The organism is Streptomyces sp. NPDC050147 (assembly GCF_040660195.1).
Classification (GTDB): Bacteria; Actinomycetota; Actinomycetes; order Streptomycetales; family Streptomycetaceae; genus Streptomyces.
This window is the reverse complement of sequence record NZ_JBFALJ010000027.1, coordinates 1-56351: the sequence shown is the minus strand read 5'-3', so window position 1 is coordinate 56351 and position 56351 is coordinate 1. Positions and strand designations below refer to the sequence as shown.

55 protein-coding genes, 1 tRNA gene, 1 other RNA gene and 1 pseudogene (1 of these 58 running past the window's edge) are annotated in these 56351 nt (G+C 69.7%); 42 read left to right on the top strand and 16 right to left on the bottom strand.

Features of this window, described 5'->3' with window-relative positions; all coding sequences use genetic code 11:
- The 3 genes from smpB to dacB all read left to right on the top strand — a co-directional run.
- Positions 1–398, top strand: the 3' portion of a protein-coding gene (smpB, locus tag AB0I94_RS33170; protein ID WP_363313426.1) for an SsrA-binding protein SmpB. 124 nt of this gene lie to the left of the window's left edge; 398 of the gene's 522 nt are visible here — the last part of the coding sequence; the start codon falls outside the window, past its left edge; its stop codon occupies positions 396–398.
- A 120-nt stretch (positions 399–518) separates the two neighbouring features.
- Positions 519–907: a transfer-messenger RNA gene (ssrA, locus tag AB0I94_RS33165) on the top strand.
- Between the two features lie 129 nt (positions 908–1036).
- Positions 1037–2629, top strand: a complete 1593-nt coding sequence (dacB, locus tag AB0I94_RS33160; protein ID WP_363313425.1) for a D-alanyl-D-alanine carboxypeptidase/D-alanyl-D-alanine-endopeptidase — start codon at positions 1037–1039, stop codon at positions 2627–2629.
- On the opposite strand, the gene AB0I94_RS33155 is transcribed toward dacB, so the two are convergent.
- Positions 2553–3812: an MFS transporter gene (locus tag AB0I94_RS33155; RefSeq protein WP_363313424.1), complete on the bottom strand. Its 1260-nt coding sequence runs from the start codon at positions 3810–3812 to the stop codon at positions 2553–2555. The two genes, dacB and AB0I94_RS33155, sit on opposite strands and share 77 nt — an antisense overlap.
- 156 nt (positions 3813–3968) lie before the next feature.
- Between AB0I94_RS33155 and AB0I94_RS33150 the strand changes: the two genes are divergently transcribed.
- From AB0I94_RS33150 to AB0I94_RS33135, 4 genes are all read left to right on the top strand, one after another.
- Entirely contained in the window at positions 3969–4940 is a 972-nt protein-coding gene (locus AB0I94_RS33150; RefSeq protein WP_363313480.1) for a LysR family transcriptional regulator, read from the top strand.
- Positions 4941–5169: 229 nt separating this feature from the next.
- Positions 5170–5871 (top strand): hypothetical protein, encoded by a 702-nt coding sequence (locus AB0I94_RS33145; protein WP_363313423.1) that lies wholly within the window; start codon positions 5170–5172, stop codon positions 5869–5871.
- Between the two features lie 134 nt (positions 5872–6005).
- Positions 6006–8117: a glycosyltransferase gene (locus tag AB0I94_RS33140; RefSeq protein ID WP_363313479.1), complete on the top strand. Its 2112-nt coding sequence runs from the start codon at positions 6006–6008 to the stop codon at positions 8115–8117.
- On the top strand, positions 8114–9430 hold the full coding sequence (locus tag AB0I94_RS33135; RefSeq protein WP_363313421.1) for an acyltransferase: 1317 nt from the start codon (positions 8114–8116) through the stop codon (positions 9428–9430). Before AB0I94_RS33140 ends, AB0I94_RS33135 begins: the two co-directional genes overlap by 4 nt.
- Positions 9431–9481: 51 nt before the next feature.
- On the opposite strand, the gene AB0I94_RS33130 is transcribed toward AB0I94_RS33135, so the two are convergent.
- A complete protein-coding gene (locus AB0I94_RS33130; protein ID WP_363313420.1) occupies positions 9482–10150 on the bottom strand; it encodes an NAD(P)H-binding protein in 669 nt (222 codons plus the stop codon).
- Positions 10151–10230: 80 nt separating this feature from the next.
- Positions 10231–11184 (bottom strand): EamA family transporter, encoded by a 954-nt coding sequence (locus tag AB0I94_RS33125; RefSeq protein ID WP_363313419.1) that lies wholly within the window; start codon positions 11182–11184, stop codon positions 10231–10233.
- A 147-nt stretch (positions 11185–11331) separates the two neighbouring features.
- On the opposite strand from AB0I94_RS33125, the gene AB0I94_RS33120 reads away from it, so the two are divergent.
- The 3 genes from AB0I94_RS33120 to AB0I94_RS33110 all read left to right on the top strand — a co-directional run bounded on the left by AB0I94_RS33120 (position 11332) and on the right by AB0I94_RS33110 (position 13823).
- Complete coding sequence (locus AB0I94_RS33120) at positions 11332–11871, top strand: MarR family transcriptional regulator (RefSeq protein ID WP_363313418.1); 540 nt, start codon at positions 11332–11334, stop codon at positions 11869–11871.
- Between the two features lie 258 nt (positions 11872–12129).
- A complete protein-coding gene (locus tag AB0I94_RS33115; protein ID WP_363313417.1) occupies positions 12130–12792 on the top strand; it encodes a hypothetical protein in 663 nt (220 codons plus the stop codon).
- A gap of 530 nt (positions 12793–13322) precedes the next feature.
- Positions 13323–13823, top strand: coding sequence for a hypothetical protein (locus AB0I94_RS33110; RefSeq protein WP_363313416.1), 501 nt, complete (start codon positions 13323–13325; stop codon positions 13821–13823).
- A gap of 103 nt (positions 13824–13926) precedes the next feature.
- On the opposite strand, the gene AB0I94_RS33105 is transcribed toward AB0I94_RS33110, so the two are convergent.
- Positions 13927–14109: a DUF397 domain-containing protein gene (locus tag AB0I94_RS33105; protein WP_363313415.1), complete on the bottom strand. Its 183-nt coding sequence runs from the start codon at positions 14107–14109 to the stop codon at positions 13927–13929.
- Between the two features lie 9 nt (positions 14110–14118).
- Positions 14119–14970 (bottom strand): DUF5753 domain-containing protein, encoded by an 852-nt coding sequence (locus tag AB0I94_RS33100; protein ID WP_363313414.1) that lies wholly within the window; start codon positions 14968–14970, stop codon positions 14119–14121.
- Positions 14971–15196: 226 nt separating this feature from the next.
- Here AB0I94_RS33100 and AB0I94_RS33095 point away from each other — a divergent pair, with 226 nt between their 5' ends.
- Positions 15197–15697 (top strand): ATP-binding protein, encoded by a 501-nt coding sequence (locus tag AB0I94_RS33095; RefSeq protein ID WP_363313413.1) that lies wholly within the window; start codon positions 15197–15199, stop codon positions 15695–15697.
- Here AB0I94_RS33095 and AB0I94_RS33090 read toward each other — a convergent pair.
- On the bottom strand, positions 15687–16172 hold the full coding sequence (locus tag AB0I94_RS33090) for a cupin domain-containing protein (protein WP_363313412.1): 486 nt from the start codon (positions 16170–16172) through the stop codon (positions 15687–15689). The two genes, AB0I94_RS33095 and AB0I94_RS33090, sit on opposite strands and share 11 nt — an antisense overlap.
- Before the next feature lie 182 nt (positions 16173–16354).
- Here AB0I94_RS33090 and AB0I94_RS33085 point away from each other — a divergent pair, with 182 nt between their 5' ends.
- The 3 genes from AB0I94_RS33085 to AB0I94_RS33075 all read left to right on the top strand — a co-directional run bounded on the left by AB0I94_RS33085 (position 16355) and on the right by AB0I94_RS33075 (position 20196).
- The gene (locus AB0I94_RS33085) at positions 16355–17284 is read left to right on the top strand and encodes a hypothetical protein (protein ID WP_363313411.1); all 930 of its coding nucleotides are present in this window, start codon (positions 16355–16357) and stop codon (positions 17282–17284) included.
- A gap of 237 nt (positions 17285–17521) precedes the next feature.
- Positions 17522–18883: a nitrate/nitrite transporter gene (locus tag AB0I94_RS33080; RefSeq protein ID WP_363313410.1), complete on the top strand. Its 1362-nt coding sequence runs from the start codon at positions 17522–17524 to the stop codon at positions 18881–18883.
- 131 nt (positions 18884–19014) lie between these two features.
- The gene (locus AB0I94_RS33075) at positions 19015–20196 is read left to right on the top strand and encodes a uroporphyrinogen-III synthase (RefSeq protein ID WP_363313409.1); all 1182 of its coding nucleotides are present in this window, start codon (positions 19015–19017) and stop codon (positions 20194–20196) included.
- Here AB0I94_RS33075 and AB0I94_RS33070 read toward each other — a convergent pair.
- Complete coding sequence (locus AB0I94_RS33070) at positions 20148–20645, bottom strand: anthrone oxygenase family protein (protein ID WP_363313478.1); 498 nt, start codon at positions 20643–20645, stop codon at positions 20148–20150. The two genes, AB0I94_RS33075 and AB0I94_RS33070, sit on opposite strands and share 49 nt — an antisense overlap.
- 256 nt (positions 20646–20901) lie before the next feature.
- On the opposite strand from AB0I94_RS33070, the gene AB0I94_RS33065 reads away from it, so the two are divergent.
- From AB0I94_RS33065 to AB0I94_RS33040, 6 genes are all read left to right on the top strand, one after another.
- On the top strand, positions 20902–21489 hold the full coding sequence (locus AB0I94_RS33065; protein ID WP_363313408.1) for an ABATE domain-containing protein: 588 nt from the start codon (positions 20902–20904) through the stop codon (positions 21487–21489).
- 95 nt (positions 21490–21584) lie between these two features.
- Positions 21585–22169 carry a sigma-70 family RNA polymerase sigma factor gene (locus AB0I94_RS33060; protein ID WP_363313407.1) on the top strand — a complete coding sequence of 195 codons (585 nt, stop codon included), beginning with the start codon at positions 21585–21587 and terminating at the stop codon, positions 22167–22169.
- Complete coding sequence (locus AB0I94_RS33055) at positions 22166–22966, top strand: zf-HC2 domain-containing protein (protein ID WP_363313406.1); 801 nt, start codon at positions 22166–22168, stop codon at positions 22964–22966. The genes AB0I94_RS33060 and AB0I94_RS33055 overlap by 4 nt, the downstream gene beginning before the upstream one ends.
- Before the next feature lie 93 nt (positions 22967–23059).
- Positions 23060–25438, top strand: coding sequence for a UvrD-helicase domain-containing protein (locus AB0I94_RS33050; RefSeq protein ID WP_363313405.1), 2379 nt, complete (start codon positions 23060–23062; stop codon positions 25436–25438).
- Between the two features lie 349 nt (positions 25439–25787).
- The gene (locus AB0I94_RS33045) at positions 25788–27221 is read left to right on the top strand and encodes an NAD-dependent malic enzyme (protein ID WP_363313404.1); all 1434 of its coding nucleotides are present in this window, start codon (positions 25788–25790) and stop codon (positions 27219–27221) included.
- 296 nt (positions 27222–27517) lie between these two features.
- Positions 27518–27799 carry an HU family DNA-binding protein gene (locus tag AB0I94_RS33040; RefSeq protein WP_161701580.1) on the top strand — a complete coding sequence of 94 codons (282 nt, stop codon included), beginning with the start codon at positions 27518–27520 and terminating at the stop codon, positions 27797–27799.
- Between the two features lie 69 nt (positions 27800–27868).
- Here AB0I94_RS33040 and murA read toward each other — a convergent pair whose 3' ends face one another.
- Positions 27869–29212 carry a UDP-N-acetylglucosamine 1-carboxyvinyltransferase gene (murA, locus tag AB0I94_RS33035; protein ID WP_363313403.1) on the bottom strand — a complete coding sequence of 448 codons (1344 nt, stop codon included), beginning with the start codon at positions 29210–29212 and terminating at the stop codon, positions 27869–27871.
- Positions 29213–29457: 245 nt separating this feature from the next.
- Between murA and AB0I94_RS33030 the strand changes: the two genes are divergently transcribed.
- From AB0I94_RS33030 to AB0I94_RS32975, 12 genes are all read left to right on the top strand, one after another.
- Positions 29458–30054, top strand: coding sequence for a YqgE/AlgH family protein (locus tag AB0I94_RS33030; RefSeq protein ID WP_363313402.1), 597 nt, complete (start codon positions 29458–29460; stop codon positions 30052–30054).
- A 166-nt stretch (positions 30055–30220) separates the two neighbouring features.
- Positions 30221–30535: a hypothetical protein gene (locus AB0I94_RS33025; protein WP_344521859.1), complete on the top strand. Its 315-nt coding sequence runs from the start codon at positions 30221–30223 to the stop codon at positions 30533–30535.
- Positions 30532–31836: a putative T7SS-secreted protein gene (locus tag AB0I94_RS33020; protein WP_363313401.1), complete on the top strand. Its 1305-nt coding sequence runs from the start codon at positions 30532–30534 to the stop codon at positions 31834–31836. The genes AB0I94_RS33025 and AB0I94_RS33020 overlap by 4 nt, the downstream gene beginning before the upstream one ends.
- 12 nt (positions 31837–31848) lie before the next feature.
- Entirely contained in the window at positions 31849–32430 is a 582-nt protein-coding gene (locus tag AB0I94_RS33015; protein WP_363313400.1) for a hypothetical protein, read from the top strand.
- On the top strand, positions 32427–33167 hold the full coding sequence (locus AB0I94_RS33010) for a hypothetical protein (protein ID WP_363313399.1): 741 nt from the start codon (positions 32427–32429) through the stop codon (positions 33165–33167). The genes AB0I94_RS33015 and AB0I94_RS33010 overlap by 4 nt, the downstream gene beginning before the upstream one ends.
- On the top strand, positions 33164–33712 hold the full coding sequence (locus AB0I94_RS33005) for a hypothetical protein (protein WP_363313398.1): 549 nt from the start codon (positions 33164–33166) through the stop codon (positions 33710–33712). Before AB0I94_RS33010 ends, AB0I94_RS33005 begins: the two co-directional genes overlap by 4 nt.
- Positions 33713–33839: 127 nt before the next feature.
- Positions 33840–34148, top strand: a complete 309-nt coding sequence (locus AB0I94_RS33000; RefSeq protein WP_363313397.1) for a DUF3039 domain-containing protein — start codon at positions 33840–33842, stop codon at positions 34146–34148.
- A gap of 95 nt (positions 34149–34243) precedes the next feature.
- A complete protein-coding gene (locus AB0I94_RS32995; protein ID WP_363313396.1) occupies positions 34244–35860 on the top strand; it encodes a beta-N-acetylhexosaminidase in 1617 nt (538 codons plus the stop codon).
- Between the two features lie 296 nt (positions 35861–36156).
- Positions 36157–37059, top strand: coding sequence for an FAD binding domain-containing protein (locus tag AB0I94_RS32990; RefSeq protein ID WP_363313395.1), 903 nt, complete (start codon positions 36157–36159; stop codon positions 37057–37059).
- Positions 37056–38771, top strand: a complete 1716-nt coding sequence (locus AB0I94_RS32985; RefSeq protein ID WP_363313394.1) for a 2Fe-2S iron-sulfur cluster-binding protein — start codon at positions 37056–37058, stop codon at positions 38769–38771. The genes AB0I94_RS32990 and AB0I94_RS32985 overlap by 4 nt, the downstream gene beginning before the upstream one ends.
- Positions 38768–41080, top strand: coding sequence for a molybdopterin cofactor-binding domain-containing protein (locus AB0I94_RS32980; RefSeq protein ID WP_363313393.1), 2313 nt, complete (start codon positions 38768–38770; stop codon positions 41078–41080). Before AB0I94_RS32985 ends, AB0I94_RS32980 begins: the two co-directional genes overlap by 4 nt.
- Positions 41081–41113: 33 nt before the next feature.
- Positions 41114–41671 carry an AAA family ATPase gene (locus AB0I94_RS32975; RefSeq protein ID WP_363313392.1) on the top strand — a complete coding sequence of 186 codons (558 nt, stop codon included), beginning with the start codon at positions 41114–41116 and terminating at the stop codon, positions 41669–41671.
- A 175-nt stretch (positions 41672–41846) separates the two neighbouring features.
- On the opposite strand, the gene AB0I94_RS32970 is transcribed toward AB0I94_RS32975, so the two are convergent.
- Positions 41847–41918 (bottom strand) — tRNA-Cys (locus AB0I94_RS32970).
- Between the two features lie 538 nt (positions 41919–42456).
- Between AB0I94_RS32970 and AB0I94_RS32965 the strand changes: the two genes are divergently transcribed.
- The 6 genes and pseudogenes from AB0I94_RS32965 to AB0I94_RS32940 all read left to right on the top strand — a co-directional run bounded on the left by AB0I94_RS32965 (position 42457) and on the right by AB0I94_RS32940 (position 48107).
- The gene (locus AB0I94_RS32965) at positions 42457–42675 is read left to right on the top strand and encodes a DUF397 domain-containing protein (RefSeq protein ID WP_363313391.1); all 219 of its coding nucleotides are present in this window, start codon (positions 42457–42459) and stop codon (positions 42673–42675) included.
- A 115-nt stretch (positions 42676–42790) separates the two neighbouring features.
- Positions 42791–44245 (top strand): MFS transporter, encoded by a 1455-nt coding sequence (locus tag AB0I94_RS32960; RefSeq protein WP_363313390.1) that lies wholly within the window; start codon positions 42791–42793, stop codon positions 44243–44245.
- 11 nt (positions 44246–44256) lie between these two features.
- Positions 44257–44364, top strand: a pseudogene (locus AB0I94_RS32955) (type II toxin-antitoxin system death-on-curing family toxin); the annotation flags it as partial.
- Between the two features lie 117 nt (positions 44365–44481).
- Positions 44482–46284 carry a DEAD/DEAH box helicase gene (locus AB0I94_RS32950; protein ID WP_363313389.1) on the top strand — a complete coding sequence of 601 codons (1803 nt, stop codon included), beginning with the start codon at positions 44482–44484 and terminating at the stop codon, positions 46282–46284.
- 325 nt (positions 46285–46609) lie between these two features.
- Positions 46610–47251 carry a helix-turn-helix domain-containing protein gene (locus AB0I94_RS32945; protein ID WP_363313387.1) on the top strand — a complete coding sequence of 214 codons (642 nt, stop codon included), beginning with the start codon at positions 46610–46612 and terminating at the stop codon, positions 47249–47251.
- Positions 47252–47300: 49 nt separating this feature from the next.
- Positions 47301–48107: a S16 family serine protease gene (locus tag AB0I94_RS32940; RefSeq protein ID WP_363313384.1), complete on the top strand. Its 807-nt coding sequence runs from the start codon at positions 47301–47303 to the stop codon at positions 48105–48107.
- A gap of 55 nt (positions 48108–48162) precedes the next feature.
- Here AB0I94_RS32940 and AB0I94_RS32935 read toward each other — a convergent pair whose 3' ends face one another.
- The 7 genes from AB0I94_RS32935 to AB0I94_RS32905 all read right to left on the bottom strand — a co-directional run bounded on the left by AB0I94_RS32935 (position 48163) and on the right by AB0I94_RS32905 (position 53348).
- A complete protein-coding gene (locus AB0I94_RS32935) occupies positions 48163–48594 on the bottom strand; it encodes a type II toxin-antitoxin system VapC family toxin (protein WP_363313383.1) in 432 nt (143 codons plus the stop codon).
- A complete protein-coding gene (locus AB0I94_RS32930; RefSeq protein ID WP_363313382.1) occupies positions 48591–48833 on the bottom strand; it encodes a CopG family transcriptional regulator in 243 nt (80 codons plus the stop codon). The genes AB0I94_RS32935 and AB0I94_RS32930 overlap by 4 nt, the downstream gene beginning before the upstream one ends.
- Positions 48834–48943: 110 nt before the next feature.
- Positions 48944–49912 (bottom strand): glycine betaine ABC transporter substrate-binding protein, encoded by a 969-nt coding sequence (locus AB0I94_RS32925; protein WP_363313381.1) that lies wholly within the window; start codon positions 49910–49912, stop codon positions 48944–48946.
- Entirely contained in the window at positions 49909–50787 is an 879-nt protein-coding gene (locus AB0I94_RS32920) for an ABC transporter permease (protein ID WP_363313477.1), read from the bottom strand. The genes AB0I94_RS32925 and AB0I94_RS32920 overlap by 4 nt, the downstream gene beginning before the upstream one ends.
- A gap of 26 nt (positions 50788–50813) precedes the next feature.
- Positions 50814–52103, bottom strand: coding sequence for a betaine/proline/choline family ABC transporter ATP-binding protein (locus tag AB0I94_RS32915; RefSeq protein WP_363313476.1), 1290 nt, complete (start codon positions 52101–52103; stop codon positions 50814–50816).
- Between the two features lie 16 nt (positions 52104–52119).
- The gene (locus AB0I94_RS32910) at positions 52120–52767 is read right to left on the bottom strand and encodes an ABC transporter permease (RefSeq protein WP_363313475.1); all 648 of its coding nucleotides are present in this window, start codon (positions 52765–52767) and stop codon (positions 52120–52122) included.
- 110 nt (positions 52768–52877) lie between these two features.
- Positions 52878–53348: an Lrp/AsnC family transcriptional regulator gene (locus tag AB0I94_RS32905; protein ID WP_160505290.1), complete on the bottom strand. Its 471-nt coding sequence runs from the start codon at positions 53346–53348 to the stop codon at positions 52878–52880.
- Between the two features lie 132 nt (positions 53349–53480).
- Here AB0I94_RS32905 and hppD point away from each other — a divergent pair, with 132 nt between their 5' ends.
- Genes hppD through nthA form a run of 4 tightly spaced genes read left to right on the top strand, consistent with a single transcriptional unit; the run spans position 53481 to position 55884 of the window.
- Positions 53481–54650, top strand: a complete 1170-nt coding sequence (gene hppD, locus AB0I94_RS32900; RefSeq protein WP_363313380.1) for a 4-hydroxyphenylpyruvate dioxygenase — start codon at positions 53481–53483, stop codon at positions 54648–54650.
- A 52-nt stretch (positions 54651–54702) separates the two neighbouring features.
- On the top strand, positions 54703–54996 hold the full coding sequence (locus AB0I94_RS32895) for a hypothetical protein (RefSeq protein ID WP_363313379.1): 294 nt from the start codon (positions 54703–54705) through the stop codon (positions 54994–54996).
- Positions 54989–55279, top strand: a complete 291-nt coding sequence (locus AB0I94_RS32890; RefSeq protein ID WP_363313378.1) for an SH3-like domain-containing protein — start codon at positions 54989–54991, stop codon at positions 55277–55279. Before AB0I94_RS32895 ends, AB0I94_RS32890 begins: the two co-directional genes overlap by 8 nt.
- Complete coding sequence (gene nthA / locus AB0I94_RS32885; RefSeq protein WP_363313377.1) at positions 55279–55884, top strand: nitrile hydratase subunit alpha; 606 nt, start codon at positions 55279–55281, stop codon at positions 55882–55884. Before AB0I94_RS32890 ends, nthA begins: the two co-directional genes overlap by 1 nt.
- The last annotated feature ends 467 nt before the right edge of the window (positions 55885–56351 follow it).

The following is a 56351-nucleotide window of genomic DNA, read 5'->3' as shown; positions in this document are numbered from 1 at the left end:
GCCTGGTGCTGATGGGCACCGAGGTCAAGTCGCTGCGGATGGGCAGGGCCTCCCTCGTGGACGGCTTCGTGCACATCGACAACGGCGAGGCGTGGCTGCACAACATCCACGTCCCCGAGTACGTGCAGGGCACCTGGACCAACCACTCGGCCACGCGGAAGCGCAAGCTGCTGCTGCACCGGGCGGAGATCGACAAGCTGGATTCCAAGTCGCAGGAGACGGGTCACACGATCGTGCCCTTGGCCCTGTACTTCAAGGACAGCCGCGTCAAGGTCGAGATCGCGCTGGCCAAGGGCAAGAAGGAGTACGACAAGCGCCAGACGCTCAAGGAGAAGCAGGACCTGCGCGAGACGAACCGCGCGGTCGCGGACGTCAAGCGACGTCAGCGCAGCGCCTAGATCCCGGCCCCCCGTGGGCCCGGACGGGCCGCGCGGGAATTGGCTGGCCTCGTCGGGCGTTGTTCACGTACGATGGGCACTGCACCGCACAGCCGGGGCATGCGTTTGATAAAAAAACATGGGGATGATCGGTTTCGACAGCGGATGTCGAAGTAGGGGAAGCGAGCCGAGGAAGCGGCAATGATCTCGTAAACCATATGTCGCAACCAATAATCGCCAATTCCAAGAGCGATTCCCAGTCCTTCGCCCTCGCTGCCTAATAAGCAGTGAGTGAAGGACCCTTAATGGGTGTCAGCCCGGGAGTGTTCCCGACCCGGATCCTGGCATAATCTAGGGAACTAAACCATCGAGCCCGGTCACGGGGTTCGATGGGAAATCAAACAGTGACTGGGCCCGTCGGAGACTTGTTCGCGAGATCTCCGGGGCCGAGAAAATCGTAGCGAACTGCGCTCGGAGAAGCCCTCCTTTTGCACCGTTGGACGCGGGTTCGATTCCCGCCATCTCCACAATTCCCATGTGAGGTTAAAGCCCTCCGGCCTGCGGCCGGGGGGCTTTTTCCGTGTGCCGGGGCAAGGGACACGCACGTGGCCGGAGTGGGGGCTGTCGCGGGGGGCCGGAGTCAGGGATGCTCCTGGGTCATGAGTAGACCCGTGAGACGCGTCAACGCCCGTATGCGCCACTGGATCTGGCCCGCCGTGCTCGGTGTCGCGGCGGCCACCCTCTCCGTCAGCTCGCCGGCCGGGGCGGACTCCGACCGCAGCGGCCTGCCCGAAGCCATCGACACCATCCTCGGCGACCCCCGGATGGAGGGCGGCGCGGCGAGCGTCGTCGTCGCCGATGCCGCGTCCGGCGACGTGCTCTACCAGCACCTGCCCAGCGGGCGCCTGATGCCCGCCTCCAACACCAAGCTCCTGACGTCGACGGCCGCCATGGAGCGGCTCGGCCCCGACCACCGCTTCACCACCGATGTGCTCACCGACGGCAAGCAGCACGGCCGTGTGCTCTCCGGTGATCTGTATCTGCGCGGCACCGGCGACCCGACGACGCTCGCCAAGGACTACGACCGACTCGCCGCGAAGATCGCCGCCTCGGGTGTCCGGCAGGTCTCGGGGCGCCTGGTCGCGGACGACACCCGGTTCGACGACAAGCGCATCGGCGACACCTGGGCCGGAGACGACGAATTCGCGTACTACGCCGCCCAGATCTCCGCGCTGAGCGTCGCCCCGGACACCGACTACGACACCGGGACGGTCATCGTCGAGGCCGCACCGGGCGCGAAGGCCGGTGACAGGCCGAAGGTGACCGTCACCCCGAAGACCGATTACGTCGATGTCGACGTCAGCGCCAAGACCGTCGCCGCCGGAGGCCAGGACTCCCTCACCATCGAGCATGAGCACGGCACCAACACGATCACGGTCACCGGCACCGTCCCCGTGGGAGGCTCCGCCACCAAGGAGTGGATCGCTGTGTGGGAGCCGACCGGGTACGCGGCGGCGATCTTCCGGGACGCGCTGAAGGCGCACGGGGTGCGCGTGAGCGGGCCGACCAAGGCCGGGCTCGCCACCCCCAAGGGCGCGCGGCCGCTCGCCTCGCACGAGTCCATGCCGCTGAAGGAACTGATGATCCCCTTCATGAAGCTCTCCAACAACATGCACGCGGAGAACCTCACGAAGACGATGGGGTACGAGGCGACAGGGCGGCCCGGAAGCTGGCCGGACGGACTCGCCGCCACCGGCGCGTACTTGAAGACGGCCGGCGTCGATCCCGGCAAGCTCCGCCACGTCGACGGCTCCGGGCTCTCCCGCAAGAACAACGCCCCCGCCGATCAGCTGATCAAGCTCCTTCTCTCGGCGAAGGGCGAGCCCTGGTACGCCGACTGGTACAAGTCCCTTCCGGTGGCCTGCGCCCCGGACAAGTCCGTCGGCGGCACCCTGCGCACACGGATGTGCGGGACTCCGGCGGCCCTCAACGTACGCGCGAAGACCGGGTCGTTGACCGGGGCGTCCGCTCTTTCGGGGTACGTGAAGGACGCGGGCGGGCGCGAGTTGGTGTTCAGCATCATCCTGAACAACTACCTGCCCTCTTCGGTGAAGGCTCTGGAGGACGCGATCGTCGTGACGCTCGCCAAGTCGACCGAGGACAAGGCCGTCCTTGTCAGGCCGCGCTCGGAGCGTGGGGCCGAACCGAACGGGGACCTGGAGTGCTCGTGGCGTAAGCCTGCGCGATGCTGAGCAGCAGCGCGCAGCACGCGGCGGCGACCGGGACCGCGTAGCCCTGAGCGGTACCGAGGTGCTCCACCGCCCAGCCGCCGGAGGCCGAGCCGCAGGCGATGCCCCCGAGGAGGCCGGTGACGGCGAGGGTCATGCCCTCGTTCAACCGCCCCTCGGGGGTGCGCTGTTGGATCAGGGCCATGCCGGTGACCATCGTCGGGGCCGTCGCCATACCGGCGACAAGGAGAGCCCCGGCGAGCACGAGAAGCGAGCCGGTGAGCGTGGCGGCCAGCAGCGGCAGCGTCATCAAGGCCGCCATCGACACGGCGCACAGGACGTGCCGGCGGTGCGGTGGCCCGCTCGGCTTGACCGCCCCGTAAAGGAGGCCCGCCGCACAGGAGCCCGCGGCCTGGAGCGCGAGGATCGCGCCCGCGGCGGCCTTGTGGCCCCGCGCGTCGGCGTAGGCGATCGTCACGACCTCCATCGAGCCGAAGACGGCGCCGGTCGCGAGGAAGGCGGCGAGCAGGGTGGGCATCCCGCGCGCGTGGAGGGGCGACTTCTCCTTGTGGGGCGTACGACCCCGGGGCGGCGGTTCCGTGGTGCGCTGGGCGGCGAAGACCAGGACGCCGGTCAGGAGCAGGACGACTCCGATGAGGGTGCCCGCCTCCGGGAAGAGCGCCCCGCACAGGAAGGCCGCGAGGACGGGGCCGAGCATGAAGCACAGTTCGTCCGCGGCCTGCTCGAAGGAGTTGGCGGTGTGCACGGCCCGCTCGTCGTCCTTCAGGAGGTGGGCCCAGCGGGCCCGGGACATGCCGCCGGTGTTGGGCGTGGTGGCCGTCGCGGCGTACGCGGCGAACAGGGTCCAGTCGGGCGCTCCGTAGCGCACGCACAGCAGCAGCGCGAGCGAGCCGAGCGCGGCGATCGCGGTGGCGGGGACCGCGATCCGCGCCTGGCCGTGCCGGTCGACGAGGCGCGCCGTCCAGGGGGCCACGACGGCGGTCGCGGCGAGGCCCGTCGCGGTGACGGCGCCGGCGAGCGCGTACGAACCGCGGGTGCCGGCGATCATGATGACGGCGCTCACGCTGAACATGCCCATGGGGAGGCGGGCTATGAGGTTGCCGATGGTGAAGGCGGTGGCTCCGGGTATCCGGAAGAGGCGGGCGTAGGGGTTGCGGCGGGGTGCGTGGGGTTCGGCGGGCGGCATGGGATCACCCTCACCGGGGCGGTGGTGTGAGGTCCAACACCTACTGGGGCCCCATTCACGCACTTCCGTTGTAAGTTCCCGGGGGTGACAGCAGAACCCGGCATACCGTGCGCCCCGCAGAGCCACCCGCGTCCCGGCGCGCCGTCGCCCCGAGACGTGGAGCCCCGCCTCCTGCGCGCCTTCCTGGCCGTCTCCGAAGAGCTGCACTTCACGAGGGCCGCCGCCAGGCTGTACGTGGCCCAGCAGGCGCTGAGCCGTGATGTGCGACGCCTGGAGCGTGAGGTGGGGGCCGAGCTGTTCGTGCGGACGACACGCCAGGTCACGCTGACCGCGGAGGGCGAGCGGCTGCTGCCGTACGCGCGGCGGGTCATCGAGGCGCAGGACGACCTGGCGGCGGCCTTCACGCGCGGTGCGGGGCCCGGCGGCGTGGCCCGCCCGCTGCTCGTGGACCTGAACAGCCCGGGGCTCACCTGCGGACGCGTCCTGGAGCGCGCCCGTGCGCTCGCCCCGGACTGCGAGCTGATGGCCCGCTTCGAGAGCGGGCTCACCGGGGCCGCCGCCGAGATCCTCGCCGGGCGGCTCGACGTCTCCTTCGGGCGGTACGCCGGGCTCGAACCCGCGCTGCGGGCGCGGCTCGCCCAGCAGCCCGTGCGGTACGAGCCGATGGCGGTGCTGCTGCCGCTCGGGCACCCCCTGGCCGAACTCGACGCGGTGCCGCTCGGCGCGCTCGCGGGGGAGAGCGTGTACGCGGGGGCGGGAAACCCCCGGACGCTGGAGTGGACCGACCTGGCGCGTCGCCTTTTCGAGGGACGCGGGATCGAGGTGGCGGCGCCCGCGCCCCTCGCGGTGGGCCCCGAGGAGTTCGGACGGATCATGGCCAAGAATCGCAACCCCGTCCTCACCGTGGTGGACTTTCCGGCCATGCCCGAATCGGTGCTGCGACCCTTGATCGACCCCGTACCCCTGTCGCCCGTGTCCCTGGTGTGGAGAAAGGGACTCGTGCACCCGGGTGTCGACGCCCTGCGCGCGGCCGCGGCCGAGCTCGCCGCCGCCGACGGGTGGCTGCGCAGGCCCGAAGACGGGTGGGTTCCGGCCACAGATGCACTCATCATGATGAGCCTGGACTGACGGATTAGTACGACTGACACCGCCGTGCGCTACATTCATAGTCCGGGCGCGGTGTGATAGGGGGGCGCTCGGACCGGGTGGGGGCCTGGTCCGACGGCAAGTTGCCCGGAGTCGTGCGCGCCCGAGTCCGGTTATGTGGGGGTTGTGCGTACGCATGGAGAATTGGCGAGAAGATGCCCTACCGGAACACACCCATGATCCGAACGAGGTCACCGTTCAGATCGACGGGGTGGGGCGACAGCTGGCGGAACTGGCCGCCGAGAGTGATCAGAACGGGCCTGACGGGCCGGTTTTCGTCGACGAGACGGGCCGCCGCAGCCGCAGGTACCGCCGAATAGGGGTGTTCGTCGGCATAGCCTGCGCCGTCTACGCGGTGATCATCGTGGCCACCCTCTTCTCGGGCAACTCCAGCGCGCCCTGGCTGCCGATCAACCCCAAGGACGAGAAGCCGGCGAGCAAGGTGGACACACCGAACCCCCCGGCCGACTCCCTCGACCCCTCGGCCTCACCCGGCGCGACCCCGTCTCCCGGAGCGTCGGAGAGCGGCACCACCGCTCCCGCGACCGGCGACGACGGCAAGCCCGACCCGTCGAAGACGGACGACGGCAAGGTCGAACCGGGCGACTCGCCGGACCCCGACCCCACGGACGACGGCGGCAAGCCCGACCCCGACCCCACGGACGACGGCGGGAACCCCGACCCGACCGACGACCCCACGAAGCCCGACCCGGACCCGGACCCGACCGACGACCCCACCACGCCGGACCCGGACCCGCCGACCGAGACCCCGGGCGGCGCGGCCGGAGGCGGCGGCGAAGTCCCCGCGATGCAGCCCGTCGTCGATCAACAGTCCCCGCAGCGCGCCCAGTCGGTCGGCTACCAGTCCCCGCACAGCGCTGACCAGCAGCCCTCGGAGGGCGCACAGCGATGAACACCCGCACCAACAGGAGGCGGTCCGCCGGCTCCCGGAACAGTCACGCCCAGCCCCGGGGCGGCGGCAGCGGCCGACGCCGCGCGCAGCCCGCCCGCGGCGCCAAGCGGCGCAGGTTCCCCCTGCGCTATCTGATGCCCCTGCTCCTCCTGGTCGCCCTGATGGCGATGCTCATGCTGCGCGGCTACACGCACAGCGAGATCCTCGCCGACCACCGCGTGCAGCCGCCCGCGGCCACCGACAAGGTCCCGAAGAAGGTCCTCGAAGACGGCGGCCCGGTCATCGACACCCGTGGCGGCGCCGAGGAGACGCTGAGCGTCCCCCGCCACCGCCTCGTGCTGACCTTCGACGACGGCCCGGACCCGGAGTGGACCCCCAAGGTCCTCGACGTACTGAAGAAGCACCAGGCGCACGGCGTCTTCTTCGTCACCGGCACGATGGCCTCGCGCTACCCCGACCTCGTCGAGCGCATGGTGGACGAGGGCCACGAGATCGGCCTGCACACGTTCAACCACCCCGACCTGTCGTACCAGTCCAAGAGCCGCATCGACTGGGAGCTCTCGCAGAACCAGCTCGCCCTCGCGGGCGCCGCGGGCATCCGCACCTCCCTCTTCCGCCCGCCGTACTCCTCGTTCTCCGACGCCATGGACAACAAATCCTGGCCGGTGACGAAGTACATCGGCAGCCGCGGCTACCTCACCGTCGTCAACAACACCGACAGCGAGGACTGGAAGCGCCCCGGCGCCGACGAGATCATCCGCCGCGCCACCCCCAAGGACGGCAAGGGCGCCATCGTCCTGATGCACGACTCCGGAGGCGACCGCTCGCAGACGGTGGCCGCGCTCGACACCTTCCTGCCCGATCTGCAGGACAAGGGCTACCGCTTCACGAACCTCACCGAGGCCCTGGACGCCCCCAGCGCGCACGCGCCGGTCTCCGGCCTCGACCTGTGGAAGGGCAAGGCCTGGGTCTTCCTGGTCGGAGCCTCGGAGAAGATCACCGGCGTACTCGTCGTGGCCCTGGCCATCATCGGCGCCCTGGTCCTGCTCCGCTTCGGCCTGATGCTGCTGCTCTCCGCCGTGCACGCGCGCAAGGTACGCAAACGGGGCTTCAGCTGGGGCCCTGACGTCACCGAACCCGTGTCGGTCCTCGTGCCCGCCTACAACGAGGCCAAGTGCATCGAGGCCACGGTCCGTTCGCTCATGACGAGCGACCACCCCATCGAGATCATCGTCATCGACGACGGCTCCTCGGACGGCACCGCGCTGATCGTCGAGGGCCTTCGCCTGCCGAACGTACGCGTCGTACGCCAGCAGAACGCGGGCAAACCGGCCGCCCTCAACAGAGGCATAGCCAACGCCCGCTACGACCTCATCGTGATGATGGACGGCGACACCGTCTTCGAGCAGTCCACCGTGCGCGAACTGGTGCAGCCGTTCGGCGACCCGCGCGTGGGCGCGGTGGCGGGCAACGCGAAGGTCGGCAACAGGGACTCGCTGATCGGCGCCTGGCAGCACATCGAGTACGTGATGGGCTTCAACCTCGACCGCCGGATGTACGACATGCTCGGCTGCATGCCGACCATCCCCGGCGCCGTGGGAGCCTTCCGGCGTTCGGCCCTCGAGCGGGTCGGCGGCATGAGCGACGACACGCTCGCCGAGGACACCGACATCACGATGGCGATGCACCGGGACGGCTGGCGGGTCGTGTACGCCGAGAAGGCACGCGCGTGGACCGAGGCGCCGGAGACGGTGCAGCAGCTGTGGTCGCAGCGCTACCGCTGGTCGTACGGCACGATGCAGGCGATCTGGAAGCACCGCCGCTCGGTGATCGAGTCGGGCCCCTCGGGCCGCTTCGGCCGCGTGGGCATGCCTCTGGTGTCCCTCTTCATGGTCCTGGCGCCGCTCCTGGCCCCCCTGATCGACGTCTTCCTGCTCTACGGCCTGATCTTCGGCCCCACCCAGAAGACGATCATCGCGTGGCTCGGCGTTCTCGCCGTCCAGGCGGTGTGCGCGGCGTACGCCTTCCGGCTCGACCGCGAGCGCATGACCCACCTGATCTCGCTGCCCCTCCAGCAGATCCTCTACCGGCAGTTGATGTACGTCGTACTGCTGCAGTCCTGGATCACCGCCCTGACCGGTGGCCGCCTGCGCTGGCAGAAGCTCCGGCGTACGGGAGTGCTTGGGACGCCGCCCTCGATTCCGCAGCAGCGGGTGGGCGGCGCTGATCGGAGGCCCGTCGCATGACCTATCCCACGCAGCCGCTGCCGCAGGTGCCGCCGCCTCCCGGCCTGGCGGTGACTCCTGGTTTGGCGGTGACTCCGGTCGCTCCGGCGTCTCATCGAGCCGAGGCGGCTTCCGGGGCGGCTTCCGCGGCGGCCAAGAAGCCGGGCCGGGACCGCTACTTCGACGTACTGCGCTCGCTGGCCCTGGTCCGCGTCGTCATCTACCACCTGTTCGGCTGGGCCTGGCTGACGATCCTGTTCCCGTCCATGGGCGTGATGTTCGCGCTGGCCGGAGCGCTGATGGCGCGCTCGCTCAAGCGCCCCGCGTGGGGCGTGATCAGGGGCCGAATACGCCGACTGCTCCCTCCCATGTGGGCCTTCAGCGCGGTGGCACTCTTCCTCCTCTTCTACGGCGGCTGGAACGTCACCAAGGACCCGGACCACGGGGACACGTGGGGCCTGGTCAGCATGCTCAACTACGTGTTCCCGATCGGCGCCCCGCCCTTCCCCTGGCACATCGGGGACAAGGCGGGCCTCCTGGAGGACACCTGGCCGGCCCAGGCCGCGGGCCCGCTCTGGTACATCCGCGCGTACCTGTGGTTCGTGATCGCCTCTCCGCTGTTGCTGTGGGCGTTCCGCAGGCTCCCGTGGGCGACCCTGTTCGCGCCGCTCGCCCTGACGGCGGTGCTCGCCACGGAGATCGTCAAGATCCCTGGCGAGACGGGCAACGCGGTGTCGGACTTCGCGGTGTACGGCAGCTGCTGGGTCCTTGGCATCGCCCACCAGGAGGGCGTACTGGCACGCGTCCCGCGCTACGTGGCGGTGTCGGTCTCGGCCCTGATCATGGCCTTCGGCCTGTGGTGGGCCTCGGGCCACCTGGGCCCGGACGGCTGGGACCTGAACGACATCCCGCTGGCCCAGGCGGCGTGGTCCTTCGGCTTCGTAGTCATCCTGTTCCAGTACTCACCCTCCTGGCAGGAACTGCCGGGCCGCCTGAAGCGCTGGGACAAACTCATCACGCTCTCCAACAACAGAGCGGTGACGATCTACCTCTGGCACAACCTCCTCATCATGGCCACGGTGCCGATCATCGACATGGCGTACGACCTGCCGTTCATGCAGGACGAGCGCTGGAGCTCGGCACTGAGCTCGACGTACATGCTGTGGATGACGGTCCTCGTCTGGCCGCTGATCGGCCTGATGATCGCCGCCGTGGGGTGGCTGGAGGACGTGGCCGCCAAGCGGAGCCCCAGGCTGTGGCCGGATGGGTCGAAGCCTTCCAAGGCCCCCAAGGGCAGGCGGGCGGCTTCGAAGGGTGGCGCGCACAGGAGCTGAGGCGCTGCCCCTGCCCGGCGGGTGTTCAGTGTGGGGGCCCAGCGCGGGCGTTCAGTACCCGACGGTGAAGCGGGCGCGGTGGTGCTTGGGGCGCTCGGCTTCGTCCAGGAGTGCCACCGCCAGATCCTCCATGGAGATGGACGAGTTGCCCTCGGCGTCGACGATCAACTCGTCGGCGCCGAGCCGGTAGACGCCGGTGCGGACACCCGGCTCGAGCAGCGCCGACGGGCTCACGTACGTCCAGTCGACCTCGGTGTCGGCGGTGCGGACGGCGTCGAACTGCTCGTTGGAGGCCAGGGCGATGTGCCGCCAGGCGGTGGGAACGAAGGCGGGGTCGTCGATGGCGAGGACGCCACCTCCCTTGCCGGGCGCTTCCTTGCCGGGCACGGTCAGGCTCCCGGCCCCACCGACGATCATCAGCCGTACGTCGCCTCCGGCGCGGGCGAGGCCGTCGAGCAACGCCCGGCTGACGGCGGCGTGTTGATTCTCGTGCCCGGGGGCGGGTCTGGTGGCGTTCACCACCAGGTCCTGCCCGGCGCTCAACTCGGCGATGTGCTCCGGAACTCCGGCGTCACCTGCGCGGTGCGTGGCTTCCGGGTGCAGCTCGCCGAAGCGGGCGGGGTCGCGGACGACGGCGGTGACGTCGTGGCCGCGGGTGAGGGCTTCGGTGACGACGCGGCTGCCGACGTTGCCGGCGGCGCCGAAGACGGTGATGCGCATGGGGTCTGCTCCTTGCGGGTGCGGGTGCGGGTGCGGGTGCGGATGCGGATGGGACGGGGGATTGCGGATGGGACGGGGGATTACAGGCGATGCGTGGTTGTGGCCGGTCGGCGGCGCCCCTGCCCGACCACCACACTCGCCACGACGAGCACGAGCCCGCCCACCTGCCAGAGGGTGAGGGTCTGCCCCAGGAGGAGCAGTCCGGCGAGGGTGGCGACGACGGGGTTGGTCAGTCCCAGGAACGAGACGGAGGAGGCGGGGAGCCGCTCGATGCCGCGGAACCAGAGGGCGTACGCGATGGCGGTGCCGATGATGCCGAGGTAGGCGTATCCGGCGAGGTTGGCGCCGGTGAAGTGGTCGGGCAGCCCTTCGAAGGAGAGCGCGATGGGGGCCAACACCAGCCCACCCGCGGTGAGCTGCCATCCGGTCAGGGCAAGCAGCGAGACGCCTTCGGGCCGCCCCCAGCGCTTGCTGAGTACGACGGCGAGGGCCATCAGGGTGGTGGCGGCCAACATGGCCACGATCCCCGTGAGGTCGACGGAGGCGCTGCCGCGCAGGACGAGCAGCCCGACGCCGACCACTCCGACGAGCCCGGCGGCCAGGGTGCGACGCGTGGGCCGCACCTTGAGCACACCCACTCCGAAGCCGGCGACGAGCAGCGGCATGACGGCGCTGACGGTCGAGGCGACGCCGCCGGGAAGGTGGTAGGCGCCGAAGAAGAGGAGCGGGAAGAAGGCCCCGAAGTTGAGCAGCCCCAGGACCCCCGCCTTCCACCACCAGTCACCGCGGGGCAACCGCCGGGTGAGGGCGAGCAGGATGAGCCCGGCGGGCAGCGCACGCAGAGCCGCGGCGAGCAGGGGGCGGTCCGGGGGCAGGAGTTCGGTGGTGGTGACGTAGGTGGTACCCCAGGTGGCGGGGCCGATGGCGGCGAGGCCCGCGGCTGCGAGGGTTCGCGGTGCTCGACCGGGGCGGCCCTGGCGGGGCGTGGTGCGGGCGGCGGTGCCGGCCTGCGGGCTGCTGCTGGTGATGGACACGGTGTGCTCCCCCTCGGTTCGGTTCCCCTGAACGCTGTTATTCTCAACGTTGAGATAAATATGAACCCTGGGTCCGCGAACGTCAAGTATCTGAACATTGAGATATTGAGAGATTCGGTCCGGGCCTACCGAGAGAGGGACGCGACCATGACTGACCCTGAAACGTCGGCGGCTGCGGAGGCCGACGCCATAGACGAGCTGCGTGCCCAGTGGCACCGCGAGCGCCCGGACATGGACGCGGCAGGCCTGGACGCGATGGCCCTGGTGGGCCGCATCAAACGGGCGGACCACCTGCTGAGCAAGGGAATGAAGCCGGTCTTCGCGGAACACGGCCTGGAGTTCCCGGAGTTCGACGTACTCGCCACGCTGCGAAGGGTGGGCGCCCCGCACGAACTGACGGCGGGTGGCCTCATCAAGACGGCCATGGTGACATCAGGCGCGATCACCAACCGCCTGGACAAGCTGGAGCGCAAGGGCTTGATCGAACGCCACCCGGACCCGTCCGACCGCCGCGCGATCCGCGTCCGCCTGACGGAGGCGGGCCGCGAACTGGTCGACCGCGCGGTGGTGGACCACGTGGCGAACGAGGAGCGGATGCTGGCGGCTCTTTCGGGTGACGACCGCCGGGCGCTGGACGGGGCGTTGCGGAGGCTGTTGGTGTCGTTGGGGGATACGCATCTGGGGTGAGCCCTGCCGCAGCCTCGCCGCCCAAGAGCCCGGTGAGGCCCGCCGACTTCGCGGATTCAAAGGGTGAAGAGGCGCTAGGCCCGTACCGGTTGGTGAGCGCTGAACTGCGCTCAGCGATCGATCTGCGCCAAGGGCAGTGCTGTACGGATGCTATGCCCGCCTATGTCCCGCTGGGCGCCAACCTCGACGTGACGTCTCCCGTCCCTCCTGGATAGCTTGGTTCACTCCAGAGAACCCTCGTCCCACCAGGAGCTGACCGTGACTCGCCGACCCACCCTGCTCGCAGCGACCGCCCTCACTGCTGCCGCGGTCCTCTCGCTCTCTGCTTGCGGGGGTGGCGATGGCGACTCCGCGTCGAACGACAAGATCGCGGGTGCGGAGTCTGGCGGCGAGAAGAGAGAGTCACCGTCTCCGACAGCTTCCGATGACGGGATCGACCGGCCGGAGATCAAGCTGCCGAAGGACGTCAAGCACGTCTTCGAGGGCGGGAGTACCGGAGACAAGGCCAAGGACTCGGTACTGGCGGACAACGAGCAGAACCTTAAGGCAATTGATTCCGCTATCACCGTGGGCGAAGACTCTGCACAGGCGGCGCTGAAGTTCTACAACAAGGACAAAGCGCTTGTATCTGCCGCCTCCTACATCAAGTCCTTCTACGACGACGGCCGAAGCTTCGTCGGAACCACCCGCTACTACCAGCGTGAAGTCAGTTTCCGTGCCGGTGGCGCGGCAGCGCTGACATATTGCGCCGACGCGACGAAGACATACCCCATGGATCGCAAGACCAAGAAGGTCGACCGCTCTGCCCCGGCGTCGGCTGACGACTACACCTTCTTCAGTGAGCAACTGAAGAAGAACGCCGACGGGGTCTGGCAGTCCGTCAACGTGACGTCCGGCCCCGGAGCGAAGAAGTGCATGTGACCGGTCTGCGGAAATACGTCAACTTGGCTACGCCAGCCTTGGCTTTCGCCCTGGTCGCATTGCCCGCCCCTGCTTATGCAGGCGGTGGCAAGGGGAGTAGCAGTAATCAGCGCGGTAGCGCTCAGGGCGGTGTAGATGAGGGGAAAATCAATGTACGGACGAAGGTTCAGACGTCCGTAAGTGGTGGTTCCAATTCGGCCAAGACTGGGGATCTGTCTTCCGTTGACAGTGATTGGACACCCCCGGCCTGCTGGTACGAGCCAGCGTTCTCGCCCAAGGAGATTGAATCCACGGTCAAGGCTTGGCGCAAGGTCAGCATCATGGGGATCGGTGAACTGGTTGGAGGTGTGTATGACTCCTACTACAAGGAGGGCCACCCATACAAGAACTACAACCTCGACAAGCAAGGCGAGGGGAAGTTTTGGGCGGCAGCCGTCAACCCCAATCGGAAGGATGACCCGGAGGCCGGCGCATGCGACAAACTACCTTTCTGGGTTCCTAACGGGGAGACTCCCAAGGAGCCGCTCGCGGTGTCCCCGAGGGTCCTCGCCGAGTATGCCTACGACGAACTCCCTGTCCCTGGCACCGAGATCGAGATGGCTCCCGAGGGTGATACGAAGGTCAACCTGCCCACGTGGGTATGGCTCGACAAGGCCAAGTTCAAGAAGATCTCGGTGACCGCGAGCCTTCCGGGCACCGGTCTTTCCGCGACGACAACAGCCGAACCGATCTCCATGAAGATCGCTCCCGGGACGACGGACGCCGAGACCTACCCCGCTTCCGGGGAATGCCCCATCGAGGACGGCAAGATCGGCGTACCCCGCGCCAAGGGCACGCCCGCCGACACGTTGCCGCCGTGCGGTGTGAAGTACCTGCGGTCCTCCGGCGACGGCTCGTACAACCTCCAGGCGACCCTCACCTGGAAGATCAGCTGGACCAGCACCACTGGCGAGGGCGGTGACCTTCCCGCAGGGGAGTTCGGCGCGGATCAGCAAGTGGCAGTGGAGGAGATCCAGTCCATCAACCGCTGAGTGCTCCTCGCTGGGGGGGGGGGGGCGAGGCTGCGTCGGTTGCAGGAGAGTCTCAGTGGGCGGGGTGATTGGCGGCGTGTCAGCGGGACTTTCTTGCAACCGGTCAGCATGGGGTGGCTTTGAGGGTGCGTATGAGGGCGTGGAGGCGGGCGGGGGTTGTCGTGAGGGTGACGTCGGGGTCGTCGCTTTCGCGGAGGCGGATTGTGCCGTCCGGGGTGGCGGCTATGTAGACGCAGTTCGATGCGTCGCCGCTGTACGTGGACTTCTGCCAGTTGTGCGTGTGCATGGTTCGTCCTCAGAGTTCCTGGGTCAGCTTGTGGATCAGGTCGCGTGATGGAGACGGCTTGAGCGCGCCCTTCTCCATGCGGTCCAGCACAGAGCGGTACTTGGCCAACTGTGCCTCTGCATCCAGGAATTCGCAGCCGTGGTGTGTGTCTAGCTGGACGGTGTCCAGCCGCGGCACCGGTCCTGTTAGGTAGTCGACGGACTGCCCGGTCCCGGGAAACGGGGTGTGTCCGAAGGGGATCACTCGGACGGTCACGTTGGGCAGTTCGCTCATCTCATTGACGTGCTGGAGCTGCGCGCGGCTCACGCCTGCGCCGCCGAACCCCATCCGCAGAGCAGACTCGTGAATGACTGCGGTGTACGGGGTCGGAGTTGCTCGGTGGAGGATCTCCTGGCGCTTCATGCGGTGCGTTAGACGGTGCTCAATCTCGTACTGCCGCATGGGTGGGACCACCTCGCGGAACAGTGCGCGGGCGTGTTCCGTGGTCTGCAGGAGCGCCGGGATGTGGATCACCAGGGCGACACGCACCTCCAAGGCGTGGTGCTCCAGTTCGGCAAGGTCGATCAGGCTGACGGGCAGGTGATCGCGGTACTGGTCCCACCAGCCGCGCTTCCGGCCGCCCGTCATGGAAGCCAAGGCGTCGACGAGGGCTGCATCAGCGCAGCTGTAGCTGCGGGCGAAGGTGTGGACGCGGTCAGCGCTTACGGGGTATCGGCCTGCCTCGATGCTGCTGATCTGCCCCTGCTTGAGCCCGAGAAGCGTGGCGGCGGCGGTCGCGGTAAGCCCTGCGTGCTCGCGGAGCCTGCGCAGTTCTGTTCCTAGTCGCCGCTGACGCAGGGTCGGATTGGTGCTGGGCGGCACGTATGCCTTCTCTCTCCTCGAATTGCACCCTCGGGTCACCCACACGAGGGAAACATGAAGCTCATCTCCTGTTTGGTATCAAGTATCACACCGGCTGCCCTACGGTGGTCGTCATGCCGCTCAACTAGCCGCACCTGTAAGTCGGAAGAGCACCGCACCGAGCGGTACCGCCACCGCTGGGAGTTGTCCCCGGGCGGCTCGTACCCCCTTCCTCCCAGGAGCCTCCATGGTCACCGTAGCCCCACCCCAAGGCTGGTCCTACGCCCTTCATCTGCCCCGCGATCCAAGAGCGCCCCGCGTCGCCCGTATGACCTTGCGGGCCGCGCTCACCGGGCACGGCATGGGTGAACTGCTCGACGTGGCCGAGCTGTTGACGTCCGAGATGGTCACCAATGCCTACAGGCACACCAAAGGGCCTTCCTCCCTGCGGCTGCGGTCCGTTCGGGGCGGGCGGCTTCGGGTCGGGGTGTGGGACAGCAACCCTCATATCCCCGAACCCTTCGACAAGCCACCCGGTGCGTTCGGCGCACCGCCCGCGCCGGCCGACTCCGACAGCGGGCGTGGGCTCTTCCTCGTACGGCAGTGTGCTGACGCATGGGGCGGGTGGCCGCTCGGGGATCAGCTCTTCGGCAGTGGAGGGAAGTTGTTGTGGTTCGAGGTGGGGGAGGCCGCGGGGTGTGCGAGTGGTGTGGGCCCGGCATGGAGGGGCGAGAGCTCTAGAAGATGAGGCCGTGCTTCGCTACCAGGACCATGGTCGCTTCCATGTCCGTCGAGCAGCCGTAGAGCCCCGCCTTCTGCTGCATCGCCTCCGGGCTCAACTCCTCGCTCTGCCGGTCGAGCCACCGGAACAGCTCCTCAAGGCCTCCCGGAGAGATGATCTCCAGCAACCGGGCCGGGGTGTCACCCGCGTTCCAGAACGTGTGCCACTCGTCGCGTGGCTTGAATACGAGATCGCCGGGCCCGGCCACGACTTCCTCATCACCGAACCTCGCACCGACCGACCCTTCGAGGATGAAACTGAACTCGTCCTCGCGAGTGTGCTTGTGCACCGGGGCTGCGAGGACCTTTGGCGGCAGACGGTGCTCGACAAGCGTGAAGCGGCCATCCTGCTCACGGCTGTCGACCAGGAACCGGTCCCCGCACGCCTGCTCCGGCTGACGGAGCTCACCGTCCTCCGGCCCCAATATCCGATGCTCGATCACTGGGCACACCACCCTCCGCGAGGGTTCGACAGACGACCTATTTCGACGATACGCGCCTTCCGGTCGGCACCGGCGGGGCTTGTGCCGTGGATGGCGGGTGGTGGATGTTGGGGAGTGGGCGGGGGCAGGGGGTCTCCGCCGGGCTCTGCGAAGGGCCGGACAGCGAGGGGATCCGAACCCATATGACCCAGCCTCCCGGCCAGCCGCCGCAGGACCCGCGGGGAGGATTCGGCCCTCCGCCGCAGGAGCCCCAGCAGCCCGTACCCGGGGCGCCTGCTGGTCCTTACGGGGCCCCGCCGCCCCAGAACCCGGACGGCCAGAACCCGGGCAGCCAGAACCCGTACGCGGGCCCGCCGCCCGCGCAACCGCCGCCCGCCCAACCGCCCTACGGCCAGCCCCCGCAAGGCCAGCAGCCCTACGGTCAGCCCCAGCCAGGCCCCTACGGCCACCCGCCCCAGGGCGCCCAGAGCCCCTACGGGCAGCAACCCTTCGGCCAGCCCGACCCCCAGTACGCCGCCTATCCACCGCCCCCTCCGCCCGGCGGCCCCGCAGCCCCCCGCAACAAGAAGCTCGCCCTCGTCATCGGATCCGTCGTCGTGGCTGTCGCCCTCATCGGCGGCGGTATCTTCCTCGTCACCAGTGGTGACAGCGACAGCGACGGCGACCAGAAGCCGAAGGCCGACAAGAGCGTGGCGGCCAGCCCCTCCGCCTCCGAGTCCGAAGAGGCGCCCTCCCCGGAACCCTCCGAAGCTCCCACCACCGAGGACCCCCTCGACGAACCCTCCGAGGCGACCCGGCCCGCCGGCGACACCGGCTACCAAGGCCAGTGGCAGAACGACGAGGCCAAGACCCTCACCATCGGCGCCAAGCTGGCCTCGGGGCAGGGCAAGGGCAAGCACTCCGTCTCGTACATCGACGCGGGCGGCGACGGCCTCTGCATGGGGCTCGGGCAGGAGCAGGGCGGCAGCGGCTTCCGTATCGCCCTGAAGTGCGGCACCGGCGACGACGCGAAGTACATCTCGGCCGACCTCACCCAGGCCAACGACGAAGTGACCCTGAAGTGGGACAAGGGCGGCGGCAGTGACGTACTCCCGTGGGTGAACAAGGCCTGAGCCGTCAGCGGACGGCCCTCCGCCAGCGGACACGGACGGCCCCCGCGACGCGGACGGCCCTCCGCCCGCTGGCGCGGACGGCCCTCCGCCCGCGGACCCTCACCGCGCACCCCGTCAGGGAGCCCTCACCGCCCACCCCGCCCCCAGGTGAGAGCAACGTTCCCCGCCGGTCACCGCGTGCCACAGAGCTGAAACCCGGTCTCCCTACCTTCGGATCATCAGCCGTCGGCTGTGGAGATGCGGAGGTCTGGCATGTGGATCCAACGGTGGGACCCGGAGGACGAGAGGTTCTGGAAGGAGGAGGGAGGGGAGCGCGTCGCCCGGCGGAACCTGGTGTTCTCGATCCTCTCGGAACACATCGGGTTCTCCATCTGGACCCTGTGGTCCGTGATGGTCTTGTTCATGGGGCCCGAGTACGGGATCGATCCCGCCGGTAAGTTCTTCCTGGTCTCCATGGCGACGCTCGTCGGGGCCGTCGCCCGCGTCCCGTACACCTTCGCCGTCGCCCGCTTCGGCGGGCGCAACTGGACGATCATCTCGGCGAGCATGCTGCTCGTGCCGACCGTCGCGGCCTTCGCCGTGATGGAACCCGGCACCTCCTACACCACCTTCATGCTCTGCGCCCTCCTCACCGGTGTCGGCGGCGGCAACTTCGCCTCCTCCATGACCAACATCAACTCCTTCTTCCCGCTGCGGAAGAAGGGGTGGGCGCTCGGGCTCAACGCCGGTGGCGGCAACATCGGCGTACCCGTCGTGCAGCTCGCCGGGCTCGCGGTCATCGGAGCTGGGGGCGGGCCGCGCGTGCTCCTCGGGATCTACATCCCGCTCATCCTCGTCTCCGCCGTCTGCGCCGCCCTCTTCATGGACAACCTCGCCACCGTGAAGAACGACACCGGGGCCGCCAAGGAAGCCGTACGGGACGCGCACACCTGGATCATGGCCTTTCTGTACGTGGGGACCTTCGGGTCCTTCATCGGGTACAGCTTCGCCTTCGGACTCGTCCTGCAGACCCAGTTCGGGCGTACGCCGCTGCAGGCCGCCACGGTCACCTTCATCGGGCCGCTGCTCGGCTCGCTGATCCGGCCCGTCGGCGGGCGGCTCGCGGACCGGTTCGGCGGGGCCCGCATCACGCTGTGGAACTTCGTCGGGATGGGCGCGGCCACCGGCGTCGTCGTCATGGCCTCCATGCGGGAGTCGCTCGCTCTCTTCGTCACCGCCTTCGTCGTGCTCTTCGTGCTCAGCGGGCTCGGTAACGGGTCGACGTACAAGATGATCCCCGGCATCTTCCAGGCCAAGGCCCTCCAGAAGGGCCTCCACGGGGAAGCCGCCGCGGCCTACGGGCGGCGCCTCTCCGGGGCCTCCATGGGGCTCATCGGAGCCGTCGGCGCGCTCGGCGGGCTCGGGATCAACCTCGCCTTCCGGCAGTCCTTCCAGACCGTGGGGTCAGGGACCGGCGCCTTCGTCGCCTTCCTCGTCTTCTACGCCGCGTGCTTCTGCGTCACGTGGGCCGTATACCTTCGCCGGCCGACGGCCACCCCGGACGCCGGGCAGACCTCGGACGCTCAGGAGAAGCCCCAGCTCACGTACGCGCAGGTCTGACGCGGGGGCAGTCGTAGCCTGGTGTAACACGTACGACATCGTGATGATCCGGGGTTGTCACGGGCCGTTGGCAGGCTCGTGCAACTCCGGACCACCCATCACGCAGTACTAGCGGGACGAGAGCAGCTGCCATGCACGGGACCCCTCAGAACGGTCAACAGGACAACCGTCACCAGAGCAACGGTCGCCCGAACGCACCCCTCGCCGGATTCACCGTCGGCGTCACCGCCGCCCGGCGCGCCGACGAGCTCGGTGCGCTGCTCCAGCGGCGCGGCGCCACCGTCCTGCACGCACCCGCCCTGCGCATCGTTCCGCTCGCCGACGACAGCGAACTCCTCTCCGCCACCAAGGAACTGCTCGACCACGCGCCCGACATCGTGATCGCCACCACCGCCATCGGGTTCCGCGGCTGGGTCGAGGCCGCCGACGGCTGGGGCTTCGGCGAAGCGCTTCTGCGATGTCTGCGCGGCGTCGAGCTGCTCGCCCGCGGGCCCAAGGTCAAGGGCGCCATCCGTGCCGCCGGGCTCACCGAGGAGTGGTCACCCACGTCCGAATCCATGGCGGAGGTCCTCGACCGGCTCCTCGACGAGGGCGTCGACGGCAAGCGCATCGCCCTCCAGCTCCACGGAGAACCCCTGCCCGGCTTCGTCGAGTCGCTGCGCGCCGCGGGAGCGGACGTCGTCGGCGTGCCCGTCTACCGGTGGATGCCGCCCGAGGACCTCGCGCCCGTCGACCGGCTCCTCGACGCCACCGTCGCGCGCACCGTCGACGCGCTGACCTTCACCAGCGCGCCCGCCGCCGCGTCCTTCCTGGCCCGCGCCGAGGACCGCGGCATGTCCGACGAGCTCCTGGCCGCCCTCCAGCACGACGTCCTGTCCGCCTGCGTGGGCTCGGTCACCGCGCTGCCGCTCCAGGCCCGCGGTGTCGAGACGGTGCAGCCCGAACGCTTCCGGCTCGGCCCCCTCGTACAGACCCTCTGCCAGGAACTTCCGTCCCGTGCCCGTATGTTGCCCATCGCGGGCCACCGCGTCGAGATCCGCGGGCACGCCGTCCTGGTCGACGAGGAGCTGCGGCCCGTCCCACCGGCGGGCATGTCGCTGCTGCGGACGCTCGCCCGGCGCCCGGGATGGGTGGTCTCCCGCGCCGAGCTGCTTCGCGCGCTGCCCGGCACGGGGCGCGACGAGCACGCCGTGGAGTCCGCGATGGCCAGGCTGCGTACGGCACTTGGGGCGCCCAAGCTCGTCCAGACCGTGGTCAAGCGCGGCTACCGGCTGGCGCTCGATCCCGCCGCCGGGGACAAGTACGCCGACTGACCAGCCCTGTTGTCCCGCCCCCGCAGCACGAGCGCCCGCGCCAGCAGGCCGATCGCGACGGTGGAGAGCAGCGCCCGCACGGCGTTCCAGGCCAGCCACGGGTCCTCGAACTCCTCGCGTACGGCGGCCGGATCGGCGATCTTCGCCGGATCGCCCGCGTCCGCGAGTTGGTCGTTCAGCGGCACGTTCACGGCCGACGTGATCGCGAAGACCACGAGGTAGACGACGAGCGCCGCGAGAACCCACCGGTACGAGCTCGTGCCGCGCAGCTGCCAGGCGGAGACCGCCGTGAACAGCAGGGCTCCGAGGAAACTCGCGAAGAAGACCGGGTTGTTGAACGCGTCGTTCGTGTTCTGCATGACCTCGATGAAGACACGGTCCTCGCTGCGTGCGAGGCCCGGCATGACACCGCAGGAGAAGATGTAGAAGGTTCCGGCGATCAGGCCCATGGTCACGACGGCCGCCCCCAGGACGGCTCCGGCGGAGCCCCCCTTCCGGCCCTGCCCCTGTCCCCGGCTGTTCGTCTCACGGTTGGCTTCCATGGGACCAAGTCAACCGGCCGGACAAGCGCCGGACCATGGTCTCGAAGCGCGCCTCCATAAGCGGGCGTCTCACTCGCCCGGCGGCAGGGGTTCCGCACCCGCCCGAGGACAGGCACTGTAGGGGGAGCACTCACCGGTAACCCCACAAGGCGGTGACAGGCGCATGGCACTGGGCATGGACCCGGCCACCTACGAGCTGCGATTCGACTCAGGGCGGAGCTGTCTGGATCTCGTGGCGACGAACCATCCCGTGGAACGGCTCGACTCCGTGGACCGGCTACGTGCCTGGCTCGCGGGCGCCGGGCTCATCCCGGATCGCACCGCCCTGCCGGGGGCGGGCCCGGCCTGGCTCGCGGGCTTCCGTGAACTGCGGGAGAGTGTGGGCCGGTTGGTACTCGCCGAACTCGAAGGGCGACCCGCCGACGCCGCGTTGGCCAAAGTCAACTCCCTCGCCGCGGCAGCGCCCCCGGCGCCGCGCGCCGTACGGCGGCCCGACGGCAGCCTGGCCCGCGCCCTGGACGGCGACCCCGGCTGCGCGGCCCTGCTCGCCGCCGTCGCCCGCGATGCCGTCGAGCTGCTCACCGACCCCGAGGCGCGCGCCCTGCTGCGCCAGTGCGAGGGCGACAACTGCCCCATCGTGTACCTGGACACGTCACGCGGGCGTCGCCGCCGCTGGTGCTCCAGCGAGGTGTGCGGCAACCGTGAGCGGGTGGCCAGACATCGGAGGCGGGCGGCGCTCGCGCGGACCTGATCGAGTTTCTTCTGGGACGGCTGAACACAACCGTTCCCGTGTACGTACATCCCCGGTGAGCCAGCCAAGACGAAGAGCGGACACCGGAGGCAGACGTGCGCAAGGATTCCGCCGTGGCCGATGAGCGCCCGCAGGCACGCCCGCACCGACATCGCCTGGTCCCTCAACGCAACGGACCTGACGAGGAGTTGATGCGCGCCCTCTACCGCGAGCACGCGGGGCCGCTGCTGGCCTATGTGCTCCGCCTGGTGGCGGGGGACCGGCAGCGCGCCGAAGATGTCGTACAGGAAACGCTCATCCGTGCCTGGAAGAACGCCGGTCAGCTCAATCGTGCGACCGGTTCGGTACGCCCCTGGCTGGTGACGGTCGCCCGGCGCATCGTCATCGACGGCCACCGCAGCCGGCAGGCCCGGCCGCAAGAGGTCGACCCGTCGCCGCTGGAGGTCATCCCCGCGGAGGACGAGATCGATAAGGCGCTGTGGCTGATGACTCTCTCGGACGCGCTCGACGACCTGACCCCCGCGCACCGGGAGGTACTCGTCGAAACCTATTTCAAGGGGCGTACGGTCAATGAGGCGGCCGAGACACTGGGTATACCGAGTGGGACGGTGCGCTCGCGGGTCTTCTACGCGCTGCGCTCGATGAAGCTGGCGCTCGAGGAGCGGGGGGTGACGGCATGAACGAGTCCTACGGACATGACGCGCGGGGCCATGCGGAAGCAGGCGACGTGCACGAGACCGTCGGCGCCTACGCCCTCGGCATCCTGGACGACGCGGAGGCGACGGCCTTCGAGGCACATCTGGCGGTCTGCGAGTTCTGCGCGCACCAGCTGGAGGAGTTCTCCGGCATGGAACCGATGCTGGCCGCGCTCGCGGACCTTCCGGGTGGACGCGGCGTACCGGCGATCGGCGAACAGCTCGCCGCCAGGCCGAGCCCGCGCCTCGCGGACCGCCTTGTGGACGAGGTCTCCGTCAAGCGCGCGCAGAAGCGCAGGCGGGGCATGTACCTGGTCGCCGCGGCGGCGGCGCTGATCGTCGGCGGACCGCTCACGGTCCTCGCGGCGAACGACGACGGCGGGACGACGGACGTGGCGGGCGAACCGCACCCCACGAGCCCCGCCGAGGACGCCTTCTTCCACCACATGGACGACAAGATCAAGGCCACGGACCCGACGACGAAGGTCAGCGCCACGGTCGGCACGGAGAAGAAGGCCTGGGGCACGCACACGGTCCTTGAGCTGAAGAACGTCAAGGGTCCGCTCAAGTGCTCCCTGGTCGCGGTCGGCAAGGACGGCGAGAAGGAGACGGTGACCACCTGGTCCGTCCCGAAGTGGGGTTACGGCATCGAGAACAGCCCGAACAAGTGGGCGCGCAGCCCCCTGTACGTCCACGGCGGCGCCGCGATGGACCGGAACGACATCGACCACTTCGAGGTGACCACCTTCGACGGCGACCGTCTGGTGGAGGTCGACGCGTAGGAGAAGAGCACACGAAGTGCACACAGGGCCCCCCTTTCGCGTACGGTAGACGGCTGCTCGATTGGGCAGCTGCACGTCCGGAAAGGGGCCTCGGTGGCCGACGTACGCGACCGTGAGATCAGCGTCGAACAAGAACATCTCGACCAGGTCTACCGGCGTCTCGAGGAGAAGATCCACGAGGCCGAGTTCCTCATGACCGACGCGGCCAAGCGTTCCCAGGTCGGCACGCCGGGCGCGCTCGCCGAGCGGGACGCCCAGGTGTTTCGCGCGGGAGTGCATCTCAACCGCCTCAACAACGAGTTCGAGGACTTCCTCTTCGGACGCATCGACCTGCTCCTTGGCAAGGACGGCAAGAAGGGCCCGGACGGCGCGTACACGTCGGTCGAGCCCGCCGAGGACGCCGTCGGCGTGAACAACACGGCCGAGATCGCCGAGACCCTGCACATCGGCCGCATCGGCGTCCTGGACGCGGACTACTCCCCGCTGGTGATCGACTGGCGGGCCCCGGCCGCGGCGCCGTTCTACCGCTCGACCCCGGTCGATCCGGGCCGTGTCGTGCGCCGCCGGGTCATCCGCTCCAAGGGCCGCAAGGTCCTCGGCGTCGAGGACGACCTGATGCGTCCGGAGCTCAAGGCGACCCTGGACGGGGAGTCGCTGCCGGTCATCGGCGACGGCGCCCTGATGGCGGCGCTCGGCCAGGCCCGCAGCCACACGATGCGGGACATCGTGGCGTCGATCCAGGCCGAGCAGGACATGGTGATCCGCGCCCCCGCCGCCTCGGTGACGTACGTCGAGGGCGGCCCCGGCACCGGCAAGACCGCCGTGGCCCTGCACCGCGCGGCCTACCTCCTCTACCAGGACCGCCGCCGGTACGCGGGCGGCATCCTCATCGTCTCCCCGACCCCGCTGCTCGTGGCCTACACGGAGGGCGTGCTGCCCTCGCTTGGCGAGGAGGGGCAGGTCGCGATCCGCGCGGTGGGCGCGCTGGCCGACGACACGGCGGGCGCGGTGGAGGCCACCGTCTACGACTCTCCCGCGGTGGCCCGGATCAAGGGCTCCTCCCGGATGCTGCACGTCCTGCAGAAGGCCGCGCGGGGCGCTCTGGACGGTGGCACCGCCGCCGTGAAGACCGCTGCCCAGGACGGCCAGCTGTCGTTCGGGGGGCTCGGCGGGTCCGGCGAGTTCGGAGACGACGGGGACGAGGGCGCCCAGACCCCCGCCGAGACGCCCACAAGGCTCCGTGTGGTCGCCTTCGGCCGCCGCCTGGAGCTCGAGGCCGACGCCTTGGCCCGCATCCGGCGCAACGCGCTCAGCGGCACGGCTCCCGTCAACCTGCTGCGTCCGCGCGCCCGCAAGCTTCTGCTGGACGCCCTGTGGTCCCAGTCGGGCTCCGCGGGCCGGCACAGCGACCCGGAGCTTGCCGCCGAGCTGCGCTCGTCGTTCGACGAGGACGTCACGTCCGAGGACGACTTCATCCGCTTCCTCGACGCCTGGTGGCCCGAACTCACCCCGCGCGCCGTGCTCTCCGCGATGGGCGACGAGCGGCGCCTCGGCCGCTGGGCGCGCCGCATCCTGAACCCCGGAGAGGTCCGCAAGGTCGCCCGCTCCCTCAAGCGCGACGCCCTGTCCGTGCACGACGTGGCGCTCATCGACGAGCTCCAGTCGATTCTCGGTACGCCGCACAGGCCCCGTAAGAAGAAGGACCTCGACCCCCTCGACCTGCTCACCGGGCTCGAAGAGCTGATGCCGCAGCGCGAGGAGTCCCAGCGCGAGCGCGCCGAGCGGCTCGCCGCCGAGCGCACCGAGTACGCGCACGTCATCGTCGACGAGGCCCAGGACCTGACCCCCATGCAGTGGCGGATGGTCGGCCGCAGGGGCCGGCACGCCACGTGGACGATCGTGGGCGACCCCGCCCAGTCCTCCTGGTCCGACCCGGACGAGGCGGCCGCGGCCCGCGACGAGGCCCTGGGCAGCCGTCCCCGCCGCCGCTTCACCCTGACCGTCAACTACCGCAACCCCGCCGAGATCGCCGACCTCGCGGCCAAGGTGCTCGCGCTCGCGATGCCGGGCTCCGAGTCGCCGTCGGCCGTCCGGTCCACCGGAGTGAAGCCCCGCTTCGCCGTCGTGCGCGACAAGGACCTGGGCGCGTCGGTGCGCGAGGAGGCGGCGCTCCTGCTCGACCAGGTGGACGGCACCATCGGCGTCGTCGTGGCGATGAACCGCCGTGAGCAGGCGGCCCGCTGGCTGGACGGGCTCGGCGGGCGCGTGGTGGCGCTCGGCAGTCTGGAGGCCAAGGGGCTCGAGTACGACGCCACGGTCGTCGTCTCGCCCGCGGAGATCGCGGACGAGTCCCCGGCGGGCCTGCGGGTCCTGTACGTGGCGCTGACGCGGGCCACGCAGCAGCTCACGGTGGTTTCCGGCGAGCGCGACGACCCCGACGCGGAGGGCGTGCCGGACCTGCTCCGCGAATGACTTCGCGGGACGGGAATTGCCTTGCGGGATTCGTTTGTTACCGTTGATGTGGCACCGGCCCGATCCAAGCCCCCGGGCCCAACCATCGTCGCTACGAGCGACCACTTGCCGCGAGGCGAGCATGGCGGGTCGGTGTCATAAGCGTTCGAAGAGGCCTTCGTCACCTGGTGACGGAGGCCTCTTTCGGTTCCCCCCTACCGAGTCCCCACAACTTCTCGTATGGTGGAAACAAGTTTCCGAAAAGCTGGTGAACGTAAAGTTCGCAATCCGAGGCGGCTACCACGTACTCAGTGGTAGGTGCGACGATCGGACGGCAAGAGCAACACGGTGAAAGCAGAGGAAGTCGGCCATGGCAACGGCGCCCAGCGTCTCCTACTCGAACACGGTCCGGTTGGAGGTGCCCGCGAGCGGCACCGCGGTCTCCCAGATCACCACGGCCGTCGAGTCCCACGGAGGCTCGGTGACCGGCCTCGACGTCACGGCTTCCGGCCATGAGGCACTCCGGATCGACGTCACGATCGCGGCGACCTCCACGACGCACGGCGACGAGATCGTCGCGCAGCTGCGCACCATCGAGGGCGTCACCGTCGGCAAGGTCTCCGACCGTACGTTCCTGATGCACCTCGGCGGCAAGATCGAGATGGCGTCCAAGCATCCCATCCGCAACCGCGACGACCTCTCCATGATCTACACCCCGGGCGTGGCCCGCGTGTGCATGGCGATCGCCGAGAACCCCGAGGACGCGCGCCGCCTCACCATCAAGCGCAACTCCGTTGCGGTCGTAACGGACGGTTCGGCGGTCCTCGGGCTCGGCAACATCGGCCCGAAGGCCGCGCTGCCCGTCATGGAGGGCAAGGCGGCCCTCTTCAAGCGCTTCGCCGGCATCGACGCCTGGCCGCTGTGCCTGGACACCCAGGACACCGACGAGATCGTCGCGATCGTCAAAGCCATCGCCCCCGGCTTCGCGGGCATCAACCTTGAGGACATCTCGGCGCCGCGCTGCTTCGAGATCGAGGCCCGCCTGCGCGAGGCCCTCGACATCCCCGTCTTCCACGACGACCAGCACGGCACCGCCATCGTCGTGCTCGCCGCGCTGACCAACGCACTTCGCGTGGTGGGCAAGGGAATCGGTGACGTACGCGTCGTCATGTCCGGCGCGGGCGCGGCCGGTACGGCCATCCTCAAGCTGCTCATCGCGGCGGGCGTCAAGCACGCCGTCGTCGCCGACATCCACGGTGTCGTGCACGCGGACCGCGAGGACCTGGTGGATGCCGCGCCGGACTCGCCGCTGCGCTGGATCGCCGACAACACCAACCCCGAGGGCGCCCGCGGCACCCTCAAGGAAGCGGTCGTCGGCGCCGATGTCTTCATCGGCGTGTCGGCCCCGAACGTCCTGAACGCCGACGACGTCGCGGCCATGGCCGATGGCGCCATCGTGTTCGCGCTCGCGAACCCGGACCCCGAGGTCGACCCCGCGATCGCCCGCCAGACGGCGGCAGTTGTGGCCACGGGACGCTCGGACTTCCCGAACCAGATCAACAACGTCCTGGTCTTCCCCGGCGTCTTCCGCGGCCTGCTCGACGCCCAGTCGCGCACCGTCAACACGGAGATGATGCTGGCGGCGGCAGGCGCCCTCGCGGACGTCGTCGCCGAGGACGAGCTCAACCCGAACTACATCATCCCCAGCGTCTTCAACGACAAGGTCGCGGGCGCGGTCGCCGATGCGGTGCGCAGCGCGGCGAAGGCCGCCGGGGTGGCTGTGACAGGCGCCACGGCCCCGTAGTACGGCGCGTCGCGGAACGCAGGGCCCGTAAAGGCCCTCTAGGGTGGCGTGGAAGCGCGCCCCCGACTGCCACCTTCCCAGGGGTGGAGAAGCTTTTCGTGTGACCCCAAGGGGGCCCGGATTGGCTTTCCCGCCGCAGGTGGGGGCAGGATGCCTTTCTGGGCGCGAGGGTCCGGATCACGGACCCGGGTCCGGGGCCTGACCGAGGACCCTGGCAGCATCGGCTTCGCTGTGCCCATCATGCGGCTCCGCCGCGTGGCACGCCTCAACGGCAAGAAGAACACGGGAGTACAAACATGAACCGCAGTGAGCTGGTGGCCGCGCTGGCCGACCGTGCCGAGGTGACCCGCAAGGACGCCGACGCCGTGCTGGCCGCGTTCGCCGAGACCGTCGGCGAGATCGTTGCCAAGGGCGACGAGAAGGTCACCATCCCCGGCTTCCTGACTTTCGAGCGCACCCACCGTGCCGCTCGCACCGCCCGGAACCCGCAGACCGGCGAGCCGATCGACATCCCGGCCGGCTACAGCGTCAAGGTTTCGGCGGGCTCCAAGCTCAAGGAAGCGGCTAAGGGCAAGTAGCCTCAAGCAGCAAACAGAAGGGGCGGTCACCCACTGGGTGACCGCCCCTTCTGCTTGCCTGGTGAAGCGTCAGCCGAGCGTGGCCCGCCCCGGCAGCTCGACCTTCGCGCCGAGCTCCACGAGCTTGTCCATGAAGTTCTCGTAGCCGCGGTTGATCAGGTCGATGCCGTGGACGCGGGACGTGCCCTGCGCCGCCAGAGCGGCGATCAGGTACGAGAAGCCGCCGCGCAGGTCGGGAATGACCAGATCGGCGCCCTGGAGCTTCGTGGGGCCGCTGACGACGGCCGAGTGGAGGAAGTTGCGCTGCCCGAAGCGGCAGTCGGAGCCGCCGAGGCACTCGCGGTAGAGCTGGATGTGCGCGCCCATCTGGTTGAGCGCGGAGGTGAAGCCCAGACGGGACTCGTAGACCGTCTCGTGGACGATGGAGAGCCCCGCGGCCTGCGTGAGGGCCACGACAAGCGGCTGCTGCCAGTCCGTCTGGAAGCCGGGGTGCACGTCCGTCTCCAGGGCGATCGCGTTGAGCGAGCCGCCCGGGTGCCAGAACCGGATGCCCTCGTCGTCGATCTCGAAGGCACCGCCCACCTTCCGGTAGGTGTTCAAGAACGTCATCATCGAGCGCTGCTGGGCGCCGCGGACGTAGATGTTGCCCTCGGTCGCCAGGGCCGCGGAAGCCCATGAGGCGGCCTCCAGGCGGTCCGAGAGGGCGTGGTGGTTGTAGCCGCCCAGGCTGTCGACACCGGTGACCCTTATGGTCCGGTCGGTGTCCATCGCGATGATCGCGCCCATCTTCTGCAGTACGCAGATGAGATCTTCGATCTCGGGCTCGACGGCGGCGTTCGAGAGCTCCGTGACGCCTTCCGCGAGGACGGCGGTCAGCAGGACCTGCTCGGTGGCGCCCACGGACGGGTACGGCAGCTGGATCTTCGTACCGCGCAGCCGCTGCGGGGCCTCCAGGTACTGGCCGCCCTCGCGCTTCTCGATGGTCGCGCCGAACTGGCGGAGCACCTCGAAGTGGAAGTCGATCGGCCGGCCGCCGATGTCGCAGCCGCCGAGGCCGGGAATGAAGGCGTGACCCAGGCGGTGCAGGAGCGGCCCGCAGAACAGGATCGGGATGCGCGAAGAACCCGCGTGCGCGTCGATGTCCGCGACGTTGGCGCTCTCCACGTGCGAGGGGTCCATGATCAGCTCGCCCGGCTCCTCACCCGGGCGGACCGTCACGCCATGCAGCTGCAGGAGTCCGCGTACGACGCGCACGTCGCGGATGTCTGGGACATTGCGCAGCCTGCTCGGAGCGCTGCCGAGCAGCGCGGCGACCATGGCCTTGGGCACGAGGTTCTTCGCGCCGCGGACACGGATCTCGCCCTCCAGCGGGGTTCCGCCGTGGACAAGCAGTACATCGTCGGTGACGGTCATGAATCTCGCGTTCCGATTGGATGGACGGGTGGACCAAAGGGCAAGCGTAATGGGCGTGTACCCCCTCTCCGTAAGGCCAAGGGCATGCGAAACACGTCAGGACTTGGTGACAACACGAACCGTTCGGAACCGGACACTCCGGGTCACTGCCCAATCCGTGCGCTCCGGCCGCTTCAGTGCGCCCCTGAGCTGCGTTCACTCCCGTACGGGCATTGCCTCCCCCCGCGGGGCAAAGATGCGGGATCATGTCGTTCATGACCGAGGTGTCCTCGCTCACAGGGCGGCTGCTCGTGGCCACGCCTGCCCTGGCGGACCCGAACTTCGACCGCGCGGTGGTGCTGCTCCTCGACCACGACGAGGAGGGCTCGCTCGGCGTGGTCCTCAACCGGCCCACGCCGGTGGACGTCGCGGAGATCCTCGAGGGCTGGGGCGAGCTGGCCGGCGCGCCCGGGGTCGTCTTCCAGGGCGGCCCGGTCTCGCTCGACTCCGCTCTCGGCGTGGCGGTGATCCCCGGCGAGGACGCCCCCGCCGCGCGGCCGGGCAGGGGAGAGCCGATCGGCTGGCGCCGCGTGCACGGCGCGATCGGCCTGGTCGACCTGGACACACCCCCGGAGCTCCTGGCCCCGGCACTCGGCTCACTGCGGATCTTCGCCGGGTACGCGGGCTGGGGCCCGGGTCAGCTGGAGGACGAGCTGGTGGAGGGCGCCTGGTACGTGGTGGAGTCCGAGCCGGGAGATGTGTCGTCGCCGGACCCGGAGGGGTTGTGGCGGGCGGTGCTTCGCCGCCAGCGGAGTGAGCTGGCGATGGTGGCTACGTATCCGGATGATCCATCCCTTAACTGACAGGTCAGCGCCTCAGGAGGACTCTCGGTGGCGCGACCACGAGTCACAGGGATAGCGTCGTGACGCGTAACTGACGTCCTGTTACGGGAGTTGACCGTGAAGCGCCGCAATCCGGCCAAGCCGCCCGCCCTCGGGGAGCCTTCGTACGTGTGGGGGGTCTGAATCCGTGGCCGACAGGACCAGATACGACCTCGACCTCATCAAGGATTGCTCGGAGTCGCTCTACCGCATCCATCGTGAGTTCAAGGAGAACGGCGACCCCTCCGACGGCTACGAGAAGGACTTGGGCAGCGACAAGCTGCGCGAGATCTTCGACGACTTCTCCACCACGTGGAAGAAGACGCGCAAGAAGCTCAACAAGGATATCGAGAACCTCGCCAAGATCACGGCCGATGCGGCCAAGGCGTACGAGGACATCGACCACGAGCTCGCACAGGCGCTCCGGGACGCCAAGAAGAGCGACAAGAAGGGCAAGAAGTGAGCAGGCGGCCGACTGACTGGACCCCTCTCTACGACTCCGACCCCGTGCCCGGCGACCCGTACGAGGTCGCACGCCTGGGCAGGAAGCTGCGCGGCATGGCCGAGGAGATCGATAAGCAGGCGCGGAACATCAAGGCGCTGGCATCGGTCGAGAGCTGGGACAGCGACGCGGGTCGCGCCTTTCATGAGGTCGCTGGGGACACCGCGGGGCGCCTGAAGAAGGCGTTCGACCGTTACGACGAGGCCGCCGACGCCTTGGGCACCAAGGTGAGGGAAGGCGAGTCCAAGGAATACGCGAGCGAGCTGCACCGCGCGCAGCGCATGGCGGACAAGGCGCTGGAGGAGTTCCGCAAGGCGGAGGTCGAACAGAAGGCCGCCATGAAGGAGCTGGAGAAGACCAAGGGGACGGTGCCTTCGTCCGAGAAGGACGGCGCCGAGCGCACGAAGCAGCAGAAGAAGCAGGACGACGCCACCTCGGTGATGGCACAGCACCGGCAGAAGATCATGAACGCGGTGGAGATCCGGGACGACGCGGCGGATGCGGCGGCCAAGAAGATCAAGACCGTGATCCATCACGACGGGGTCCGGGATCCTGGTGGGTTCATGAACTGGATCGCGGATCACGCGGATTGGTTCACGGCGGCGGCGACGGTTCTGGCGGTGGTGGCATTGGTCGCCGCGGTGGTCCTGACCGGCCCCTTCGCCGCGGCGCTTCTGGTGGGCCTCGCATCCGCGCTCAGTGCAACCGCTCTCGCGGGCCGGTTGTATGACGTCTTCGCCAGGGGCGGGAAGTTCGATGCGATGGCGATCACCATCGACGTGCTGGGGGTCATACCCGGCCTCGGCGTGCTGAAGGGGGTCACCGCGGCGGCCAAGGGGGCACGGTTCGCCACTGCAGGGAAGACCGTATGGGGCATGTTCACCAACGGCATGGCCGTGAAGGGCATCAACAAGGGAGCCGGCATCGCCTCCAAGCTGCTCGGGAAGTGGGGTTCGAAGATCCCGGGCGGAAGCGCCCTGGGGTCGAAGATCCCCGCTGGAGGCTGGAACCCGGAGAACGTAACGCGGGTCATCAAGGCCGCCGCTCTGACGAACCTGGGCGTGCACTCGATCCTCAAGGTGGCGCGTATCCAGCCAGACAGCGGTGAGCCCGAGCCCCTGACGCCGGATCATGGGCCTGGCGCACGTCCGCAACCCACCCCGAGTCCACCGTCGGAGCACAGCACACCGTCGCCCTCACCGAGGCCGAGCCCGAGTCCGACATCCGCGCCGTTCCATGGCGCCCTGGCGCCCACGGGCTAAGGAGACCGCCTGATGAGTGACTATCACGCTCTGGAGTACGGCAAGTTCGTCGACGACACCGGGACCGCCCACGACATGGTCCCCTCGTCCGTCATCGCCGCGGTTCCTGCCGCAAGAGAGGCGGCCGAGCAGTACGGCCGGGCGGTTCGCTTTGATTTTCTCGATGACAGAGCTGTGCACTGGCTGCTGTTCCAGCGACGTCGAGATGCGGAAAAGGGCAGCCTCGTCGGTTGCCTCCTGGCCCTTCCGATTTTCGTGTTCGGGGTCGGTGCCTGGCCCTTCTGGGATCTCGTCGCCTCGCAGAAGCCCAGGCCTTTCCAGATCGCCTTCATCTGCATCGACGCGCTGATCCTCCTCGCCTGCCTCGTGGTGGCATATCGCCTGCGCCGCCCGGATGTCGTGAGTCAGACGCAGCGCAACATGCGCTGCCGAGCCCGTCTCTATCGCAAGATCGTCGTCATCGCCCGCCGAGGCGGCGCCGACATCCCGAGCATGTACCCGTACTACGGCATGTACGCCACATCCCGGAAGTTCTTCCCCGACGCCCCCGACAGCCCTGTTCCGCCCCTCCAGGAAGGCGATGGCCCCAAGTGACCGCCTCCACCGCTCCAGCCGCGCCGTCGAAACTGGAGTTCATCCCGACCCAAGCCGCGCCGCGCCCCAGCGGGACCGACATTCGGGCCGACGACATCCACGTCCGCTGGGTGATGCCGGAAATCTTTCATGACATCCCCCTCCACGAGGAGGACGAGGACGAGGCGGTCCGGCTCGTCGAGGAGCTCGCGCAGAAGGCGCTGCCAGGGGCCGAGGTCGAGGAGTGGCTCAAGCTCGCGGTCGTCGTCGCGCTCGGCATGGACGACCTGCTGGCCTCCGGCGCCCAGTACGCGGGCGTCTGCGTGAGCGCGGTCGGAGAAGCCCCCTGCAGCGCCACCGTCTACGCCGCGCTGACCGACAGCCCCGAGGGTGACGACCGGGACCCGATCGCGGCGATCGCCTCCAGCCTGCGCCGCGAGGACGCGGGGGAGGTCGCGGAGATCCACCTCCCGTGTGGGCCCGCGGTGTCGTGCGTCGGCACGCGTGACGACGAGGTGACCGGCGAGCTGACCGAGGATCCGCAGGGTCTGACCCTCCCGACGTCGTACATCCGTGTCTACGTACCGCTGCCGAACGGCACCACGCTGGTGATGGAGATGAGCACGCCGACACCCGCGGGGTGGGATCCGTTCGCGACGATGTTCGGAAACATCGTGAGCAGCATCCGCCTGTTCGAGGCGGACGGTGAGCCGCTGATCATCCCGGACGCGGACGCGGACACGGACCCGGACGCGTGAGCGATACCGTGGCGCCGCCCTCCGACTACCGCATCCTCGTCCCCCGCGACTGGTTCCGCGTCGACCTGACGCGGGAGCGGTGGCGCGGGCAGCTCAAGACGTTCGTGGACCGCGAGGCGGCGGACAGCGGCGCCTCCGCCGAGACCCGGCGCGGCATATGGACGACCCTGCGCAACACCGCCGAAGCTGGGGTCGCGCAGGGGGCCCTGGAGTTCTTCCTCAAGGCCGAGTCGCCGCAGGACTCGGCCTTCCCCGCATCGCTGCTGATCTCTCTGCTGCCCACGCCGCCGGGGCTCGCGCCGGACGTCGCCGATCTGGCCGGGACGCTGGCTCGGCGCAGGGGCTCGGGGGCGCGGATCACGACCGGCAAACTCCCGGCGGGGGACATGGTGCGCGTCCTCACGGACGCGACGCTGGACCTGCACGTGCGTATGCCCGGGGGCGTGGGATATCTCGTACTCGCGTTCTCCGTGCCGCTCAGTGGCACAGAAGGCCCCATGGGTGACCTGTGTGACGCGATCGCGTATTCGCTGAGGTGGGTGTGAGCCATAGCTGAGGCAGGGGCTCGCAGGCGTTCGTGGGTCGGCTTCCGCCGGACTTTCGCGTACGCCGAGCAGGTACCGCATGGCGGGCGCTGCCCGGACGCCGCGAGCGTAGGTACCCTTGGATGCCATGAGCACTCTTGAGCCCGAGCCCGAGCGCGGGGCAGGTACGGGGACCCTCGTAGAGCCGACACCGCAGGTGTCGAGCGGTGACGGTGACCACGAGCGCTTCGCGCACTATGTCCAGAAGGACAAGATCATGGCGAGCGCGCTCGACGGTACGCCCGTCGTCGCGCTCTGCGGCAAGGTGTGGGTGCCGGGTCGTGACCCGAAGAAGTACCCCGTCTGCCCGATGTGCAAGGAGATCTACGAGTCCATGGGCGCCGGTGGCGACAAGGACAAGGGCGGCAAGGACGGCAAGGGCGGCGGCAAGAAGTAGCCCCCGGGCGCCGTTCACGGCCCACCTCGCGAGGGGGCGTTGCGTCTGCCGCAACGCCCCTTTTGCGTGGGGCAAGCGCGTGGCAGCCTCGCCGCATGACCTTTGAGCAACTCATCCCGGCGCCCGCACGCGCCGAGGGCCCGCTTCCCGAAGGCTTCATCCTCGACTCCTCGACCACGCTCCGGGCCGGCCCCGGCACCGAGTCCACCGAGCGCTGGCTGCGCGCCACCCTCGGCGGTGCGCTGGGGCTGCCCCTGGCGCCCGGTGACGGCGGTGGTGTCTCGCTGGGCATCGACGACTCCCTCGCTCCCGAGGCGTACCGGCTCACGGTGGGGGAGCGCGGCGTCGAGATCCTCGGTGGCGCCGCTCCCGGCGTCTTCTGGGGGGCCCAGAGCCTGCGCCAGCTCGTCGGGCCCGAGGCGTTCAGGCGCGCCCCGCTGCGGGCGGCGGGGCGGTACACCGTCCCCGGCTGCCTGATCGAGGACAGCCCCCGCTTCGGGTGGCGCGGCATGATGCTCGACGTGGCCAGGCACTTCATGCCCAAGGACGGCGTGCTGCGCTATCTCGACCTCCTCGCCGCCCACAAGCTGAACGTCTTCCACTTCCACCTCACCGACGACCAGGGCTGGCGCGTCGAGATCAAGCGCTACCCCAAGCTGACGGAAGCCGGATCGTGGCGGCCGCGCTCGAAGTGGGGTCACCGCGCGTCCGAGCTGTGGAACGACACCCCGCACGGCGGCTACTACACGCAGGACGACATCCGCGAGATCGTCGCGTACGCCCATGAGCGGCACATCGCCGTCGTACCCGAGATCGACATCCCCGGGCACTCGCAGGCCGCCATCCACGCCTACCCGGAGCTCGGCAACACCGACGTCGTCGACACCTCCTCGCTGGGCGTCTGGGACACCTGGGGCGTCAACCCCAACGTCCTCGCCCCGACCGAGAACACCCTTCGGTTCTACGAAGGGGTGTTTGAAGAAGTGCTCGAGCTCTTCCCGTCCACCTTCATCCATGTCGGTGGCGACGAATGCCCCAAGGACCAGTGGAGGGAGTCGCCCGCCGCGCAGGCCCGCATCAAGGAACTCGGCGTCGGTGACGAGAACGGGCTGCAGAGCTGGTTCATCCGGCACTTCGACAGCTGGCTGACCGCGCGCGGACGCCGGCTCATCGGCTGGGACGAGATCCTGGAGGGCGGCCTCGCGGAGGGTGCCACCGTGTCCTCCTGGCGCGGGTACGGGGGCGGGATCGCGGCGGCCAAGGCCGGTCACGACGTCGTCATGTGCCCCGAGCAGCAGGTGTACTTGGATCACCGGCAGCACGGCGGCCCCGACGAGCCCGCGCCCATCGGCTTCGTCCGCACCCTGGAGGACGTCTACCGCTTCGAGCCGGTGCCGCCGCAGCTCACCGCCGACGAGGCCCGCCACGTGCTCGGCACGCAGGCCAACGTCTGGACCGAGGTGATGGAGTACCAGGCACGCGTCGACTACCAGGTGTTCCCACGCCTCGCCGCCTTCGCCGAGGTCGCCTGGAGCCCGCTCCCGCCGTCCGCCGAGCGTGACTTCGCGGACTTCGAGCGGCGAATGACTCCGCACTACGCGCGACTTGACGCGCTCGGCGTCGACTACCGGCCGCCCGGCGGCCCGTTGCCGTGGCAGAAGCGCCCGGGGGTGCTCGGACGCCCGATCGACGGGGCGCCCCCGAACGTGTGAGGCACACCCCATGGTCCGTGTGTCGGGCCGCCCGCGCTGAGAGCGTGGGCGGCCCGGCGAAAGCCGTGCAAGAGTCACCGAACGTGGCAATTCCCGCTGACCGGCGAGGGTGTGTGAAAACGGCACATCCCCCGGTTCTGCGGACGAATTGCTCCTAGCGGACCCCCGCGCCGGGGGCCGGCGAAGATGTGCCAGAGTTGCCACGTCCGGGCTGTGAGCACGTACCGTACGGCGGAACAGGCGTAACGGTGAGAACGGCGAGAAAGCCGCCGGGCATCGGGAAGGGGCAGCCGGTTTTGAGCACGCACGCACCGCAGGCGGCGCAGACAGCGCAGACAGCGAAGCTGCCTGGGACGTTGGACGAGGCCGTGGAGGCACTCGCCGCGACGCCCGCCGCCGTGCCCGTGGCCGGCGGCACCGACCTCATGGCCTCCGTCAACGCGGGCCTCCTGCGCCCCGCCGCGCTCGTCGGCCTCGGCCGCATCAGCGAGATCCGCGGCTGGCAGTACCAGGATGGCCACGCGCTGCTCGGCGCCGGTCTCACCCACGCACGCGTCGGACGGCCCGACTTCGCCGCCCTGATCCCGGCGCTCGCCGCGGCCGCGCGCGCCGCGGGACCCCCGCAGATCCGCAACGCGGGCACCCTCGGCGGCAACATCGCCACGGCGGGACCGACCGGCGACACCCTGCCCGTCCTGGCCGCCCTCGAAGCCGTCCTCATCATCGCGGGCCCCGGCGGCGCACGCCGCGAGGTTCCCGTCTCGCACCTGCTCGCGGGGATGGACATGCTCCGCCCCGGCGAACTCATCGGCTTCGTACGGCTGCCGCTCCTGCATGCGCCGCAGGTCTTCTTGAAGGCGACCGGACGCACCGGGCCCGGTCGCGCCCTCGCCTCTGTCGCGCTCGTCCTCGACCCCGCGCGGCGCGGCGTGCGCTGCGCGGTCGGTGCCGTCGCGCCGATGCCGCTGCGGCCCCTGGAGGCCGAGCAGTGGGTCGCCTCGCTGATCGACTGGGACGGCGAGCGGGCGATCGTGCCGGAGGCGCTCACCGCCTTCGGTGAGTACGTCGCCGCCGCGTGCATCCCCGACCAGCCTCCGGCCGAGGACGGCTCGCCGCAGCCGCTGCCGCCCGCCGTACTGCACCTGCGGCGCACCGTCGCCGCGCTGGCCCGACGAGCACTGGGGAGGGCGCTGTCGTGAACGACGACGAGAACAACAACGGTGGCTGGCAGCCGCATCCGCAGGGTGAGTACGACTCGGACGCCACGGCCTTCGTGCAGCTTCCGGAAGGCGCCCTGGACTCCTTCGACCACTCTCCGCTCGCCGCGCCCGGCCATGGTTACGTGCCGCCGCAGATAACGGTCACCCCCACGACGGCCGACGCGACGGACCCGGCCGCCACCGGTGTCTGGGCGATGCCGCCCGAGGTGACCGGCGCGGGCACCGGTGCCCAGAACGTGCGGTGGCCGACCGCGGGCGGTGTGCCCGAGCCCGAGCCCGAGCCGTCCGAGCCCTCGGTGGACGAGCACGCGTACGACCCCCGGGCCACCGGGCAGTGGAACTTCCACGAGGCGGGGGGCCACGCGCCCGCCGCCCCTGCCCCCGCCGATGTCACGGGACAGTGGTCGATCCCCGTAGCCGATGGTGACCTTCCGGACGAATCGGGTGAGTTCACCGCGTCCTCGCTCGCCGCGCAGTGGGGAGGCGGTACGCCGCCCGCGACGCTGCCGGGCGGCGCGGCGGCGCCGTGGGCGACCGGTGGCGCGGGCGCGGGCGCGCCGTGGTCGGAGCCCGCACAGCAGCCGCATGCCGATCCGCGGTCGCATGCCGAGTCGCACCCGTATGCGGACCAGCAGTCGTACGCGGGTCCGCAGCCGCGTGCCGACCTGCCGCAGCAGCACGTCGAGCCACGGCACCACGAGCCCGTGGTGCCCCCGGAGGCGTTCGTCCCGGCGGCGCCGGTCGCTCCGGAGATGCACGTGGTGCCGGAGATGCCCGCAGCGCATGAGGCGCACGAGCCGCATGCAGCACACGAGGCACACGAGGCGCACGAGGCGCACGAGGCGCACGAGGCACCCACGGAACACGAGCCCGAGCCCGAAGCCGAGCTGGAGCCGGACACCGAAGCCGACACCGAAGCCGAAGCCGGCATCGAAGCCGAAGCGGACATCGAAGCCGAGGGCGACACGGAGGTCGACACCGAGGCTGAAGCCGAGGGCGACACCGAAGCCGAGGCCGAGGCCGAGCCAGAAGAGGCCGTCACCGCCACCGCCCTCTCCGACGAACACCCCCTCTGTTCCTACGTCCTGCGCGTCAACGGTGCCGACCGCCCCGTCACCGACGCCTGGATCGGCGAGTCGCTCCTCTACGTCCTGCGCGAGCGCCTCGGCCTCGCGGGCGCCAAGGACGGCTGCTCGCAGGGTGAGTGCGGTGCCTGCAACGTCCAGGTGGACGGCCGGCTCGTCGCCTCCTGCCTGGTGCCCGCGGCCACCGCCGCCGGGAGCGAGGTGCGCACCGTCGAGGGCCTCGCCGTCGACGGCCGGCCCTCCGACGTGCAGCGGGCGCTCGCGGCCTGCGGTGCCGTCCAGTGCGGCTTCTGCGTACCGGGCATGGCGATGACCCTGCACGACCTCCTTGAGGGCAACCCCGCCCCGTCCGACCTGGAGACCCGCCGCGCCCTGTGCGGCAACCTGTGCCGCTGCTCGGGCTACCGGGGCGTGCTCGACGCCGTGCAGGAAGTGGTCGCCGAGCGTGAGGCGTCCGCGGCCGTCGCCGAGCCTTCGGCGCAGGACGACCAGGCGGGCGAGGCACGCATTCCGCACCAGGCGGGGCCCGGAGCCGGAGGGGTCAACCCGGCGGCGCACGACGGAACGTACGAAGGTCCTTACGGCCAGGACGGGGGCCAGGCGTGAGCAACGAAGCCGCGGGGAACGGAAACACCGCGACCGCAGTGGAGCCGCGGCCCGGCCCGGAGCCGCTGCCGCACGGCATCGGCGCGTCCCTGCCGTCCGCGGAGGCGCGCGCCAAGACGGAGGGCACGTTCCCCTACGCGTCGGACCTGTGGGCGGAGGGGCTGCTGTGGGCGGCCGTCCTGCGCTCGCCGCACGCGCACGCGCGCATCGTCTCGATCGACACCTCCCAGGCGCGTGAGATGCCGGGCGTGCGGTCCGTCGTCACGCACGAGGACGTACCTGGCGAGGCGCTGCACGGCCGCAAGACCGCGGACCGCCCGGTCTTCGCGTCCGACGTCGTACGCCACCACGGCGAGCCCATCGCGGCCGTGGCCGCCGACCACCCCGACACGGCGCGGATGGCCGCCGCGGCCATCTTCGTCGAGTACGAGGTGCTCGAACCGGTCACCGACCCGGAGAAGGCCTTCGCGGCCGAACCCCTGCATCCCGACGGCAACTTGATCCGGCACATCCCGCTGCGGCACGGCGACCCGGAGGCGGCGGGCGAGCTCGTCGTCGAAGGGCTCTACCGCATCGGCCGCCAGGACCCGGCGCCGATCGGCGCGGAGGCGGGCCTTGCCGTGCCCCGCCCGGACGGGGGCGTGGAGCTGTACATCGCCTCCACCGACCCGCACACCGACCGCGACATGGCCGCGTCCTGCTTCGGCATCGACCCGGACATCGTGAAGGTCGTGGTGACGGGGGTGCCCGGCGCCACCGCCGACCGCGAGGACGCCAGCTTCCATCTCCCGCTCGGTCTCCTCGCGTTGACCACCGGCTGCCCGGTGAAGCTGACGGCGACCCGCGAGGAGTCGTTCCTGGGCCACGCCCACCGCCACCCCACCCTCCTGCGCTACCGCCATCACGCGGACGCCGAGGGCAGGTTGGTGAAGGTGGAGGCGCAGGTCCTGCTCGACGCGGGCGCGTACGCGGACACGTCGTCGGACGCGCTCGCCGCGGCCGTCTCCTTCGCCTGCGGCCCGTACGTCGTCCCGAACGCCTTCATCGAGGGCTGGGCGGTGCGCACGAACAACCCGCCGTCCGGGCATGTCCGGGGCGAGGGCGCCATGCAGGTTTGCGCGGCGTACGAGGCGCAGATGGACAAGATCGCTAAGAAGCTGGGCATCGACCCGGCCGAGGTGCGGCTGCGCAACGCGATGGCCACGGGCGACATCCTGCCCACCGGCCAGACGGTGACCTGCCCGGCGCCGGTGGCCGAACTCCTCGCCGCCGTACGGGACTTCCCGCTCCCCGAGCTTCCCAAGGACACCCCCGAGGACGAGTGGCTGCTGCCCGGCGGCCCCGAGGGCGCGGGCGAACCCGCGGCCGTGCGGCGGGGCGTCGGCTACGGCCTCGGCATGGTCCAACTCCTGGGCGCCGAAGGCACGGACGAGGTCTCCACGGCCACGGTGAAGGTGCACGACGGCGTCGCGACGGTGATCTGCGCGGCGGTCGAGACGGGCCAGGGCTTCTCCACGCTCGCCCGCCAGATCGTCCAGGAGACGCTGGGTATCGACGACGTCCGCGTGGCCCCTGTCGACACCGACCAGCCCCCGGCGGGCCCGAGCTGCCACGGTCGCCACACATGGGTGTCGGGCGGGGCAGTGGAACGCGCGGCGAAGATGGTCCGCACGCAACTGCTCCAGCCGCTGGCCCACAAGTTCGGCATGTCGACCGAGCTGCTCCAGATCACTGACGGGAAGATCACTTCGTACGACGGAGTGCTGAGCACGACCGTCACGGAGGCGATGGACGGCAAGGAGCTCTGGGCCACGGCCCAGTGCCGCCCCCACCCCACCGAGCCGCTGGACGAGGCGGGCCAGGGCGACGCGTTCGTCGGGATGGCCTTCTGCGCGATCCGCGCGGTGGTGGACGTCGACATCGAGATCGGTTCGGTACGGGTCGTGGAGCTGGCGGTGGCCCAGGACGTGGGCCGCATCCTGAACCCGACCCAGCTGAAGGTACGTATCGAGGCGGGCGTCACGCAGGGGGTCGGCGCCGCGCTGACGGAGAACCTCCGTACGCCGCGCGGCCTGGTCCGCCACCCGGACCTGACGGGCTACGCCCTGCCGACGGCCCTGGACACCCCGGACATCCGCATCGTGAAGCTGGTGGAGGAGCGCGACGTGGTCGCCCCCTTCGGCGCGAAGGCCGCGAGCGCGGTGCCGGTGGTGACGACTCCGGCAGCGGTGGCGTCGGCGGTGCGCGCGGCGACGGGGCGGCCGGTGAACAGGTTGCCGATCCGCCCGCAGGCGGCGGTGGCGCAGTAATCCGGAGGCGTGAGGACCGGCTCCCTTGGCACGATGGGTGCCATGACTACCTCTGATCCCGATGGCGTCATCGTCATCACCGGCATCATGGCCTCGGGCAAGTCCACGGTGGCGCAGGCCCTCGCCGAACGGCTGCCGCGTGCGGCGCACGTGCGGGGCGATGTCTTCCGCCGGATGATCGTCTCGGGCGGTCTGGAGTACGAGCCGGGCGCGTCGGACGAGGCGGAGGCCCAACTCCGGCTGCGGTACGGCCTGTCGGCGTCCACGGCCGACGCGTACGCGGCTGCGGGCTTCGTGGCGGTGGTCCAGGACGTCATCCTGGGCGAGGAGTTGAAGACGTACGTGGAACTGCTGCGTACGCGCCCGGTACACGTGGTCGTGCTCGCCCCGAGGCCGGAGGCGGTCGCGGCACGGGAGGCGGGGCGCGGAAAGACCGGCTACGGGGCATGGACGGTGGAGGACCTCGACACAGGGCTGCGGACCACGACCCCGAGGATCGGGCTCTGGCTCGACAGCTCCGACCTGACGGTCGAGGAGACGGTGGACGCGATTCTCGCGGGGCTCGATGAGGCGCGGGTCCGGGACCGGTAGGTTGCCCGGCGTTGGGCTGCGTTCCTTGGTGGTGGGGGTTTCTTGGTGGTGGGGGTTTCTTGCGGGGGCGGGTGCGGGTTCGGGTTCGGGTGCGGGTTCGGGGACGCGTGCATGAGAGTGCATGACGAAAGAAGGCGGCCCTGGGAGGGCCGCCTTCTTTCGTGCCGATACTCGGAGGCCGTGGCGGGAATCGAACCCGCGTTACTGGATTTGCAGTCCAGCCCCTAAGCCACTCGGGCACACGGCCAGGTGTTGATGACCTGACTCCTTGAACGTAGCCGTGGCCGACGGGTTCGCTCAAGGGATCTCCGGCCGCTGCAACGGGACTGCCATGCGGCGTTCATGAACCGGGGGCGAGGCGGGCGTATTCACCTACTGATTGGCGTGGTTGCTGTGGGTGGGTGGCTGAGCGAGCCTCCATCCCATGTGGGTGCGCGCGGCTCCGGTGGGGGCTGACTTTCGTCGGCTGATCTACGTACGGGCCCAGATTTGGCAATCCCTTTTCCGCAACAAGCACATACACCAACGCCTGTACCGCTCCCCCCCCTCAGCGGCAACACCCGCTAGGGGTGGCATAAGGCCAAAAGACAGCAGCAACAGGGATGGGCGGGTGCGTGCGTGCGGGGGCGCGTGCGGGGAGCGGGCTTTGCGGGGTGGCCTGGGCTTCGCGGATGGGGCCTGGCTGGACCGCATGAGGCTCTAATGCAAGAAAGTCCCACTTCCTCCCGCAAAACCCCAGCTCACTGCCGAAGCAAGTGGGACTTTTCTGCAATGGGGGCTCATCGATGCCGAAAGGCCGTCGGGCGACGGCGAGCGATGGTCCGGTGACGAGGAGGGATGGTCCGAGAAGCAGCAGTGACCCCAACGATTGTGTCGAGATCGCCACCACCCCCATCGCCCCCGCCACCGTCCACATCCGCGACTTCAAGAACTCCTCCGGGCACCACCTCGCCATCACCCCAATCGGATGGCGCGACTTCGTCACGTACGCATCCGGGAGCTGACCCGGAGCGAGCCGAGCCCGAGACGTAAGTCCGGGCGAGACGTAAGACCAAGGGACCAGAAGCCCCCAGACCCCGGACAGGGGTCACCAGTAGCCATGCCCCTTACGCTGACCGCATGAGCGCCCTGGACCCCCGCGACACCGGCGTCGCCGCCGCCCCAATAGCCCCGCCGTCCGAGCTCAAGGGCGGAGTGCTCCGTGCGCCCTACCGTGCGCTCAGCCTCGGCATCATCTCCGTGGTCCTGCTCATCGCCTTCGAGGCGACCGCCGTCGGGACCGCGATGCCGGTGGCCGCCCGGGAGCTGGACGGCGTTTCCCTCTACGGCTTCGGCTTCTCCGCGTACTTCACCACCAGCCTCTTCGGCATGGTGCTCTCCGGGCAGTGGGCCGACCGGCGCGGGCCGCTCGGGCCGCTCGCCACAGGGATCGGCGCCTTCGCGGCCGGGCTGCTGCTCTCCGGGACCGCCGGGGCCATGTGGATGTTCATCCTCGGGCGGGCCGTCCAGGGGCTCGGCGGCGGGCTCGTCATCGTCGCGCTGTACGTCGTCGTCAGCCGGGCCTATCCGGAGCGTCTGCGTCCGTCCATCCTGGCGGCGTTCGCGGCCAGCTGGGTCGTGCCTTCCGTGGTGGGGCCTCTGGTCTCCGGGACCGTCACCGAGCACCTTGGGTGGCGCTGGGTCTTCGTCGGGATTCCCGTCCTCGTCGTCGCGCCGCTCGCCCTCGCGCTGCCCGCCATCCGCCGCACCGCCTCGGGGCCCGTCGACCCCTCCGCGCCCGTCGAAGCCTTCGACCGCCGCCGCGTCCGGCTCGCGCTCGGGATCTCGCTGGGGGCGGGGCTCCTCCAGTACGCGGGTCAGGATCTGCGGTGGCTTTCGCTGCTCCCGGCGGCCGTCGGCGCCGCCGTGCTCGTGCCCGCCGTCCTTGGGCTTCTGCCGCGCGGTACGTACCGGGCCGTCCGGGGGCTGCCCTCCGTCGTGCTGCTGCGAGGTATCGCCGCCGGGTCCTTCATCGCTGCCGAGTCCTTCGTGCCGCTGATGCTGGTCACCCAGCGCGGGCTCTCGCCGACCATGGCGGGACTCTCGCTCGCCGTGGGCGGTGCGACCTGGGCGTTCGGGTCGTTCGTACAGTCGCGGCCTGCCATGGAGCCGCACCGGACGCGGCTCATGGTCGTCGGGATGATCCTGGTCGCCGCCGCCATCGCCACCGCGCCCACCGTCCTCATCGACGCCGTGCCTGTGTGGATCGTGGCGGTGGCCTGGGCCTTCGGTTGCCTCGGCATGGGCACCGTCATCGGGTCCACCAGCGTCCTGCTGCTGCGCCTCTCGCCCCCGAAGGACGCGGGCGCCAACTCCGCCGCCCTCCAGATCTCCGACGGCCTCTCCAACGCCCTGCTGCTCGCCGCCGGGGGCGCCGCCTTCGCGGCGCTGGGCGGCGGCATGGTGGACTCGCACGGCTCCACCGGGGTGGGCGGCTCGCACCCCGGGGCCTTCGTCGCCGTATTCCTGCCGATGGCGGCGGTGGCGCTGGTGGGGGCGTGGGTGGCGGCGCGGGTGCGGGAGCGATCACTCTGAGCGGTAGCACCGACATCGACGTGGCCGAACGCCTGGTCATCGCCGTGGAAAAGGGTGAACTGGAGGACGTGAAGGCGATTTCCGAGGCGCTGCGGGGGCTGGCCGAGCCGCCGGTGTGAGACAGGTCGCACCCGCCCCCAGGGCCGTGCCGGACTCCGCAGCGCGTCAACCTTCACCGGTAGGGTGGCCCGGTTGTCATACGTAGCCGAGCCGCCCGACCCAAGACCACGGAGACCGTGACTACCACCGCCGCCTCAGCGTCCTCCGCCTCCCACCACCTCTCTCCCGCCTTCCCCGGCCGCGCCCCCTGGGGCACCGCCAACAAGCTGCGTGCCTGGCAGCAGGGGGCGATGGAGCGGTACCTCCAGGAGCAGCCGCGTGACTTTCTCGCCGTCGCGACACCCGGCGCCGGCAAGACGACGTTCGCGCTGACGCTCGCGTCCTGGCTGCTGCACCACCATGTCGTGCAGCAGGTGACGGTGGTCGCGCCGACCGAGCACCTGAAGAAGCAGTGGGCGGAGGCCGCGGCCAAGGTAGGGATCAAGCTCGATCCCGAGTACAGCGCCGGGCCGCTCAGCAAGGAGTACCAGGGTGTCGCCATCACGTACGCGGGTGTCGGCGTGCGGCCCATGCTGCACCGCAACCGCGTCGAGCAGCGCAAGACCCTCGTGATCCTCGACGAGATCCACCACGCCGGTGACTCGAAGTCGTGGGGCGAGGCCTGCCTCGAAGCCTTCGAGCCCGCCACCCGGCGCCTCGCCCTCACCGGCACGCCCTTCCGCTCCGACACCAACCCGATCCCCTTCGTCGCGTACGAGGAGGGCAACGACGGCATCCGGCGGTCCGCCGCCGATTACACGTACGGGTACGGCAGCGCGCTCAGCGACGGCGTCGTGCGGCCCGTCATCTTTCTTTCCTACTCCGGCAACATGCGCTGGCGTACGAAAGCCGGTGACGAGATCGCCGCGCGGCTCGGTGAGCCGATGACGAAGGACGCGATCTCGCAGGCGTGGCGCACCGCTCTCGACGCGCGCGGTGAGTGGATGCCGAACGTGCTGAAGGCCGCCGACCAGCGGCTCACCGAGGTCAGGAAGGCTATCCCGGACGCGGGCGGGCTCGTGATCGCATCGGATCAGGACTCCGCGCGCTCGTACGCCAAGCTGATCCGCGAGATCACCGGGACCAAGGCCACCGTCGTCCTCTCCGACGACACGGGCGCCTCCAAGCGGATCGACGACTTCTCCGCGAGTACCGACCGGTGGATGGTGGCGGTCCGCATGGTGTCCGAGGGCGTCGACGTGCCGCGCCTCGCGGTGGGTGTGTACGCGACCACCATTTCCACGCCGCTCTTCTTCGCCCAGGCCGTCGGACGCTTCGTGCGTTCCCGGCGGCGCGGCGAGACCGCGTCCGTCTTCCTCCCCACCGTCCCCGACCTCCTCGGCCATGCCAACGAGATGGAGGTCGAGCGCGACCACGTCCTCGACAAGCCGAAGAAGGACGGGGAAGAGGACCCGTACGCCGAGTCCGAGCAGGAGATGGACGAGGCGAACAAGGAGCAGGACGAGGACACCGGCGAGCAGGAGCAGTTCTCCTTCGAGGCGCTCGAATCCGATGCCGTGTTCGACCGGGTGCTCTTCGACGGCGCCGAGTTCGGCATGCAGGCCCACCCGGGGAGCGAGGAGGAGCAGGACTACCTGGGCATCCCCGGGCTCCTCGAACCCGACCAGGTGCAGATGCTGCTCCAGAAGCGGCAGGCCCGGCAGATCGCGCACAGCAAGAAGCGGCCCGACGAGGAGGCGGATCTTCTCGAGCTCCCCGCCGAGCGGCGGCCCGTGGTCTCCCACAAGGAGATGCTGGAGCTGAGGAAGCAGCTCAACACGATGGTCGGCGCGTACGTCCACCAGAGCGGGAAGCCGCACGGCGTGATCCACACCGAGCTGCGGCGTACGTGCGGGGGTCCGCCGAGCGCGGAGGCCACCGCCGGGCAGCTGCGGCAGCGGATCGCGAAGGTCGGCGAGTGGGCCACCCGCATGAAGTAGGGCGGGTTCTCTCCGGTGCGGGGAGGAAGGGCGCGTTCCAAGTGCGGATTCCTTGTGCGGGAGTCGTGCGCACCCCTGGCCGCGCGCCCCGCGTATAGGGCATTGCGCCCCTAACAACCCGTCTCATGCCCGGATTCTGGACGGAGTCTTCCGCTGAGCGGGACGGCCTCGCTAATGTCCCCGCAACGTACACGCCCCGTGGCAGCGCCGCCGCGGAGCGCAGCCGGAGTTCCGACCGGCGGCCTCTGACGCGCGTCGCCCACGGGACCGGCGACGCAACCGCCGCGTAAAGGGGCCGTCGACCCTCACCTAAGGAGTGGGCGTCGTGACCGCGGAGACTTCCCAGACGCTCGACCGAGGACTGCGTGTCCTCAAGCTGTTGGCCGACACCGACCACGGGCTCACCGTCACCGAGCTGTCGAACAAGCTCGGCGTGAACCGCACCGTGGTGTACCGCCTCCTCGCCACCCTGGAGCTGCATGCCCTGGTCCGTCGTGACCTGGGCGGCCGGGCCAGGGTCGGCCTCGGGGTGCTGCGCCTGGGCCGCCAGGTGCATCCGCTGGTGCGCGAGGCCGCGCTGCCCGCTCTTCGCTCCCTCGCCGAGGACATAGGGGCGACGGCGCACCTGACGCTGGTCGACGGCACGGAGGCCCTCGCGGTCGCCGTCGTAGAGCCGACCTGGACGGATTACCACGTGGCCTACCGCACCGGCTTCCGGCACCCCCTGGACCGGGGCGCCGCGGGCCGGGCGATCCTCGCCGCCCGGCAGGGCCTCGCCACCGACCCCGGCTACGCGCTGACGCACGGCGAGCTGGAGGCCGGCGCGAGCGGGGCCGCGGCCCCGCTGGTGGGGGTCACCGGCATAGAGGGGAGCGTGGGGGTCGTGATGCTGTCGGACTCCGTACCGGAGCGGGTGGGGCCACGGGTGGTGGACGCCGCGCGCGAAGTGGCCGACGCCCTGCGTTGAGCCCTGTCTGCTGATCCGGTCACCGAACCGCTCACGTTAGATTGATCCCGTGTTCTCCCTCTCCAGCCTCACGCGCCCCAAGGCCCTCGCCGTCTGTGCCGCCCCCGTGGTCGCCCTGCTCGCCGTCGCCGGACTCGCGCCGTTGCCGTTCGCCGTGGCCCAGCCGGGGTCGACGGCGAACGTACTCGGCGAGAGCGAGGGCAAGCCGGTCATCACGATCACCGGTGCGCCCACCCGCGAGACGCGGGGGCAGCTGCGGATGACGACGATCGTGGCCACCGGCCCCGACATGGACGTGAGCCTGAGCGACGTGGTGGACGGCTGGTTCCGTACGGACCGTGCCGTGATGCCCAAGGACTCGGTCTACCCCACCGGCGACAACGTCAAGGAAGTCGAGAAGCACAACCTCGGCGACATGAAGAAGTCACAGGACACGGCCGCGCGGGCCGCGCTGTCCTACCTCGACGCGAACGGCGTCGACGGCACGGACAAGGTGAAGGTGAAGGTCGACCTCGGCAAGATCGGGGGCCCCAGCGCGGGCCTCTTCCTCTCGCTCGGCATCATCGACCTGATCGACGGCAACGGCAGCGGCGGGGACCTCACGGGCGGCCGGAAGATCGCGGGTACCGGCACGATCTCCGCCGACGGGGAGGTCGGTCCGGTCGGCGGTGTGGCGCTGAAGACGCAGGCCGCCAAGCGTGACGGCGCGAGCGTCTTCCTGGTCCCGAAGGCGGAGTGCGGGGACGCGGAGGCGGAGAAGCCGAAGGGGCTTCAGCTGATCCCGGTCACGACACTGAAGGGCACGGTTGACGCGCTGCGTTCCCTGGACCGGGGCGGGAAGGTTCCGAGCTGCTGACCAGCCGCAGGCCGAACTCGACCAGGGTCCAGCCTAGTTGAGTGCGGGACGGGGGCTAGTCACCCAGGGGGTGGCGCCATCGCAATCCGGGGAAGCGTGCGAAGCCCCGATCGGCGGAGTAGAGCGTGGCCCCGGACTCGATGGCGAGCGCGGCGATGTAGGCGTCCGGTACGAGGTTGCCCCGGGCGCCGGCACCGCGGCACAGGCGCTCGAAGATCGCCCAGTGTCGAGGTCCCTCCGATAGTTGCGTCGCGACGGGGGCGTCACGGAAGTCCTGGAGGAACGTGAACGCAGTGTCCGGCTCGGTGGGCGGCTGGTAGATCCGCTGGTGGGTCACGATGCGGAGGAATCCGCTGTCGATCACGCCGTGGTATGCCACCGGCTCGTCGCCGCGCAGTTGCTCAAGAAGCCACGAGTGGTAGAGCTCGTGGTCCTTGGCATCTTCGCGGAAGGCGTACACGAGGACGTTGACATCGCAGAGGATCATTCGAGGCCATCCATGATGTCGCGGGCGGAGGCGTTGTCGTCGAGATTGACGCCGGGCCGTGTGCCGCTGCCACCGGGGTCGGTGGTGAGCCGGACGATATTGGTGGCCACCGTCGCATCCCGCGCGAACGATGCCCGCATCGCGTCCTCTATCACCGAGCTGACCGTGACGCGTCTGCGTGTGGCCCGCAGCTTGGCTTCCTGGAGCAGGTCCTCAGGGAGGTCGACAGTGGTTCTCATGCATCTCAGCGTAAGGCCACTGCATCAAGATGTGCCAGTGTGAAACGGAGATGCGTGGACTTGACCCGTCCGGTTCAGGCCCGGGTTCGAATCCGGACGGGCAGGGCGACCTACTCCTTCACGAACCCCTCCTCCACCAACCAGTCCAGCGCCACCGCATGCGGATCCTGGCCCTCCACGTCCACCCTGGAGTTCAGCTCCTGGGCCACCGTGTTGTTCAGCTTCCTCGTGATGGGGTCCAGGACCTCCGCCATCCTCGGGTTCTCCTTGAGCGACTTGCTGTTGATCTCCGGGGCGACGTTGTAGTTGGGGAAGAAGTGCTTGTCGTCCTCCATCACCGACAGGCCCATCGCCTTGATGCGGCCGTCGGTGGTGAAGACCTCGCCGAACACGCACGACCCCTTGGAGACCTGGGTGTAGATGATTCCGGTGTCCATCTTGGTGACGTTGGAGTTGGGGATCTTCATCCCGTACTCCTTCTGCATGCCCGGCAGACCGTCCTCGCGCGAGGAGAACTCGCTCTCCACGCACAGCGTGACCGCGCCCGGGTCCGACTTCGAGAGGGCCGCCACGTCCGAGAGCGTCTTCGGCTTGTACTTGGCCTCGTTCTTCCGGTTGATGGCCAGGGCGTAGGTGTTGTTGAGCTCGGCGGGCGGCAGCCAGGTGATGCCGTTGCCCGCGTCCGCCTTGCGCACCGCCTCCCACTGCTTGCGCGGGTCGTCGATGGGTTCGGAGTTGCCGAGGTACGTGATCCAGGCGGTGCCCGTGTACTCGTACATGGCGTCCGCGTCACCGCTCTTGATGGCCTCGCGCGCGCCGATCGAACCCTGGATGCCCGTCCGGTCCAGGACGTCCGCGCCGGCCGCCTCGAAGGCGATGCCCATGATCGCGCCCAGGACCAGCTGCTCGGTGAACTCCTTCGACGTGACGGTGAGGTCGACGCCCTTCAGGGGGAGCCCCTTGCCGATCGTGCCCGGCTTCACGTCGTCCACCATCGGGCTGCCGCTGGTGAGACCACAGCTCACGAGTAGAGCCGCGCCCACCGCTCCGACCGCCGCCGTACGCAACGTGGCCCTCATGACCCGGCCTCCAGCCCTCGCGGACGCAAGCCCAGTTCGGCCAGCGAGGCCAGCCAGTCCACCAGGAGCGCGAGCGCGATCGTCAGGATCGAGCCGAGCATGAGCACCGGCATCCGCTGGTTGGTGATCCCGGTGGTGATGAGGTCGCCGAGCCCGCCGCCACCGCCGAAGGTGGCGAGCGTCGCCGTGCCGACGTTCAGGACGAGCGCGGTGCGCACACCCGCCAGGATCAGCGGCACGGCCAGCGGCAGCTCGACCTTGCCGAGGACTCCCCACGCCGACATGCCGATGCCGCGCGCCGCCTCCAGGAGCGTCGGGTCATTGGCGTTCAGGCCCGCGATCGTGTTGGAGAGGACCGGCAGGACGGCGTAGATGATGATGCCGATCAGGGCCGCCTTCTCGCCGATGCCGATCCAGATCACCAGGAGGGCGAGGAGACCGATCGCCGGCGTCGCCTGGCCGATGTTGGCCAGCGCCATCGCGCCTGGCGCCGCCTTGCGGAGCTTCTTGCGGGTCAGTGCGATGCCCAGCGGGATCGCGATGATCAGTACGAAGAAGGTGGAGATCACCGTCAGTTGGATGTGCTGGCGGAGCCTGAGCCATACGTTGCCGTCCGCCAGGGCGTTCCGCGAGATCGAGTCCAGGTCGGCCTGCTCGAACCACCACCAGGTGAGCAGCAGGACGAGGACGAGGAACGCGGGCAGGACGGTGAGTTTCTGCCAGCCGATCCGCCGTGGGCCGCTCGTGACCACCGCCGAGGGCGGCGGCTCCGGCTCTCCCTCGCCCGTGTCGCGGTACGGATGGCCCTTGACCTCGTGCTCGCCGGCGGGCCGTGGGCCGGGGCCGCCGTCGGGGGCCGGTGTGTGGTCGGGGATCCGGGGGTTGCTCCCGGGGATGCCTTTCACGCCTTCGCCTCCCCTCCGGGGCCTTCCTGCTCGTGGTGGATCAACTCGGCCCGCTGCTCCTCCAGTTCGTGCTGATGCTCCAACGCGTCCAGACGGTCCGCCTCCAGCATTTCGTGGACGGAGTTCATCAGCGTCTCCATGTCCACCACACCGGTGTACTCGCCGCGCCGCCCGGTGACCGCGACCCGCCCCGCGTTGTCCGTGAGCACCGCTTCGAGCGCGTCGCGCAGGGTCGCGTCACGGGTGACCGTGTCGTGGACGAGGGTGCCCGCACGGGCCAGCGACCCTCTGGCGCGCATCAGGTCGCCGCGCCGCAGCCACTTGTAGGGGCGGCGGCGTTTGTCGAGGAGCAGGAGTTCGTTCGTGCCGCTGGCCCGCAGCTTGTCGAAGATGTCCTGGAGCGGGTCGTCGACGGTCACCGTCGCGAAGTCGGCGATCTCCACGTCGCGTACGCGGGTGAGGTTGAGCCGCTTCAGGGCCGCGCCCGCGCCCACGAAACCGGAGACGAAGTCGTCGGCGGGGTTGGTGAGGATGGCTTCCGGGGTGTCGAACTGCGCGATGTGCGAGCGTTCCCGCAGGACCGCGATGCGGTCGCCGATCTTGATGGCCTCGTCGAAGTCGTGCGTGACGAAGACGATCGTCTTGTGCAGCTCGTGCTGGAGCCGGATCAGCTCGTCCTGGAGGTGGTCGCGGGTGATCGGGTCGACGGCGCCGAACGGCTCGTCCATCAGGAGGACCGGCGGGTCGGCCGCCAACGCCCGCGCCACGCCCACACGTTGCTGCTGGCCGCCGGAGAGCTGGCGCGGATAGCGGCCGTGGAACTCGGCCGGGTCGAGCCCGACGAGATCGAGCATCTCCTCGACCCGGGACTTGATCCTCGACTTCCCCCAGCCGATCATCTTCGGCACGACGGCGATGTTCTGCGCGACGGTCATGTGCGGGAAGAGCCCGGAGGACTGGATCGCGTAGCCGATCTTCCGGCGCAGCTTCACCGGGTCCATGTCGGTGACGTCCTCGCCGCCGATGCGGATACGGCCGCTGGTCGGTTCGATGAGCCGGTTGATCATCTTCAGCGTGGTCGACTTGCCGCAGCCCGAAGGGCCGACCAGGATGACGATCTCGCCCGCCTTGATCTCCATGTTGACGCTGTCCACCGCGGGGTCACCGCTGCCCGCGTAACGCTTGGTGAGGTTCTCCAGCTCGATCGTCGCGCCCGTGGTGGCGTTCGGGGCCGCCGCGCCCTCGGCCGTCGCCCCGTCGGTGGAAGTCGCGGTGGTCTCGGACACGGACTCGGACACGGGCTCAGACACGGATACCCCTCGAGATGGTCAGGCGGCCGATCAGGATGTAGGCGGCGTCGAAGAGCAGGGCCAGGACGATGATCCCGAGCGTGCCCGCGAGCACTTGGTTGAGCGCGTTCTTGCTGCCGAGGGAGCCGATGCCGCGGAAGATCTCGTTGCCGAGGCCGGGGCCCGACGCGTACGCGGCGATGGCCGCGATGCCCATCAGCATCTGCGTGGAGACGCGGATACCGGTCAGGATCGGCGGCCAGGCGAGCGGCAGCTCCACCCTGACGAGGCGCGCGACCCGCGACATCCCGATGCCCTTCGCCGCGTCGACCAGTGAGGGGTCGACGCCGCGCAGGCCGACGATGGCGTTGCGCACGATGGGGAGCAGACCGTAGAGGGTCAGCGCGATGACCGTCGGGGCGACACCGAGGCCGACGACGGGGATCAGCAGACCGATCATGGCGAGCGAGGGGATGGTCAGGATGGTGGACGTGGCGGTCGTGGCCAGATTGCCCGCCCACTCGCTGCGGTACGTGATGACGCCGATCAGCACTCCGATGACGGTCGCCACGACCATGCACTGGAAGACTGCGCTGGCGTGCTGGTACGCGTCCGTCAGCAACTGCTGGTGGCGGTTGCCGAGGTAGTCCCAGAAGTTCACTGAACTGCTCACCTGCCCAGGCGCGGTTCAGACGGCGCCGGGAGTCTCCCGTCGCCCGCGTGCGTGGTGCTGCGTGTGGCCGTACTGCGTCGCTCTTCCCTCTACCCGCGTCAGGTGTCCTCTGACGCCTGTTCGACCAACGGGATGATCCGCAGCGGAACAGGGTTCTCCATGACGATCGCCGTGGAGGCCCGGACGATGCCATCAAAACCCACCACCCGGTCGATCACACGTTGGAGATCCGCGTTCGAGCGGGCCACCAGACGGCAGAGCATGTCGCCGTGACCGGTGATGGTGTGCAGTTCGAGCACCTCGGCGACGGTCGCCAGATGCGCCCGTACGTCGGCGCCCTGGCCCTGCTTGATCTCCAGGGTGGCGAAGGCGGTGACGGGGTAGCCGAGCGCCGCGGGGTCGACCTCCGGACCGAAACCCCGGATGACTCCGTTCGACTGAAGGCGGTCCATCCGGGCCTGCACGGTCCCGCGCGCGACACCGAGCCTGCGGGACGCCTCCAGGACGCCGATGCGGGGCTCGCGGGCGAGCAGCACGATGAGCCTGCCGTCCAGATGATCGATCGTCATGGTGCGCTCATCTCCGCTTCCGGGTGGTCATCATGTACAGATAGCCCGCTAATCCTGGCCTCTGTCCATACAGATTGCCCACTGAATTTGCAAACTATTGCGCATTCTGCGATACGGCGGGAGCCTGCGGACATGGCAGCTACCGCGAACACCCAGCACACGTCGGCCATCTCTGGCACCCCCCACACCGCGCGCGAGGCCGATCCCTTCCCGGTCAAGGGAATGGACGCGGTCGTCTTCGCCGTGGGCAACGCCAAGCAGGCGGCCCACTACTACTCCACGGCCTTCGGCATGAAACTCGTGGCGTACGCGGGACCGGAGACCGGCAGCCGCGAGACCGCCTCGTACGTCCTCACGAACGGCGCCGCCCGCTTCGTGCTCACCTCCGTCATCAAGGCCTCCACGGACTGGGGCAACTTCATCGAGGGCCACGTCGCCGAGCACGGCGACGGCGTCGTCGACCTCGCCATCGAGGTGCCGGACGCGCGCGCCGCGTACGCGTACGCCGTCGAGCACGGCGCCCGCGGCCTCACCGAGCCCTACGAGGTCAAGGACGAGAACGGCACGGTCGTCCTCGCCGCCATCGCGACGTACGGCAAGACCCGCCACACGCTCGTCGACCGCAGCGGCTACGACGGCCCCTACCTGCCCGGCTTCAAGGCCGCGTCGCCGATGGTCGAGCCGCCCGCCAAGCGCACCTTCCAGGCGATCGACCACTGTGTCGGCAACGTCGAGCTCGGCAAGATGAACGAGTGGGTCGCCTTCTACAACAAGGTCATGGGCTTCACGAACATGAAGGAGTTCGTGGGCGACGACATCGCGACGGAGTACAGCGCGCTGATGTCGAAGGTGGTCGCGGACGGCACCCTCAAGGTGAAGTTCCCCATCAACGAGCCGGCCATCGCCAAGAAGAAGTCCCAGATCGACGAGTACCTGGAGTTCTACGGCGGCGCGGGCGTCCAGCACATCGCGCTCGCCACGAACGACATCGTGGAGTCCGTACGCACCATGCGCGCGGCCGGGGTCCAGTTCCTGGACACACCCGACTCGTACTACGACACGCTGGGGGAGTGGGCGGGCGAGACGCGGGTCCCGGTGGAGACCCTGCGCGAGCTGAAGATCCTGGTCGACCGCGACGAGGACGGCTACCTGCTCCAGATCTTCACCAAGCCGGTCCAGGACCGCCCGACGGTCTTCTTCGAGATGATCGAACGGCACGGCTCGATGGGCTTCGGGAAGGGCAACTTCAAGGCGCTGTTCGAGGCGATCGAGCGGGAGCAGGAGAAGCGGGGCAATCTGTAGAGCGGGGCGATCTGTAGGGGCTGCCGGGGGTATTCCGCATTAGGGTGCGGGCATGGCCAGGATCAATGACGTCGGCGGGATGACGGGCTTCGGGCCCATCGACACCACCGACGACACGGAGCCCTTCCACGCGGACTGGGAAGCGCGGGTGTTCGCGCTCAACAGCGCGCTGGTGCGTGAAGGCGTGTACAACCTGGACGAGTTCAGGGACGCCGTGGAGACGATGCCGCCGGGTGAGTACCTGGCGGCGTCGTACTACGAGCGGTGGTTCCACGCGATCCGTGCGCTCTTGGTGCGCAAGGGCGTGGTGACGTCGGCTGAGCTGGACGGTGAGTCGCATGGGTGACCGTTTCGTGCCGGGCGCCCACATCCGCACCGTCCGCCACGACCCGCCCCATCACACCCGCCTGCCGCGCTACGCCCGGGGCAAGCGGGGCGTGGTGATCGAACCCGAGGGCAGGCACCCCCTCGCGGACGTCAGCGCGCAGGGGCGCGGGGACGCGCCGGTGGAGCAGGTGTACGCGGTGCGGTTCGCTGCGCGGGAGTTGTGGGGCGAGGGGGAGCACGGGGTGGTGCTGGACCTCTGGGAGAGCTACTTGGAGCCGGAACCGGAACCGGAGGGTGAGTGATGGCGGGGACATCGGGTACGTCGGGTGCACACCCGGATGCGGCGATCTCCCGCCAAGTGCGCCATGTGGAAAGCCTGTTGGAGAAGCGGGGGATTGTCGCCGGGGCGGTCCTGGACGAGGCCCTGGACGCGTTCCTCGCGGGGTCGTCTCCGCTGAACGGGGCGCGGGTGGTGGCACGGGCGTGGACGGACCCGGCGTTCAGGGAACGACTGCTCGCGGACGGTACGTCGGCGGTGGCGGAGCTCGGGTACGCGGCGGGCGGCGTCCAGCCGCAGCGCCTGCGGGTGGTGGAGAACACCGCCCACACGCACAACGTCGTCGTCTGCACGCTGTGCTCCTGCTACCCGGTGCGGCTGCTGGGGCCGTCGCCGAGCTGGTACAAGAGCGAGGCGTACAGGTCCCGGGTGGTGCGTGAACCGAGGGCGGTGCTTGCGGAGTTCGGGTACGTGGTTGCCTCCGGCACGGAGATCACGGTCTGGGACTCCAGCGCGGAGACCCGGTACATGGTGTTGCCCCGCCGGCCTGCGGCCACGGAGGCCCTTTCGGAAGCGGAGCTCGCCGCGTTGGTCACTCGCAACGCCTTGATCGGCACGGCCGAACTGTAGCTCCGCCGGTCGGGGCGCCTGCGGCGGGCTCTCCCGGCGCTGCGCGCCGGATCTTTCCCGCCCACCCACCCGATTGCCCCGCAGCGTCCTCGTGACCGTGGTGGGTCAGCTCGTTGGTTGCCTGCAGGCGGGTGGTGGGTTGCTGCTGTCCCGGCGCTGCGCGCCGGATCTTTCCCGCCCACCCGCCCGATTGCCCCGCAGTGTGCTCGTGATCGTGGTGAGTCAGCTCGTTGATTGCCTGCGGCGGGTGGTGGGCTGCCCCCGGCCCGGCGCTGCGCGCCGAATCTCCCCGCCCGCCCACCCGGCTGACGCACCGCCGGGTGATCGGGTGGGTGGGTGGGAGAGATCCGCCGCGAAGCGGCGGGCCAGGTGGGTGACAGGTCGCAGGCAAAGGCACAGCAGGCCCCCGCGAAACGAAGAGCACAACAAATAACAAACTAACAACAAAAACAAACTCCTATTCCCTA

What these genes read in the sequence shown, in the direction of transcription:
- AB0I94_RS33140 (WP_363313479.1), top strand. Translation starts at nt 6,006, where the DNA reads ATGCCCCTGCTCCTCCTGGTCGCCCTGATGGCGATGCTCATGCTGCGC.
- AB0I94_RS32995 (WP_363313396.1), top strand. Translation starts at nt 34,244, where the DNA reads ATGACCTTTGAGCAACTCATCCCGGCGCCCGCACGCGCCGAGGGCCCG.
- AB0I94_RS33000 (WP_363313397.1), top strand. Translation starts at nt 33,840, where the DNA reads ATGAGCACTCTTGAGCCCGAGCCCGAGCGCGGGGCAGGTACGGGGACC.
- AB0I94_RS33105 (WP_363313415.1), bottom strand. Translation starts at nt 14,109, where the DNA reads ATGCACACGCACAACTGGCAGAAGTCCACGTACAGCGGCGACGCATCG.
- AB0I94_RS33040 (WP_161701580.1), top strand. Translation starts at nt 27,518, where the DNA reads ATGAACCGCAGTGAGCTGGTGGCCGCGCTGGCCGACCGTGCCGAGGTG.
- AB0I94_RS32930 (WP_363313382.1), bottom strand. Translation starts at nt 48,833, where the DNA reads ATGAGAACCACTGTCGACCTCCCTGAGGACCTGCTCCAGGAAGCCAAG.
- AB0I94_RS33045 (WP_363313404.1), top strand. Translation starts at nt 25,788, where the DNA reads ATGGCAACGGCGCCCAGCGTCTCCTACTCGAACACGGTCCGGTTGGAG.
- AB0I94_RS33085 (WP_363313411.1), top strand. Translation starts at nt 16,355, where the DNA reads ATGACCCAGCCTCCCGGCCAGCCGCCGCAGGACCCGCGGGGAGGATTC.
- AB0I94_RS33055 (WP_363313406.1), top strand. Translation starts at nt 22,166, where the DNA reads ATGAACGAGTCCTACGGACATGACGCGCGGGGCCATGCGGAAGCAGGC.
- AB0I94_RS33065 (WP_363313408.1), top strand. Translation starts at nt 20,902, where the DNA reads ATGGCACTGGGCATGGACCCGGCCACCTACGAGCTGCGATTCGACTCA.
- AB0I94_RS33095 (WP_363313413.1), top strand. Translation starts at nt 15,197, where the DNA reads ATGGTCACCGTAGCCCCACCCCAAGGCTGGTCCTACGCCCTTCATCTG.
- AB0I94_RS33135 (WP_363313421.1), top strand. Translation starts at nt 8,114, where the DNA reads ATGACCTATCCCACGCAGCCGCTGCCGCAGGTGCCGCCGCCTCCCGGC.
- AB0I94_RS33070 (WP_363313478.1), bottom strand. Translation starts at nt 20,645, where the DNA reads ATGGGCCTGATCGCCGGAACCTTCTACATCTTCTCCTGCGGTGTCATG.
- AB0I94_RS33015 (WP_363313400.1), top strand. Translation starts at nt 31,849, where the DNA reads ATGAGTGACTATCACGCTCTGGAGTACGGCAAGTTCGTCGACGACACC.
- AB0I94_RS33080 (WP_363313410.1), top strand. Translation starts at nt 17,522, where the DNA reads ATGCGGAGGTCTGGCATGTGGATCCAACGGTGGGACCCGGAGGACGAG.
- hppD (WP_363313380.1), top strand. Translation starts at nt 53,481, where the DNA reads ATGGCAGCTACCGCGAACACCCAGCACACGTCGGCCATCTCTGGCACC.
- AB0I94_RS32925 (WP_363313381.1), bottom strand. Translation starts at nt 49,912, where the DNA reads ATGAGGGCCACGTTGCGTACGGCGGCGGTCGGAGCGGTGGGCGCGGCT.
- murA (WP_363313403.1), bottom strand. Translation starts at nt 29,212, where the DNA reads ATGACCGTCACCGACGATGTACTGCTTGTCCACGGCGGAACCCCGCTG.
- AB0I94_RS32975 (WP_363313392.1), top strand. Translation starts at nt 41,114, where the DNA reads ATGGGTGCCATGACTACCTCTGATCCCGATGGCGTCATCGTCATCACC.
- AB0I94_RS33120 (WP_363313418.1), top strand. Translation starts at nt 11,332, where the DNA reads ATGACTGACCCTGAAACGTCGGCGGCTGCGGAGGCCGACGCCATAGAC.
- nthA (WP_363313377.1), top strand. Translation starts at nt 55,279, where the DNA reads ATGGCGGGGACATCGGGTACGTCGGGTGCACACCCGGATGCGGCGATC.
- AB0I94_RS32960 (WP_363313390.1), top strand. Translation starts at nt 42,791, where the DNA reads ATGAGCGCCCTGGACCCCCGCGACACCGGCGTCGCCGCCGCCCCAATA.
- AB0I94_RS32905 (WP_160505290.1), bottom strand. Translation starts at nt 53,348, where the DNA reads ATGACGATCGATCATCTGGACGGCAGGCTCATCGTGCTGCTCGCCCGC.
- AB0I94_RS33155 (WP_363313424.1), bottom strand. Translation starts at nt 3,812, where the DNA reads ATGCCGCCCGCCGAACCCCACGCACCCCGCCGCAACCCCTACGCCCGC.
- AB0I94_RS33075 (WP_363313409.1), top strand. Translation starts at nt 19,015, where the DNA reads ATGCACGGGACCCCTCAGAACGGTCAACAGGACAACCGTCACCAGAGC.
- AB0I94_RS32965 (WP_363313391.1), top strand. Translation starts at nt 42,457, where the DNA reads ATGCCGAAAGGCCGTCGGGCGACGGCGAGCGATGGTCCGGTGACGAGG.
- AB0I94_RS32890 (WP_363313378.1), top strand. Translation starts at nt 54,989, where the DNA reads ATGGGTGACCGTTTCGTGCCGGGCGCCCACATCCGCACCGTCCGCCAC.
- AB0I94_RS33030 (WP_363313402.1), top strand. Translation starts at nt 29,458, where the DNA reads ATGTCGTTCATGACCGAGGTGTCCTCGCTCACAGGGCGGCTGCTCGTG.
- AB0I94_RS32895 (WP_363313379.1), top strand. Translation starts at nt 54,703, where the DNA reads ATGGCCAGGATCAATGACGTCGGCGGGATGACGGGCTTCGGGCCCATC.
- AB0I94_RS32935 (WP_363313383.1), bottom strand. Translation starts at nt 48,594, where the DNA reads ATGATCCTCTGCGATGTCAACGTCCTCGTGTACGCCTTCCGCGAAGAT.
- AB0I94_RS33130 (WP_363313420.1), bottom strand. Translation starts at nt 10,150, where the DNA reads ATGCGCATCACCGTCTTCGGCGCCGCCGGCAACGTCGGCAGCCGCGTC.
- dacB (WP_363313425.1), top strand. Translation starts at nt 1,037, where the DNA reads ATGAGTAGACCCGTGAGACGCGTCAACGCCCGTATGCGCCACTGGATC.